Here is a 57,671-nt window from a genome sequence, read left to right as displayed (position 1 = left end):
TGTGAGGTTGAATTAGAATCTTATGGTGATTATGAAGCGACAGCTGCCCTTCACTCTTATTTTAATGTGAGTGACATTGATAATGTATCTGTAACCGGCCTAGGAAGCCACTACATTGACACAGTGGCAGATAAAGAGGTTTACACTGATGAAACCTCATTGCGCTTTAATGGGCGCACTGACAGGCTTTATACCGAGCCTGAGGATTTTAACCTTATACATGATGATGGTTGGGATCGCACAATTGAAGTTCATCATTATCATCATAGTGATGTGGTTTGTTGGAACCCCGGCGCAGAGCTTGCAAGTTCAATGAAAGATATGAGTGCAGGTGGCTATCGTAAAATGGCTTGTGTAGAAACTGCTCGTATTCACCAACCATTAAAACCAGATAACGTTCATCCTGGTCGTTTATCTCTGGTAGTTCGTGTTCGTAAAGATATAGCCGAAAAATAAATTATTACTGGTATCTTACACAATAAAAAGCTTCGAGTTTAATCGAAGCTTTTTTATCATTGCAAATCTTACTAAATTTTAGTGAGTTAGAATGTGTAAGTCACACCAGTCCACATAATTGCAGTCACAGATTTATTCACCATAGGACTGTCTTTCACTTCACTTGGTAAATGGTCAATACGTCCCATCGCAAAGAAATTCCATTTTTCTGCAAATTTATAGTTAGCAGAGATTTCAAAATAAGGTCTCCAACTATCATTTGGCGTATATTCTGCTAAACCACTGCGTTGTGATTCTGCGTGGCTAATTCCATAAGCATAACGGTTTTGCTTTTTGTTTTCCCAGACAACACCCGCACCTGGTTGTAAAGACCAATTACCAAATTTGAAAGGATATAAATAAGCAGCGTCAGCAATAATACCGTTACTTTTACCTAGCATATCACCCGATACAATTGCTCTTAAGCTACCCCATGATTCATGATGTTTATAAGTAAAGCCACCCATCATTGTGTCACGACGACGATTCAATTTTTTCATTTGCTCGTCGTCACTATCGCTTGGTTTATAAGCTTGAGGGTAATAATGTAAATCAACAGAAAGTTGATCTTTAGGGGTGTTCCACAAGTAATACCCTGCGGCTAATGTCGCAAAATAGAAATTTTCTGATTGGTAGTTAACTTGTGGCACGGGTAATAAATAATCTTTTGATTTAGCCCCTTTATAAGGCGTGACTTGCGCTAAGACCGAGCCACCAATTGACCATTCTCCAGCAAATGCTGCTGGTGCGCTAAGTCCTGCAATAACGGCTAAAGAAATGATAATCTTCTTATTACTCACGATGATTTTCCATATTGTCATTAATAAAGTAGCAACCAAAAACCAATTTCAGTCACAATTAACTAAAACCAATATTATTTTACCTATAATTATTTTAGTTTTGCACTAGATGTGTAGCAATCAGTGCTTGCCCTAATGCAATACCACCGTCTCCAACGGGTAACATCATAGGGGTTAGTACTTTTTTATTGTTTAATTTTTTCTTAAACATATGTTTGAGTAATGTGTTATTTAACACACCACCCGTAAGTACAACAGTATCAATCTGATGTTCATCGGCATATTGCAATGCGATATTGCCTAAACTTTCAGCTAATAAATAATGAAATAGCCATGCCTTTTCACTAACATTAAGCTTTATACTTTCCCATTGCGACCAAAAAACGCCCAAATCAAGCACACTATTTTTTACAGGCATCAAATGCCCATATCGCTCAATTATTTCTGACTGTTTTTCTTTATGACATGCTAATGCAGCAGTTTGTAGATAACAGGCTGCTTCACCTTCCCAGCTTATTTCTTTAGGAGCTAATCCTAATGATGCCGAAACTGCATCAAAAAAACGGCCACAAGAAGAAGCTTTAGGTGAGTTTAAGCCACGTTCTAATGCCTTATTTAATATATGTAAATCATGGTTAGGCATCATTTGGGTGATAACACTACCTTGCCAATTCTTAGAAAAAGTAGCTAAATGTGCGAACCAGTTTCGCCAAGGTTGAATAGAGGCAAGATTACCTCCGGGCATCGCAACAGCAGGAAGTCCACCAATCCGCTCTGATCTTTTATAGTCCACCAGCAGACATTCTCCTCCCCATAACGTACCATCTTGCCCAAAACCTAATCCATCAAGAGCAATACCAATGACCGCACCTTGTCGCTGGGTATGACCATGTTCAGCAAGGCAAGAAACAATATGTGCATGATGATGAGAGACTTCAATAACAGGAATATTTTGCTCTTGAGCAAACTGCTTACCCAACTGATGGCTGATGTAGTTAGGATGTGCATCTATTGCAATAGCTTTAGGTGTAAACCGATAAATCTGTTGGAAAAGAGTCAACGATTTTACCAACTGTTGTCTCACGCTTAAATCATCAAGATCTCCTAAATGAGGCCCCATAATCGCTTGATGTTGGCGTAATAAACAAAATACATTTTTGAGATCGCCCCCCATGGCAAGCACTGAGGGTTGTGGTTCAAAATCGTCAGGTAATGAAATAGCATCAGGAACATAACCACGAGAGCGTCTGATCATAACGCTCTGTTTACCCTCAATGCGAACTAATGAATCATCAGCCCTTTGTATGATTTCTCTGTTATGCATTAAGAATAAGTCCGCAATGTCTTTCAATTGCGTTAAGGCCTCTTCGTTACTTAATGCCGGTGTATGACCAGAAGCATTTCCTGATGTCATAACAAGAGGAATATTCGTACCACGCGCTAATAAATGTTGTAAAGGATTGGCTGGCAACATTACCCCTATTTCAGTTAATCCTGGCGCAATAAGATCCGCAAGTTTAGGGACAACAATTTTAGGGACTAATACAATTGGGGAAGCAGTGCTTTGTAATGTTTGAATAGCTGTTGGAAGAAAATCTGGATCTTGCTTATTTGCTTTGATTTGATCAATACCTGTGATCATCACAGCTAATGGCTTCGCAGGTCGGTATTTGCGTTCACGCAATAATGCAACACTCTCATTATTACGTGCATCACACACTAAATGAAAACCACCAATACCTTTAACTGCAATAATCTTTCCAGCAAGTAACGCTTCACAGGCTTGAGTTAATGCATGCTCTTTTGTCGCTAATTCTTTACCCTGATTATCTGCAAGCCAGATATGGGGGCCGCATACAGGACATGCATTAGGCTGAGCATGAAACCGTCTATCGGCAGGATCTTCATATTCGCGTTTACATTCAGGACAGAATGGGAATTCAGCCATTGAAGTAAAAGGCCTGTCATAAGGCATTTTTTTTATGATAGTAAAACGAGGACCGCAATGTGTGCAGTTAATAAATGGATAATGATAACGACGATTTTGTGGATCAAACAATTCATCAATACAAGCTTGGCAAGTCGTTGCATCTGGAACAACTTGTGTATCCATTTCGCCACCACCGCTTTTTACAATAATAAACTCAGTAGGTAGCTGCTCCCATTGATAGGGTGATTCTTCTATACGTTCAATGTGTGCTAATGGTGGGCACTCTGCTTTTAATGCTTCTATAAAGAGTGAATTTTTAGGGGAAAGCGTTAAATGCACTAATACACCCAAACTATCATTGCTTACTTGCCCTAATAAACCAAAACGATGGGCTAATTGCCAAACAAATGGGCGGAACCCAACGCCTTGAACCTTTCCTTTCACACGCAATGTAATGCCGTTACTCATAGGATCACCAAATCAAAATAAATTTAAGCTTATTCTAGTTTAGTGATTATCAACAACTTTCATTTAGATCAGAAAAAGTGGAATTAGGTAAATTTATCATCACTTCGACAGTTACTCTTGGTGCTATTGCACACAGTAATTCATAACCAATAGTGCCACATGCTGTTGCAACATCATCAATAGGAAGTTCTTCCCCCCATAATTCAACAGGGCTACCGCAATTGACATCAGGAAAATCCGTAACATCAATGGTTAGCATATCCATAGAAATACGCCCTACCAATTGTGTTTTATGTCCATTAACAATAACTGGTGTGCCATCTGGTGCATGTCTTGGATAACCATCAGCATAACCACAGGCAACAACACCAATCCGCATATCACGCTCAGCGGTATATCGGCTACCATAACCTATCTGCTCACCTTTTTTGACTTGTTGAATAGCTAATATTTCACTGTTAAATGTCATTACGGGTTGTAAATCGAAATCAGCAATATCTTGCCAAACACCGGAAGGCGAAACACCATATAAAATAATGCCCGGGCGCACCCAATCTTGATAAGTTTCAGGATCAAATAACGTTGCAGCTGAATTTGCCAAACATCGAGGTAATTCATTTACCATTGCCTGATTAATGGTGGTCTTTTGTGCATCCATGTTCAAGCCAGTATCTGCATTAGCAAAATGCGACATTTGGATGATAGAGCCAATATTTTTAATACTTTTTGCACGATCAATTGCTTGTTTATAGGTGTCTGGTCGGTAACCCAACCGATTCATTCCACTATTTAGTTTAAGATAGATGTTAATCGGTTTTTCTAATTGTGCATTTTCTATAGCATCAAATTGCCAATCAGAATGTACTGTTGTTGTCAGAGAATAACGTTCTAATAAATAAACATCTTCTGGCCTAAAAAAACCTTCCAGCAAAAGGATAGGTCCTACCCATCCTTGCTCTCTTAACATGACAGCTTTGTCTAACTCAATTAATGCAAAACCATCAGTATGACTTAATGCAGGCCAAACATAGGATAAGCCATGCCCATAAGCATCTGCTTTCACAACAGACCACACTTTGCTGCCTTTAGTTCTCTCTTTAATAACAGACAGATTATGGCTTAATGCATCGAGGTTAATGGTTACTTTTGTGGGTCTGGACATGGTTTTTCCTCAATTAATAAGCCGCATCAAGTTTTTGCCCTGGTAAGAGCAATTTAGTATTAAAGCCATCGATATACCGAAACACAGATAAATCATCAGCAGCAATAGCAGGTTTATTCCCTGAAATTAAATCAGCCAATAATTGCCCGGAGCCACATGCCATTGTCCAACCTAATGTGCCATGCCCTGTATTTAATGATAAATTGCGATAAGCCGTAGGTCCTACAATAGGTGTACCATCAGGTGTCATAGGCCTTAAACCTGTCCAAAATGTAGCTTTCTCAATATCACCACCACCTTGATAAAGATCTTGTACAACCATTTTTAATGTTTCACAGCGTGATTTTAAAATATTCAGATTAAAACCAACGACCTCGGCCATTCCGCCGACACGAATTCGCTCATCAAAACGTGTTACCGCAATTTTGTAAGTTTCATCTAAAATAGTGGATGTTGGCGCTCGTGAAGCATCAATAATCGGCATCGTAAGCGAATAACCTTTAAGGGGATAAACTGGAATGGCGACTTTGTTTTTCAAAAACTCTGTTGAATAAGAGCCCATAGCCACAACATAATGATCAGCAGTTAATAATCCATCATGACATTGAACGCCCGCTACTTTATCACCATCAAATAACAAATGTTTGATTTCTTTGTTAAACAAGAATGTAACACCAGCATTTTCTGCCATTTTAGCGAGTTTTTTCGTAAAAATTTGGCAATCACCCGTTTCATCATTGGGTAAACGTAAACCACCTGTCAATTTGTGACTAACATGCTCGAGTGCGGGTTCTGCTAATTTTAGTTGATCGGCTGTTAACAATTCATAAGCAACGCCCTCTTGCTTTAATACAGCAATATCATTTGCTGCATTATCAAATTGTTTTTGATCACGGAACAGTTGCAGAGTACCACCTTGACGACCTTCGTATTCAATGCCTGTATCTTGGCGTAATTGACGAATGCAATCACGACTATATTCGGCAATACGCACCATACGACTTTTATTCATGGTGTAATGTGACGCATCACAATTACGTAACATTTGCCACATCCAACGTAATTGGAAAAGTGAGCCATCAGGTTTAATCGCTAATGGTGCGTGTTTTTGGAACATCCATTTTACTGCTTTTAATGGGATACCTGGTGCTCCCCAAGGCGTTGCATATCCTGGGGATATTTGACCTGCATTACCAGCACTAGTCTCTTCTGCTGCACTATTTTGTCTATCAACAACAATGACTTCATGGCCTTGTTGCACAAGATACCACGCACTTGTTACACCAATAACGCCGCCACCTAAGATGATCACTTTCATGGCAAGACTCCAATAATTTACATTGATATAACATAAGAATAATATTCCATACACAAAAAGCCAATATAGAATAATCATCTAGACCAATAAAAAGACAGATTTTAGAGTTAAGTCACACTTGATTGTTATTCGATAAGTAATTTTCAAAAAAAAATATTGAATTAACACGTAAAATCAACAAGATATAATTTTTACTATAACTTATAAAAATATTGCTTAATAAATTATTTTGAATTGAAGAAAGTTTTATGTGTAGGGAAAGGAAATAAGGGTTTTATTAAAATCTAAGATTGAACAATATTTTAGATTTTAATTCTTAAATTGGCTCGATTTGGTTATTCTTTTTACTAAAAATAACCTATTTAAAGCATTGCCTAAAAAAATGACCTGTTGGACTTTTTTAAATGCATAAAAAAACCAGTATCTCAAATTATGTAAATACTGGTTTTTTATTGTGATAACACAACAAACTTAATTAGCGTTTTACTTCTTCTAGGTCACTCGGTAATGGTGACTGTAAACTTTGCCAGATAATACCACTGTCTTTACCATATTGGCGGACACATTCCATGACATGCTCGACATCTTTTTGCTCACATAATACAGCCAGTTTTTTATAAAATGCTAACGCGAGTTCTTTGGCTTGAATATTTGAGAAATAATAACGGCCTACACGTGTATAAAGCCCTTTTAAGCCGTTTAAGATAAGACCATAAATTGGGTTACCTGATGCAAACGCCAATCCACGAAAAATGTTGTAATCCAGTTCACTAAACTCATCAGCACTATTTTCAGTAGTAAGTTCATGATTTAAAACTTCAATACATTTTTCAGGGCTATTTCTAAATGCTGTACGTATAAAAATAGCAGAGATATTGGTTCTGACAGCCAATAAGTTATCTATTAATTGTGGTACTCGATCATGATCAAGGCGAGCGACTGTTTCAAGGATATTAAGGCCTGATGTTTCCCAGAAATTGTTTACCTTCGTTGGCTTTCCGTGCTGAATAGTTAACCAACCATCACGAGCAAGGCGTTGTAACACTTCTCTTAATGTAGTTCTTGTAACGCCAATTAATTCAGACAGCTCACGTTCCGCTGGAAGAATAGATCCAGGAGGAAAACGATTATTCCAAATGCTTTCAACAATATACTCTTCCGCAAAACCTGCGGGGCTTTGAGCCTTAATAACCATATTTTTATTTCTTCCGAAGCGACTTTTCTGCTAATAATGGAAAATATAATATCAGAATGCGTAATTTTGATATAGCTCAACCATCATTAAATAGTGAATGGCATCATAAAACTTGATGTCGTTTTACTAATTAATTATGACTAATGAGCTTAATTTCACAGCGATTAGCGCGTACTATGGTTAGATTGCATAATATTGCGCTAAAAATCTCTTTTTGGAGGATGAGAAACCTAATGGATATGAGTATAAGACAAGCACTACTAAAGAACTTTATGGGGAACTCCCCAGATTGGTATAAGCTTGCTATTCTTACTTTTTTAATTATCAACCCACTGATTTTTTTCTTTGTTGACCCTTTTGTTGCCGGCTGGCTATTAGTTGTAGAATTTATTTTTACACTGTCCATGGCACTAAAGTGTTATCCATTACAACCCGGAGGATTACTTGCTATTGAGGCCGTCATCATTGGTATGACTACCCCAAAACAGATTGGTCATGAAATTGCCAACAACCTTGAAGTGATTTTGCTTCTTGTTTTTATGGTTGCTGGTATCTATTTTATGAAGCAATTATTACTGTTTGCTTTTACTAAACTACTGTTATCTATTCGTTCTAAACGACTGTTATCTATTGCTTTTTGCTTTGCAAGTGCATTTTTATCTGCCTTTTTAGATGCTTTAACCGTTATCGCGGTTGTCATCAGTGTCTCTCTCGGTTTCTACTCTATTTATCATAATTTTGCGTCTAATCAATCAGGTACAGAATTAAGTAATGATGGGTTTATTGATACCGCAGAAAAAAAACAAACTTTAGAACAATTCCGTGCCTTTTTACGCAGCTTAATGATGCATGCCGGTGTCGGTACTGCGTTAGGTGGCGTAATGACCATGGTGGGTGAACCACAAAACCTGATTATTGCAAAACATTTAGAATGGGATTTCGTGACTTTCTTTATCAGAATGTCACCTGTAACTATTCCAGTCTTCTTTGCTGGTCTTGCGGTGTGCTACTTTGTAGAACGCTTTAAGCTCTTTGGTTATGGCGCTGAATTACCTGATTTGGTTCGTAAAGTTCTAACTGAATACGACAAGAAAAACAGTGAAAAACGCACTTCTCAAGAAAAAGCACAACTAATAATCCAAGCATTAATTGGTATTTGGTTGGTTGTTGCTTTAGCGCTCCATTTAGCAGAAGTCGGTATTATCGGTTTATCTGTTATTATTCTCACCACTGCATTTTGTGGGATCACAGAAGAACATGCGCTTGGTAAAGCATTTGAAGAGGCCTTGCCTTTCACTGCATTATTAACCGTTTTTTTCTCTATTGTTGCTGTTATTATTGATCAACAATTATTTGGCCCTATTATTCAGTTTGTTCTTCAAGCTTCAGAATCCTCACAACTGTCTCTTTTTTACCTCTTCAATGGCCTATTATCTGCTATTTCAGATAACGTGTTTGTGGGTACTGTTTATATCAGTGAAGCTTTAACAGCATTGCAAGATGGGTTAATTAGCCAATCACAATATGAGCATATTGGTGTTGCTATTAATACAGGTACAAACTTACCTTCTGTTGCGACTCCAAATGGTCAAGCCGCATTCCTGTTCTTATTAACATCAGCACTATCACCACTCATCCGCTTATCATATGGCCGTATGGTGATAATGGCACTGCCATATACTATTGTGATGACATTATTTGGTTTACTGGCGGTTGAATTCTGGCTTGTTCCTGCAACACATTGGTTCTATGACATTGGTTTAGTTGCTATTCCATAACAATTGCTCCACAGTTACACCACATAAATAGGACTTTTATTCGATAAAAGTCCTATTTTCTTCATAAAAACAAGCTTCAATGTAAATATTTGTGAAATAACGGATTTTAACTTTTTTTGCGCTTGATTTTTGGGCAAAATAGACACTTATTTTATTTAATATTTAAATGGATATTATTATGCTGACATCTCTTCGTCACTGGTCCCAAAGCCGTTTTTCATGGCTGTTGCTTGCATTAACTGCAATAGGTCTTGAAGGTGCTGCATTGTATTTTCAGTACGGAATGGAATTAATGCCTTGTGTAATGTGCGTCTATCAACGCATCGCGGTATTAGGGATCTTAGTTGCGGCATTGATTGGGGCATCCGCACCTAAAATGACACTTATGCGTATGGCCAGTAGTTTTTTATGGATTTATTCCGCATACCGAGGAATTGAACTCTCTTGGGAGCATACACAACTTATTCTGAATCCCTCACCTTTTGCAACCTGTGACTTTTTTGTCACATTACCTTCTTGGTTTGCCTTGCAAGATTGGTTCCCTGCTGTATTCCAAGCAACCGGTGATTGTTCTGTCAGCCAATGGCAATTCTTAACTTTAGAAATGCCACAATGGATGCTTATTATTTTCTCTGCTTATTTTGTTGTAGGTTTATTAGTATTAGTGAGCCAAATAACAAGTTCTTTTAAAACAAAAGAATAAAAAAGAAAATAGCCTTTAGCGATAAACTAAGGGCTATTTTTATAATAGAAAAACAGCGATTAAATATTCAACCAAAGACAAACTTTAACCTGGAATACAAGCCCCTTCTATTAAAGCTTGTTCACTACAACGCTTACCATTAGCGAACTGACACACGGGTGTCTGACCGCCATGCAATTCATAGTTTAAAGACGGCACACCACCTGAAAAGACACAGGTAGCCTTGGCTGATTCTTCTAAGGGAATATCAGGACTAGTTATCAGTATTGTCCGACTCTTACTCACTATTTGTGTAGATGGGTGTTGTGTCTGCTCTGAATTACTGCATCCTGCAATAAAAGCAAAGCTAGTTAGCAGCATAGATAGATAACAAGCTATTTTAAATTTCTTTTGCATTAAAGAGACCCTAATTTCTTCCAGTTATTCCTATTAATGTGAAGCACTTTTTGAAAGTAGATTTATAACTAAAACACCAGCAATAATTAAAGTCATACCAACAATGGCAGGTAAATCGAGCTTTTGTTGATAGAGAAACACCGCTGCAACAGAAACTAAAACTATTCCTAATCCACTCCATATTGCATAAGCAATGCCTAATGGCATAACTTTTACCACTTGAGAAAGTGCCCAAAAAGAAAAACAGTAACCAATGACGACTACAATAGACGGATATAATCGGCTAAAACCATCAGAAGCTTTCAGCATTGTTGTCGCAATGACTTCAGATATAATTGCCAACATTAGGTAAGTTAATCCATTCATTTTTTCGTCTTAATCCTATACAAAGTCAATTTTGTGAATTCTATCACAAGCAAGATTAAGGATATTCATCTACAACAAATAAAAAAGGCACTCTTTCTATTGAATAAGTGCCTTTATATTATGGAAGTTTGGGAGTACTTATTTAGTGTTGATGGAGTTGATTTTTTTGACGGGGTTCCCCGCCCATAGAAACACGATAGCGATTAAAGATAAAACCACACCAAACCACTGCAATAATACTTAATATTGTTCCTGCATAACCAATATTTGTCATACCGGCATGTAAAATAACCTGATTACCAATCAATGCCCCAGCACCAATACCAATATTAAAAATACCAGAATAGATAGACATAGCGATATCAGTTGCATCAGGGGCTAAATCAATCACTTTAACTTGCATTCCTAGCCCAATACACATAAATCCAATCCCCCAAAATATAATCAGTACAATAAATGCTGTTAGATTCTGGCTACTGATCATTAATAAGCCTAAACAAAAAGTAAGCAATATTAAGGCTGAAAATAAGAATGATGTTGGCATTTTGGCACTATAACGACTAAATAACACGCTACCAATGATACCGGCTCCACCAAAAATCAATAAAACTAACGTAGCAAAATTCTGATCCAGACCCGCAATATCAACGACAAAAGGCTCGATATAACTATACGCTGTAAAATGCGCTGTTACGGCAATAACCGTTAATAGAAAGATCCCCATAAGCGGGCCACGCTTTAATAACATTGGCACACTTTTTAGTGACCCTGAATGCTCACTTGGTAATAAAGGTAAATAGCGCATTAATGCAAACAGGGTAATTAAGGCTAATATCCCAATACCCATAAATGTTGCACGCCATCCTAACCACTGCCCAACAACACGACCAATAGGTAAACCTAATACTGTTGCAAGTGCTGTTCCTGTTGCTAATAAGCCTAATGCCTGGGCGCGTTTACCAGCAGGCGCCACTCTAATGGCCAGTGACGCGGTAATAGACCAAAATACAGCATGAGAAAAAGCGACACCAATACGCCCTACTATCAGTGATTTAAAATCCCACGCGACGCTAGATAAAATATGACTTAAAATAAAAAGTATAAATAAAATAATAAGTAACTTACGTCGCTCAACTTTACTTGTCATTATCATTAAAGGCAGAGACATTAAAGCAACAACCCAAGCATATATCGTGATCATTAAACCTGTTTGAGCAGGGAGCATACCGAAGCTTTCAGAAATATCACTTAACAGAGCAACAGGAACAAATTCTGTTGTATTAAAAACGAAAGCCGCGAATGATAATATTATTACTCTGATCCATGCTGTTTGACGACTAACTTCATTTACGTTTGATGTTGCGATATTCATAGTTAATAGATACTTTCTTAAATTATATTGATATATATACCATATTTTTTTGTAGAAGTTTTGTCTGATTTTCTTTTCTTACTTGAGATAAAATGGATTAATTACATTGAAAATAAAAAAAAGCATAAAGATAAAAATGCATTTTATTAGAAACAAAAAATAAACCAAATTATCACTAAACTTCATTGCTAAAGCGAATCAGCTATTAATTTTAGCATATTCACATCGCAACTTTAAATCCCTTTAGCAACTTCTTTTTAACGTTAACATAATCTACTAATAGTAAAACTGTAGATATAAATGACCGGTTATTACTTTATATTGGAAAGTAGAAATTTACTCTTTTTAAGAAAAATATATCGTGTATTCATTGAATTAAGTTAAGATATATTAATTTAATAACCGAAAATAATCTTATTTTTGGATAAAAGATAAATAAAAATAGAAAGGATATTGAGATTACTGACTTAATTCATTAATAACTTGAAGTGCTTGTTCGCAAGCAATGTTTTTCGTAGGTGATGTTGAACCATTAAAAGCATTTTTGATAGTCGAAATTTGTTCTTTTGCTGGTCGTGGTAGCACTAAATTTCCATTAGAAAGCGCTTTTTCAACATCGTTTAGTTTTTCAGCTAACTGCTGGCAACTTCCATTATTATCTTTAGATTGATAAAGAGCCATCAGCGTATCGTGTTTTGCTTCTACGGTAGAAAAAGTTTCACGTAATGTTGATGACGAATTCTCAATCACTTCGTGGCTTTCACTCCAAAACTCATCTGTATTTTCTTTAATCACAGACTCTATTAAAATAGCAACAAGAATAGCTAGCATAATAGTCAGCGATAACACTCCTCCTGTAATAATAAGTATCTGTTTCATATAAAACTCCACATATAAACCATATTTTTTTAATATTTCTTTTTAAGATATATAGTTTAAATAAACCAGGTTCAATCTGAATTACGATTCTTTTTATTTTTTACATTTTATTACGGAGATATACAGTTCTATTTATTTTCACTTCTGAGAAATCAACAAATAATAAATCGATAAGACTGTGATTTATTAAATACTACCTATCATATTTTTCATTTTTACTTTCTAAAATTCTTATTAAAAAATTAATTATCAAAAATTTATTTCATACATTATGATATTTTAACTACTACAATATTAATTAATTTATACCGTATGGAGCCTATCTGAAGAGATTAAAAAAATAATATTATTAACTCAAAACCAGTAATTCGATTTTTGTTACTACAATCCGACAACTATTTATTTTGGAAAGAATTCTCTTGCTAAATTAAATGATGAATTACCGCATTATGGCGAAACAGTTATGTTGAAGTATAGCCGTATCACATCATTAGAAACCTTAGGAGCAACAAGAGAGATGCTACCAAGTATTGCTCAATCCACAACAATTATTGATAAAGGCTATAGGAAATTAACAACAAAAAATGTCCTGAATATTTTAGACGCTTGTTTTTAACGATGATTTTAAAAAATTACTATTGTGTAAGTTGTTAAAAACAAGTTACATATCAAAATGTATCATAAGTAAGGTGATTATTTATAGATAATCACCTTACTTTCTACAAGTCAGCATAATGATTACTCATTTCCAATCCAAAAAAGTAATTAATTTTTTGATAGTAATGCCTAAACATATCGAATAGCTTATAATCATAAACATACATTATGATTAACGCTTAAGTTATTACTTACAGTGTTATTTTTTCATTCGAGTATGAATAAATCTAATTATGACCAAAATATTAATAATACAAAGAGATAACATTGGTGATTTAATACTTACAACACCATTAATTGATGCTCTTGCCCACGAATACAATACAAAAATTGATCTTCTCGTAAATTCTTACAATCAAGCAATCTTAGAAGGTAACCCTTCTGTCGGAAATGTACATATTTACAGTAAGTTACATCATAAAAAATCAGGACAATCGTCCTTAAAGCTCATTCTAAGTCGCTTAAAAATTATTTTTGATATGCGTCGTCAGCATTATGATATTGCAATTGTTGCTCGCGATCATTGGGCCAAAAGAGCATTACAATGGGCCAAATTATCAGGTGCTAAACGGATTATCGCTATTGGCGATGACGCGCCATCAGCAGTGACAGATCCCATTCCAACACCGTCTAACAAAGGTCATATCGCTGAGTTATTCTGTCAACTAGCTCGTCCTCTTGGAATAGAGAAAAAAGCCGGCCCTTTGAAGTTGTATGTTAAAGACGAAGAGATCTCTACAATTCGGCAACGCATTAAAATAACTGAAAATGTTCCTGTTTACGGCTTACAAATCAGCTCACGTAAACCACAACAACGTTGGCAAGCAGAAAAATTTATCGCGTTAGCACACCAATTAACGCAACGCGAAAAATGCCATGTTCTTCTCTTTTGGTCGCCAGGAAGCAATGATAATAAGCAGCATCCTAGTGATGATGAAAAAGCACAATTTATACTCGAACAATGTAAAGATATCCCTATTACGCCAGTGCCTACGCAAAATCTTCGAGAATTAATGGCGGGTATGTCTTTATGTGATCAGATGCTAACCAGCGATGGTGGTGCATTACATATTTCAGTCGGTGTTGGTGTGCCAACAGTAGCAATGTTTGGTAATAGTGATGCTGATTTTTGGGGACCATGGCATATTACCAGTGAAGTACTGAAAGCACCTGAAGATACTGTAGGGCTTCTTACGGTAGACGATGTATTGACTCGTTTTATTGCACTAAGAAATCGAGTTACTATTTTAGATACAAATAACTAATCGACTATTACTAAAAAAACAATAATTAACTGAAAATCACCTTATTACTACAACTGATAAGGTGATTTTTATTTTTTATGATCAAAAAAAAGACCTCAATGAGGTCCGTTTTTTTATATGGTGCCCAGGGCGGGACTTGAACCCGCACAGCCTTACAGCCGAGGGATTTTAAATCCCTTGTGTCTACCGATTTCACCACCTGGGCTAAATTGTATTTACTTGTTACGCATAATACTTACTTATCATACAATTTAAATAACAAATAAATTTAAAACGTTATGTCTAAAATAACTAACTTCAGTTTTTTGATTTTTCTCTCTAACTTATCGCTAGAGGAAGAAAAAACGGACCTAAGTTAAGGTCCGCTATTTATATGGTGCCCAGGGCGGGACTTGAACCCGCACAGCCTTACAGCCGAGGGATTTTAAATCCCTTGTGTCTACCGATTTCACCACCTGGGCTAAATTCTGTGGTACGCCCGTAAATTCTTATTACTAAGAAAGATACTGGTATGGACGACTTATTTATTCTTCACTGCCATTTATAATGGACTTTCTTTTTGCACCTAACTCTTTATCTAAAGAGATGGTGCCCAGGGCGGGACTTGAACCCGCACAGCCTTACAGCCGAGGGATTTTAAATCCCTTGTGTCTACCGATTTCACCACCTGGGCATTAATGGAGGCGCGTCCCGGAATCGAACCGAGGTACACGGATTTGCAATCCGCTGCATGACCACTCTGCCAACGCGCCTCAACTACTCAATCTCATAAGAGATTGGAGCGGGAAACGAGACTCGAACTCGCGACCCCAACCTTGGCAAGGTTGTGCTCTACCAACTGAGCTATTCCCGCTTTACCGAACTTGCTGATTTACTTATTTATTTCCGTAAACCGTTGTGCCTTTCGATGCGTTGCATTCTACTGATTTCCTGAATCTAGTCAACACTATATTTGCATCTTTTTGACTGTTCGGTGAATTTTCAGTCATTTCGATCAACCTTCACGCAAATCTGACCACGCAGCGCTCAAATATTGAAACATTGACCAGAAAGTCAACACTGTTGCGATATATAATAAAGCGAATCCAAACCACTCTGCTTCAATAGTAGGACGCCATAATAACACAACCAACGATCCCATTTGTGCGGTCGTCTTCACTTTTCCTATCCAAGAAACAGCAACACTGTTACGTTTTCCTAATTCAGCCATCCATTCCCTTAATGAAGAGATAATAATTTCACGAGCAATCATTGTTGCTGCTGGTAAAGTTATCCACCACTCATGATAGTATTCAGTAATTAAAACAAGTGCTGTTGCAACCATTACTTTATCCGCTACTGGATCGAGAAAAGCGCCAAAGCGGGTAGTTTGTTTCCATCTACGTGCTAAAAAGCCATCAAACCAGTCTGTTGCAGCTGCTACCATAAAAATAATAGCGCAGACTAATGGAGCATCTTTGAATGGTAAATAAAACACCAAAACAAAGAATGGAATTAGAGCGACACGAAATAGAGTTAGCCAAGTTGGGATATTTAGTTGCATAGCGTTCTACACGACCTAGAAAAGTGAGAGTTATTAATATGGTGCATCAATACACTTAGTGTTTCAACGCATTAAAAATTTTTTCTGCTAATGCAGTCGAAATTGTCGGAACTTTCGCAATTTCTTCAACACTTGCATCTCGTAAAGCTTGTAGCCCCCCCATATATTTCAACAACATTTGACGACGCTTAGGTCCGACACCTTCAATAGACTCCAATGAACTGGTATTTTTTACTTTGGCTCTACGTTGACGATGTCCAGTTATCGCATGACGATGCGATTCATCACGAATATGTTGAATCAAATGTAACGCAGGTGAATCGGAAGGCAACGCCATTCCTTCCCCCTCCGGCACAAAAAACAAGGTTTCAAGCCCTGCCTTACGGTCACTCCCTTTTGCAACACCAATTAATTTCGGGTGTGATTTGTCCCAATCAACATTAAGAGAATCAAATACCTCTATTGCTTGTGCTAATTGCCCTTTACCACCATCAATAAAGATAATATCTGGAACCTTGCTGTCTTCTAATGGTTTACCATAACGTCGAGTGAGCACTTGATTCATTGCCGCATAATCATCACCAGGAGTAATACCACTGATATTATAGCGCCTATATTCCGATTTTAATGGGCCATTCATGTCAAATACTACACATGAAGCCACAGTTTGCTCTCCCATAGTGTGACTAATATCAAAACATTCCATTCGTTTTATCTCTTTCATATCAAGAAGAGACATCAAAGAGGTATAACGTTGTGAAATTGTCGATTGCTCGACTTGTTTTGAAGCCAATGCCGTAGCTGCGTTTGTTCTAGCTAATTTCAAATAGCGCGCCCTATCGCCACGCGGTTTGGTTTGAATTTGAATCTTTCGCCCTGCAATTGAAGATATAGATTCAGAAAGAATAACTTTATCTTCTAAATTAAAATCAAGCAAAATTTCAGTGGGTAAAGTACGAATTGCACTGCCTTGTAAATAAAATTGACCAATAAAAGTCTGAACAACCTCATCAATTGAGGTATTCGCAGGAACTTTAGGAAAATAACTCCGACTTCCTAACACTTTACCTTGACGGAAAAAGAGAACATAAACACAAGCAATCGCACCATTAAAAGCAACACTTATCACATCAAGATCATCACCAATATTGGCAACAAATTGTTTTTCAGTCACTTGCCTTACTGCTTGGATTTGATCTCGGATGCGAGCAGCCTCTTCAAAACGTAATTCTTGGCTTGCTTCTTCCATACGTTTAACCAATCCGTCAATAACTTGCGTATCATCACCTGAAAGGAAAAGTCGCACATAATTAACTTGTTGGGCATATTCTTCATCAGAAACATAGCCTTTTACACAAGGAGCAAGACAACGACCAATTTGATATTGCAAACAAGGTCTTGAACGATTGCGATAAACACTATCTTCGCATTGACGAATAGGAAACAATTTTTGCATTAATGCCAGTGTTTCTCTTACTGCAAAAGAGTTAGGGAAAGGTCCAAAATATTCCCCTTTGGCATGTTTGGCTCCTCGATAACTAGCAATTCTGGGATGTTTATCACCACTTAAATAGATATAAGGATAAGATTTATCATCTCGTAGCAACACATTATAGCGAGGTTGATAACGTTGGATGTAGCTGTGCTCAAGCAATAAAGCTTCCGTTTCTGTATGGGTGATCGTGACATCAATATTTGCGATACACTTCACTAAAGCTTCGGTCTTACGGCTATTTACCTGTGTGCGAAAATAGCTAGAAAGCCTTTTTTTCAGATCCTTAGCTTTACCTACATAGATTACTGTGTCTGTCGCATCATACATCCGATACACACCCGGTTTATCTGTGATTCGGCTTAAGAATGCTTTGGCGTCAAATTTGTCTTCCACTTTGTAAATGACTCTCTATCTCAATTAACCCATAACGTATTGCTATATGTGTTAATTCTACATCACCTGAGATTTTAAGTTTACTAAACATTCGGTAACGATAGCTATTTACTGTTTTTGTATTAATATTCAACTCACTTGCGATTTGTGTGATTTTTTTCCCTCTGATGATCATCGACATAATCTGCAATTCTCTTTCAGACAAATGATGTAAAGGATTTAATTCTTGCTGTAATTTTGTTAGCGCGATTTCCATTGCTAACTCTTGGCTTATATACCGCTGACCGATACAAACCTGTCGAATAGCTTGCAGAATATTTTCACAAGAAGTATCAACAATAATAAAGCCTTCAATACCCAATTGAAGAAGTGTTATTGATAATATAGAGTCTGTTTTTGGTGAAATAACAATTATTTTAATTGATAAAGATGAACGCTTTATTCTTTTTATAGAATCAATTAATGAAACTGAAGGTGCTGAGTAAAAAATAATAAGATTAACCGAAAATTGTCGGCAATAGCGGAATGCATCACTTTCATCATTCATTACCTTTCGAACATTAATTTTTTTAATCTGACTAAGAAGTGTTTTTATTCCCAAGCTAAATATTTCAACTCGACTTATTATCAATGTATTTATCAATAACTCTTTCCTTTTAAATTAAAATATAACAAAGAATGTTAAATCAACTTTCCATAAATTTTAACATGATTATTATACTATAATAAAAAAGGCTCATATAGAAAAGAGCCTTTAAAAAATATAAAAAAATCAATAAATAAAATATTATTAATTGAACATATTCATAATATCTTGTTCTGTTAGCATTGGTGTTTTTTCTACAAAATTATAATAGTGGGGTTTGCTATCTATATAAATTTGCATTGTCAGTTTGCTTTCTTTCGCATCAGGAAATAATCCTGCTGACACATAGTAAGTATGAGTTTCTTTTAGAAGGTAAAAAAGATGAGAGCCACAATGCTTACAAAATGCTCGCTCACCCCATGAAGATGAATCATAGCGTGTTATATATTCTTCACCTTCAATCTTCAAATCTGATTTGCAATCAATTGAAAAACCAGGCCCCCATTCCAACGTAAACACATACTGCAATGACAAACGCTGAGCGCAGAGATATCTTGTGCTGTTGATAATTTAACTTTACCGCATAAACATTGACCTTGATGCATTATAGTTCTCCTTTCCATTAAATCATGCATTAATCATTTAAGATTATATGCATGATTTAATTTTTATAATAAACACAATGTAAGCATAAATATTACTTACACACTTGTATTGTTACTCTGTTTTTTCGGCGGTAGTGGTGAGAAATATCCAATTAATAAAATCAGTATTGCAACACCAATAAAGGCCAATGCTCTGAGTAATCCACTACTTAATGATGTGTCAATTAGGAAAAGTTTAGCGATAACCACCGCCAACAGTACACCACCAATAAACCATTGTGAACGTGACTTCTTACGTGTCGCCATCACCATAGTTACTAATGCAGTAATTGCCCAAATAATTGCTAATACTGTTTGGATCACTTTGGAATTAATTATTGCATAACTCGACCAATCAACATCTGTTGCAAAGACTAATCCTCTTAATAGAACACCATTTGCCCACCAGAAAATCATAGCCGGAATAATGTAATTCAATATAGGTAAGCTATTTTTCAATAATGCTTGATATTTAGGTGATTGTTTTATTACTGAAATAAATTGATAACCAATCCATATTCCAATAATACCCATTAGATCCATCAAATTAAATAATGGAATAAATTTAATTCCACTTTCAGTGCCATCATTAAAGTTTGCAAAGATTAAAGAGAGTGCTAGTAAACCTAAAATAGGTAAAGTGACTATCCAATAAGCATCTTGGTACTCTTTTGTCCAATTCACTTTCATTGCGAATATATAGCTTATTGCAATAAATAAACTGATAACAAAAATTACACTTGCAAAATGTAAGCTCACATAAAGATACGTAACATCCATTAACCAAATAATTTCAGTAAATAAGAAGAGACCAATAAAGATAAGATGCATACTGTGGATCAATGCTTTATTTATCCTTTGTTTCGGCAATAATGTATTTACTTTAAGTAAATAGAAACCACTAGCAAAAATTGCGAACCAGATAATCGCACTTAACCAATTATCAATTAACGAACCTGCAAGATAGATATATACCAACATAATAAGTGCTGACATCGGCCATAATAAAATAGAGCAACTTGCCAACTCAAAAAATTGGGATTTCTTCCCAGCAAAGAACATGCCCCAACAGCTGATAAGAATAAAAGCAAAAGTAATGGATTTTACTTCTGGAGAGAACCAATGTTCACCATATTCTTGTAAAAGTAAAACACTATATCCCCAGCTTACAGCAGAAATAAACAGTGTGACATATCCAATAGCTCGATTATCAATATTAGTAAATTGCGCTCGATACCACAGTACTGCGACAGCAAATACAACGATTACTTGTGTTACCAGCATTAGCCAATCACCCAACGAGATAACGGGCATGTTAAATAATAAAACAAAAGAAACTGCAACTAAAATAGTCCCTGCAATAGCGGGTTTCTTTTGCTGCTGTAAAACAGAAAAAGCAAGGATCATCATCCCTTCAATTGCCCATACAATCGATGTCCATTCAGCAGAGAATGCAAATGGTACGGCTAAAGTGGCAAAGGTGGCAGAGAGCATAAAGAAGGCAATTGCCAGCAATTTACCCTCTTTACGATAACGCTTAAGTGCAAACCAACTTAGTATAAAATAAGCTAATCCATAAAGAGATGAAGCAATAGCAACTCCATATGGCCATTCTGAGGCTAATCGATATTGGAAAATAAAACCAATTAATGGTGTGCCAAACAGTAATGTGGCATCAAAAGGAATATTAAGTTTCAGTTTATTTTTTAGTGTTGAAAGTTCCGTTGCAACACCAAAAATCAACCAATTCGCAATTAGAAATAACTGACAAGGTAAATAATCGGCATGAGTATAATTTGGTATCGCCCATATAAAACCAATACCAAAAGTAAAAGCAAAACCAATAAGATTTAATAAACGCCAAACTTGCCAATGGCTGATAATAAGAATGCCAATTGAAAGAATAAGATAATAACTAAACAAAGCAATATAATTGCCACTTCCTGTGGACAATAATACAGGCGCTAAATATCCTCCTAATGAAGCTAATACAGCTAAACTAATTGCTCGATGAAGAACTGCTAAAATAACACTGACAATACAAATAAAGACCATAATGGCTAAAGCAATGCCAATAGGAACAAAATCATAAATTTTAGTCGCAGCAAAAATAGTGATGTAGACCCCACCAATGCCGCCACCTTGTAAAATTAATGCATATATCAGGTTTTTCTTTCTAAGCCACCAGCCAATACCTAATAAGGCCAAACATCCTGTTCCCGCCATCATTAAACGTGTTGATGCTGAGACAAGTTCATTCTCAATACTGTATTTAAGTAAATAAGACAGACCAAAGAAGAGCAATAGCATCCCTATTTTAGCCAGCGGATTTCCTGTTACTACCCAATTCCAAATAAGTCCCAAAATCGATTTCTGTTGACGTTTTGGGTGAGGATTTAAATTAGGTCTATATTGCGATGCTGGTCGATTTACTTGAGGTGTAACATTTCCTAAATGACCCGTTTCAGATCCCGCAAGACTTGTACTTGTTACACCAGCACTATTCTCCACAAGCAGATCTGCTGCTGATCCAACATAGGTTTGTTTTACCTCTTTTTGGTAATGATGAGCAAAACGGCTTGTTGCTACCTTCGGCCGATATGGTTCAGGCTCTTTAGGTATAGGGGCCGTTGATATTTCTGGCTTATTAGGTTGTTTGTTTTCAAGGTTAATATCATTAACCATAGAAGCTTGGACTGATGGATTTTCTTCATTAGGAAAAGCTTTATTAAATACCTTTTCTTGTGATACTTGTGCATGTTGATATACAGGCGTACTTTTATTCTCCGCCTTATTTTGCACCTGTTCTATTGTGTCAGTAGATTCAACTGTTTTAGGTTGATAAGTTGAACCCGTTGGTTGAGGCTCTTTTTTTATATCGCGAGATAAATCCTTAACTTCACTTTTCTGAGTATCAAGCTCTGTGCGAATATCCACAGCGTTATCTTTATTTAATAACTTAAATAATTTCTCTTGTTGCTCAGTAAACTTTTCTTCAAGCTGTTTAATTCGATGTAACAATGAGTTGCTATTTATATAAGCGTGATATTGCCAATACAAAGATACCACGACAAATATTGTAACAATGAGCGTCAAAAAGTCGTCCATAAACCTAATCCTTTTGCGTTAAGCATCACATAGTTTTAATCTCTTCCCCTTAGTTATACTTTAATTTTCACAGATTTATCTTAGTTTATTCCTAAATAATCTATTTCGAGAACTCTTGATTTAAACCTAACACACAATTTCGAAAAAAAGGTATGATCGGTAACCTAACTTAATCTTCCATTTATATCGCAAAACACACTCATAATATGAAATTAAATGACGAATTAACTAATGCTATCGCTTCTGTAACAGAAGCCGCAGCTATTGCAGCAATGCCTTGGATTGGAAAACAAAATAAAAATGCAGCAGATGATGCTGCTGTCAGTGCCATGCGTGAACGTTTAAATAACCTAAATATCAATGGTGAAATTGTCATTGGTGAAGGTGAAATAGATGAAGCGCCTATGCTCTATATTGGCGAAAAAGTAGGAAATGGGAAAGGCGATAAAATAGAAATTGCAGTTGACCCCATTGACGGTACACGCATGGTCGCTATGGGTGAAAATAATTCCCTAGCTATTTTAGCCGCTGGCTTTGAAGGCAGTTTTTTACAAGCTCCTGACATGTATATGGAGAAATTAATTGTTGGTAAACAAGCTGCTGGTGTGATTGATCTTAACCATTGCCTTGAATATAACCTTGATGCTATTGCACAAACATTAAATAAACCTATTGAACAGCTAACCCTTGCTATTTTAGATAAACCACGTCACCACGATATTATTAAAGATCTGCGCGCGAAAGGTATTAATATTATTACACTACCTGATGGTGATGTTTTAGCTTCTTTATATGCCACAATGCCTAATAACAGTATTGATGTTATGTATGGTATTGGTGGAGCACCCGAGGGCGTAATTAGTGCGGCTATCGCGAAGGCATTAGGCGGTGATATGCAAGCACGTTTGATTACTCGAGATATTGCAAAAGGAAATAGTGCGGAAAATAGAGAATATGCCGTTTCTGAAATTGCTCGTTGCCACAAAATGGGTACCGATGTAAATATTAAATTGTCATTAGACACATTAGTACGTAACCAAGATGTTATGTTTGCAGCAACAGCAATTACCAAAGGTGATTTTTTATCTGGTGTTAATCAACAAGCTCAATACTTACAAACACACTCTTTAGTCATTAATGGTTCAACGCATTCATTGCGTTATATTGAAAATTTCCATTTACGTTAATGCTTCATTTTGTCTTCTTTTCCTTGAAACATAAAAAAGCGGCACTTTATTAAGATGCCGCTAAATTTACTTCAAGGGGTATATTTATTGTTATTTACTCACTTCAGATTTAAGCCAATAAATTAGCTGGATTATCTACACATAATTTTTTAATAATAGATTTATCAATGCCACGTTGAGCCAATAATGAAAGGAATACATTAGGAACAAATCCCCAACCATTTCCTCCATTTTTCGCCCACATCTGTTTTAAGAACACATCATGGCTTAATACAATTTGGCTACCATAACCTCTTTCAATTAAGGTTGCGACGGCTTCTACGGTATCCATAACACTTGGTGCTGCCCCTTCTTTAGGGAAAGAGATATCCAGACCAATCATATCAAACTCAAGCCAAACACCGCGATCTAACATTTTGCATTGATAATCAATATCTTTACCTGATGGGTCCGAATGTGCCAATGAAATCTTAGCGGGGTTACATCCCATTTCTGTTAATAGAATATCTAAAACTTCATCGCCACGACGTTGCCAACCCGGCATATGAATATTCATTGAAACATGAGGATTACCATTTTGCGCAATGGCAGCAGCACGTAAGCTATTTTTTTCACCATCAGTAAAGAATGGAGAAACGCCAATTTCGCCAATCATGCCAGCACAAATATCAGTACCATCAATACCTACATTCAATTCATCATCAATGATTTTTGCCATTGCATCAATATCATCAGCCAAACGCTTCCCTTCAAACTTTTCAATATAAAGTCCTGAAGAAGCAACAACGTTAATACCAGTGATTTCTGCAACTTGTCTTAATTTTCTAATATCACGTCCAATTGATGAAGATCCTGTTGCATCAACAATTGTTCTGCCTCCTAACTCTTTGAAGTTATTTAATTCAAAAATAACATCTTCGATAGGCTTTTTATCCATATTATCGCAACAGCAATATGGATCGTATTTAAGTCCCCACTGAATATCTGCACTCACCTTCTTATCAACTAACACATGCGAGAATTCATAAAAAGGTTCATCAACAACACCTGAGAGATCATTAAAAAGGTGTTCATAAGGCAATGTTAGCCCCATATCTTCTTTTTTCACGGGGCCAGTTACGGTTTGAATATAACCTTTCATTACGATACTCCTACGCTTTTGCTGACTTAGTCGCTCTGAATTCAGGAATTGTAGTTACAATCGCACCCACTAACGCAAATAATGTTCCAATGATTGTCACTAAATAAACGGTATTGCCTAATGACGGTAATAATAAGTCAATTAATACAGAACCTAACAACTGACCCGCTGTTGAGGCAACGCCTAACATCAGTAAGCCTAAACCACGTACTAAAATAGCCATTAATGCGATAGACATAAGTCCTAAAGGACCACCTAAATACATCCACCAAGTACCTGGTAATTCAAGAGTGATATGACCTAATGCCATGCGAACAATGAGAGCAATCGTTAAAACAGTGAAGCCAACTATAAAGTTCCAAGTGATAGACACCATCATAGAACCTGTTGCTTCAGCAACTTTAGCGTTACCTGCTGGCTGCCAACCGGCTAATAAACCAGCCAGAAAAGGTAAAATTGCTAAATAAATAAATGAGGTTGAGTGCCATTGTGGAGAAACTACAAATAAAGTTGCAACAACAGCTAATATTGCACCTAATACACGATATGGTGTGAAATATTTTTTCTCATCAACACCGACACCAAAGCGGTCACATAATAAACCTGATAATAAGAGTGCTGAAATTAATGCTGTTTGGAATGTTGCAATTCCTAACGCGCTCGCAGAAGCTCCTTCAGAGAAAACAACCATTGCACCACAAAGACCCGCAAACCAGTTCCATAATGGGATTTTACGCGTTTTAATTAAACTTGGAATTGAAGCAAATTGTTGGCGATACTGTTTTTTCGACATAATGATAAAAAACATCACCACTAAACCACTGGCAAAAGAGATAACTGCACTGGCGTTACCATCTTTTAAAACATGCCCTAACTGCCCATTCACCGCAGACTGCATTGGTGATAGCATACCTGCTAACACAGTTGCTAACATCAGCAATGGTGTTGATAAATTTTTTGTACTCATAAGATGTTCCTTTTGGATTATTGGCTATGAGTGATTTCTTTTTTTATTTTTCAAGTAATCGGTTTTATTAGCGCAGAGCGGCAACTCTGCGCTTTTTTACTTTTTATTACAGTTATTCTTAATTCAAATTAACGGGCAATTTGTTTAAGAATGTTAACCCACATATCTGCATAATGAGGCCATGCTAAAAACTCTTTGCTACCCCAATGAGGAGAACAATCACTCATAAAGCAGCCTGTTTTTCCTTTTTCGAACTGACCAAATACCAGCAATGGATCTTCGCCAATATTTAAAACGGTTTCTGTATTCTCTTTAGCTGAAACTTTGTTATAGCCAAGGAACATAGGCCATTCACCAAAGCCTTTTACTGATGCATGCTCAGCGTTTACAGCACTTGCAAATACACCTTCAGGCGCTTCTACACGATCGTCGCCATCCAGCATTTCAACAGGCAGAACTTCTGCAAGTAATGTATTTTTGTAGTTTGCTTTAGCCTCAATACCCATAAATGACAGGTAACCACCAATCATTAATAAGCCACCGCCATTAACTACAAACTCTTTAATTAACCCTAATGCGTTAGGAATGACTTTCATGTTATAGAACGTATCGTTTTGCAGAAGGAACGTATTTGCACCAATATCACTAATAACAATGACATCGTATTTAGCCAATGCTTCAGCCGTTTGTGGAAATGCAACCTGAACGGTATGGGCAGGCATATAATCAACTTCAACACCTTTTTCTCTTAAGCAACTTAATAAGAACGTAGAACCTTCTTCATATTTGCTGGAAGTGAAACTGTCGTAGCCTTTAGAGTGGATCATATGAATGTGCCATGACTCACCAATAAATAAGATTTTCATTTTTATTCCTCTTTCAAAAAAGATTATTTATTCAGGGGATTGGGTGACAATCTGTGAATATGTTGTTTGATTGATGCGATGCATGACATTAATATCTTCAGGCATTTCTGAAGCATTACTCGTCTCAACAGCTAATGATGAAAAAGCTGATGCATAGCGTAACGCATAAGAAAACTGCTTTCCTTTTGCCAACGAGGCAGCGAGCGCTCCATTAAAAGCATCACCTGCCCCTGCTGTATTTTTTACAACTGCCGGATATGCCGGCGAATAAATATACTTATATCCGTCATAAGCTAACGAACCTTTACTACCCAGCGTAATAACCACTTTATTTACGCCTTGTTGATAAATAGAAACTGCAGCATTTTTTGCAGATTCTAAATCGAGTACTTCTATTCCAGATAATAAACTGGCTTCCGTTTCATTAGGTGTTAATACATCTATCATTGGAAGTAATTCATTAACTATTTTATTATAAGGTGCTGGATTAAGAATAATAGGTATATTATTTTCGTTTCCAATAGCAATAATTTCTTTTAATGCCTCAATATTTGTTTCTAATTGAAGTAAAATTATATCCGCATCAATAATTTTATCTTTTTGTATTTTTACTTCATCAGCAGTAATATCCATATTAGAGCCAGAATAAATAGAAATAATATTTTCCCCACTCTCTTCAGAAACAAAAATAGATGCAGTTCCTGTTTGATAATTTTCAGTTTGATATATCGTTGATGTTTTTATTCTTGATGATGATATAAAATTAACTGCATAATCACTAAATTGATCAGTACCTATCTTCGTTATAAAATGCACCTGTGCATCAGCATAACTCGCCGCCAATGCTTGATTACAACCTTTACCTCCTGGTGAGAAGATAAACTTATTCGATAATAAGGATTCCCCGGCTTCTGGCAATCTAGGAAGATAACTAATCATATCAACATTAAATGAACCTAGTACGCACACCTTATTTATTGCTGTTTTGTTTGCTAAATCGTTTTTATCAATTTGATCATTACATTCTAGAAATTGTATAATTTCTTTTTTTGCAACTTTATCTAAAGTTTCAAATTCTATAAAAGCACCACCATGGCACCTTTTTATAATTCCTTTTTCTGCGAGTGTATTTAAATCTGATCGTATTGTTTCTTTGGTAACATCAAGTTCTTTAGCCAAAACAGAAACTTTTACTGCACCATTACCTTTAATCAGATTAATTATTTTTTTATGACGTTCTGCTTTCATTTAATGTTACCTCTATGGCAACAACTTTAGTTTATTAGTTGTTATGGGATTGTGATTACAATCATATGTTATTTATTAAAAGCAAAAAAAAGCAGAAATACAAAAATAAAAAACAAAAAGAAACAGAAATAAACAATGACAATAGTAAGATAATTTAATAAATGAATTTTTAACTTATACTTTTTTTAGAAAAAAATGAGTAAATTTACAATGTCGTCTTACCTTATTAATATAAATAAATTTAATATTGCTTTTTTATTTTTATACGGAAAATAATATTATTGATTTACATATAAAAATAAAATTTATTTTTATATGTAAGATCTTACAAAAGAAATCATTTTATATCACTATAAACTATCCGTAATAATGCTTAAATAAAATACAATCTAATTGAATCGTGCAATGCATTAATTATTTTTATCATCTCTGATTTTTAAAACGCATTTACCATAAAGACATTTTAATCATTAAACACCAAAGAAAATGTTATCTTTTCACCAGAGAACGTAAATTACTTAAGTAATGCAAAAGCAACGCTTAAAACACACTCAGTTTTCATCTTTCATTTTTGTGACCTAAGTAACATTTAGTTAGATAAAAACGTCATCATCTTTGTCTATTTAATTCACCAATGAGTCAATCTTTGAATTCATATTGTAAATCAAGAAAGATTTTTATCTATTTTTTGTGCTATCTATAAATATGATTTGTTTTTTTTAATTACACCACCTATAGCAATTAAATCTATAATAAGAATAAATGGAGATAATAATGCTAATAAATATAGTATATTGAATATTTCTAACCAGTAAGATTTGTCAAAAATTCTTTTTTTAGAAACATTTAGACATAATTATTTCCTCGCACTTCACTCATTTTATACTAAAATTTATCCATACCGTCAGACATAACATAAATTACTGACAAAAAGCACAACGTAAAATAAGGATATATCAATGAAAATAAAATCACTTATCGCAATCTCATTATTAAGCGCTAGTTTTTCTCTTTTTGCTGCAGAAAGTTCATCAACTGCTACTAACATTCAAACTCAAGATGTTATTCAGGCTCAAAAAGACCTTAACGATTATGAGAAAATCATGATAGAAAAAGTTTGGATAACAACTGACGCTATCGATGAAAAAGGAAATAAAACAACTCCAGATAATGCTCAAGTTAGCAACTATTTTGGGCTTGCAGAATACTACCCTAATGGCACATTTATTATGTTTACGCCAGAAGGTAAACAAAAAATGCAAGGTGACTGGTCAATGTCAGACGATGGCAAAATACGCACCTTAGTTGCCAAAGATACTGAAGGTAAAACACTATTCACCCGTGATGTAGAAAATATCACAGTTAAAGATGATGAGTACACCTATCGTATTTATCCAAATGCTGATGATCGTAATGTCTATTTCGATATTATCCATCACGTTAAAAAGTAAATTGAGTACGTTGTTTTACTTGTGAATTAATCCTACTCAATAAGTAAAAAAGGGTTACTTATTTTTATAAGTAACCCTCATTTATTTTATAACCGACTTAACATTTCACCGAGATTAATCAATTAATTAAAATATGGTCTGAGATTGACCTTCAATCCAATAAATCACTTTGTGTGCCTCTTCTGGTGTTGGTACTTCCAATTTATTCAACATACGTTCCATTACTTTAGCTGGCACTGCTTCGTTTCTTGCATTATTTTGCCTCTGCCATTGCGCATAAGGGACTTCAATATATACCAACGTAATCTTTGCATTGTAACGATAAAACAAAGAGATAAGTTGATCTCGCATTTTTCTTGTAATATTGGTGGCATTCCAAACAAAAGGTTTATGCTCTCGTAAATATATACGAGCTTGTTCTTTTGCTTGCTGTGCTATCCAACCATTAGCATCTCTGTTATCAGGTTTAATATTATGTTGGCGACGGAGATCATCTAAACTCACAATCGGAAGATCTGCACAATGTTGGCGAATAAAGGTATCTTTTCCCATACCAGGTAATCCACATAACACTGTCACTTCACTTCCTTTTTCAGGATAAGGCTCGTAATTACAATCCGTACTACTGTCTGTATAAAAATAGTGAAAACGAGCATCATTTGAAGGAAATGGAGCAGCTCTACGCCAACAATTTAACTCTTCACAATAAAGTGTAAATAACGCAATTTTATCAAAAAGAGCTGGTTTATCTTCACAGTCTCGCCCTAAAACATCAGCTTTAGCTAATAATGCTAATAAATAGCAATCTACTCTCTGTGATGCAGCAAGCAGAGCTTTTTTAGGATCAGGTTTATCCATCACCCACAACGGTAAACCGTGAAAGCGAACTAAAGCAGCGATCTGCTCTCTATCAGCAAAGCTTAAAGGTACTTTTTTATATAGAAAAAGACGCGTTGTTAGCTCACCTTTACGTGCATGACCCGGTGAAACAATACGTCCCTCTTCTTCCCGGGTTGTAGAGCGTTTTTCTACATCATGAAATAGTGCCGAGATCCATAAAATTTGCTGTTCTCTTTCAGTTAGCCTCGTATATTCTGGCAATGATTTCACTGAATTGATTACTCTTTGTGTATGTATCGCCACATCGCCTTCTGCATGATGAATAGGATCTTGTATAACACCAGCCATATCATTTATTTCATCATACAGTTCACAAAGGTGTTCCCATGACATTTCAGTGTGTAGTTTTTTATGAAGCATCATTGAGACTCCTGTGTTTTTTCCCAGATTAAAGGGGCTCGCCGCCAATTTTTTTTCCAATGAACATCTGTTTTAACATGGTCTTTTCTAACATATTTAAAAACACGATGAGAAAAATCATTTAAAGAAAATGACTGTGCATCTCGTGTAACAATACCTTCCATTGGGCTTAGTTTTTGAGTTAAAACATCTTGAGATTGAAAAAAACTTGCCTTTTTGGCTTGTGAAACAATCATATTTTCAAACTCTGTTTTATCCTGACATTCAGGCAATTTAATTTCTGGCACAGTAGGAAGATCAAACAAAGAAGCATAAAACTGCACTTCTTCCCAACCTAGCCATTTATCTTTATAACGAACCGCAAACACATAAAAATATTCTTCTAAGTGTGCATATTCAATAGAATGAATGGCATATAAATTTTCACCGAAAATATCTAATTCACCTAAATCATTTTTCATCATTTGCCAACGTTGACGCAATTGAGATGTCCACGCTGATTGCGTTGGAGTTGCATGCGAACGCGCAAAAACCCCCATTTTATTTAGGCAATTATTTTCTCCATCTAGTTTTTCTGTATGGATAAGTTGTTTTATTTGACAAATATCCTGCCACCATTGCGCATTTATACGATCGTCGTTTGTTGTGCCTGGTGAAAAAGGATAGTGATAGGTTCTATCATATTTTTGTGATTGATTATTCATTATTTAATACTCATTAAGTAACAGAAGCTCTACCAAATTTTTAAAATAAATTTGGTAAGTTAATTTTTCTGTATTTGCACGATTCTTTCAGTGCCTTAATGCGTATTACATAATAACAACCTACAATAAAGAGAAGTGAAAAATAAATAAGTGGCTATATTAACCATAAGCTTAGTAGAGTGCTAGATAAATAATCTTATTTATCTCTTATATTACTTTTTGCTTAATTTTCAAATCGAATATCGGAGGAAGTATGTACAACGATCTTCAAGGAAAAGTCGCTGTCGTTACGGGGTCATCAAGAGGAATTGGTGCTGCTATTGTGTCACGATTAGTCGCTGAAGGAATGAATGTCGTGATTAACTATCATTCTGACGAAAAAGAGGCTCAATGCCTTGCCGATGATTTAAATAAATTAAATTTAGGTAAAGCCATTATTTTTGGGGGTGATATTAGCAACGAAGATGTTGCCCATAATTTTATTTATTGTGCCATCAATCATTTTGGCAAGCTCGACCTTCTTATTAATAATGCTGGTATTGAAACACAAACACCTTCCCATGCTGTTGATTTAGCTGATTGGCGTAAAATTATAGATGTGAATTTAACGAGTTACTTTCTTACCGCCCGCTCTGCGCTAAGATATTTTGTAGAAAATAAAATTCAAGGCAATATCATTAATATATCTTCAGTTCATGAAATTATCCCTTGGCCCACTTTTGCAAGTTACGCAGCAAGTAAAGGTGGGGTAAGAATGCTAACTCAATCTCTCGCTCTTGAATATGCAAGTCAAGGTATTAAAATTAATTCAATTGGCCCCGGAGCAATAAATACCCCCATCAACCAAGAAAAAATGCAAGATGATACGCTTCGTGAAGAATTAGAAGAGATGATCCCCATGAGATATGCTGCTGAGCCAGAAGTCGTTGCTAATGTAGCCGCTTGGTTAGCATCTGAACAATCAGCCTATATCACAGGACAGACTATTTTTATTGACGGAGGGATGACACTTTATTCCTCTTTTCAATCTGGTAAAGGTTAATCGACAATAAAGTTCCCACTTTCTATATTACTAGAAAGTGGGATGTATTATTAATTACTCTCGTTCTAAATAAAGCACAATATTTTCAGAGTTAATCAAGTTATTTTAAAATAATAAGCTCTCTATCTGAAACAAATGGTATATCTAATTTTCGAGTTCTCTTAGAATAGGCCCCTTCTCTGTTAGCCATGCCATAACGGCGTGTTCTGTCCAATAAACACTTAGTCTTGAGTAAATACTAGATATCTGTTTTTTAACTAAATTTATATAATTAATAAACATTATTTAAATTAGTTTCTTATGGGGGATATTAATTTAGATAATGCAAATAACAATATTACAACAAGTAAGTAGCCTGAAAAACAATTCTATTTGTTTTCACAATATATCAATAGCGTATTATTCTCTGATGATTAGGTTATTCGCCTATAACACATTACAAAAAAATACAAACAAACACTAGAAAAATTGTGATCAAATACACTTTTTTGCATCATTAATGCTATTTAAGACAAATAGAAACTGCTTTTTTATCAACAAATAGGTAATCTAGCGGTCTGATTTTGATGACCAAACATGAATAGTTAAAAGGATATTTTATGTTTACTTCACAGCTCATGCTGGTCGGTTATGTATTGTTGGTAAGTCCTTGTGGAAATGATTCTTGTGATGCTGTTCCTGTTACAGAAACAATTTATACTAAAGATGAATGCACAACGCGACTTAACTACTTAAAACAAAAAAGACCTGACCTTATTATTTTCTGTGGAGAAGTCTTGAGAGATCCTGAAGTCACTGATGAAAATCCTTATCTCACCCCACCAGATAGTGCAGATGACGTTTTCAAAATTAAGTAATTAATCTATTCTTAATTTTATTCTTAAGGTAAAATACAATTTAATTTGTTTTCTTTTTACGATATACTCTTTGTACTTGAATATGTAAGGACACGTATTAGGAGTCACTAATGTCTATTGCGAAACGTACCAAAGATAAACGCATTGCGTTAGGTTTAACACAATCAGAACTTGCCACTTTAGCAAGTACGACACAGCAATCCATAGAACAACTAGAAAGCGGTAAAACTAAACGTCCCCGTTTTTTACCTGAATTAGCAAAAGCGTTAAATTGTGATTTGGCTTGGCTACTTGGAGGTGAAGAACAAACCAATGCAACTTCTGAAATTCCACCAGAGAATGAATGGCAACCTGTAAGTGAATGGGACAGTAATACTCCTTTAGGTGATGATGAAGTAGAAATACCCTATTTTAAAAGTATCGAGCTCGCAGCAGGTGACGGTTGTTGTACTAACGAAGATCATAATGGATATAAATTGAGATTTTCAAAAAGCACATTACGCCGTTATGGCGCATCATCTCAGAACGTGATCTGCTTTTCTGTTTATGGCGACAGTATGTCACCCGTTATTCCAAATGGCTCAACAGTTACTGTCGATACAGGCAATACTCGTATTGTTGATGGTGGTATTTATGCTATCGAACAAGATGCTTTGTTTAGAATAAAACTACTCTATCGTCAACCTGGCGGTAAATTAATTATACGTAGTTATAATAAAGACGAATTTCCTGATGAATCAGCGGAAACAAGTTCTGTAAAAATTATGGGGCGTATTATCCATTGGTCAGTAATGGCTTGGTGATCAATAAGCAATCAATAACTTCATAGTATAGAATTTTCAGTAACAACTTGTCCTTGAGACAATAAAACCGTTTTATCTGCTAGCGCTTTTATTTCACGAGGCTCATGAGTAACCATGATCATCGTTATCTCCTTAGATTTTAAGGAACTCATTAAATCCCAAAGTTGATAACGTGTTTCCCAATCCAAACTCGAAAAAGGTTCATCCAGTAGTAAAAGTTTGGGTTGGCTAATAAGAGCTCTTGCCAATGCAACACGTTGTTGCTCACCTCCTGATATTTGATAAGGATAACGTTCAGCAAGATGTGTAATTCCCATTTGCTCTAATATCGCCTTTTCTCTCTCCTTACTTCTTTTCTGTTTTGCACCATATTGTGCTAGCCATAAATTTTGTGTCACCGTCATAAACGGAAATAAATAAAGCCGTTGATTTAAATATCGGCAAGAACGCAACCACACAGGCTGTTCATTTATACTTTTATTTGCAAGATAGATATCTCCAGAGTACGAAGTATATCCAGCAATCGCATTTAAAAGTGTAGTTTTACCGCTTCCTGATGTACCACTTATTCCTAAGCAAGTTCCTTTCTCTACCTTTAACGAGACATCTTTTAATATGCCCGATGTTAATGAACGAATTTCTAACATGATGCCTTCCTTTCTCGCTGTAAACGATGCAACGCAAATAATAAAGTAATCGCGATAGCGATAAGAACGAGCGCACAACCTATTGCCAAGGTGAAATCTCCACTGGCGATATTTAGATAAATTGCCATAGGCAACGTTTCGGTTTTTAACCTTGTTGCACCAGCTAACATTAACGTAGCGCCAAATTCACCTAAGGCTCTAGAAAATGCGATAATACTTCCACTCATTAGAGCTGACCAGCAAAGTGGTATTTCAATTAAGAAAAATGTTTTTGTTGGTGTTAATCCTAAATTTTGTGCTGTTTGAATATAAGCAGGATCAACCGACTTAAAAGCAGAAAGGCTGTTTCTCATAATAATCGCGCTAGCAACATAAGTTTGAGCAATAATAATACCCAACGGTGAAAAAAGAGAGCGAGATAACTCAGGAAAAATACCTGTTAAAGGCCCCTGATTTCCTAATAACAATAATAATCCGATACCGATAACTAATGGAGGAGTCACCAAAGGTAAATCTAATAACGCATCAATGAAACGATGCCCTTTAAAAGGAATTCTTGTCATTGCCCATGCGGCGGGTACACCTAAGATAATTGCTAAACATAAAGAAGTTAGCGCTGTACTGAGTGACATACCAATAGCAAAATGAAATTCAGGATCAATAATAACTTGCCTCAATTCAACATAAGAAAGTTGACATATCAGCGCAATTAGCGATCCTAAGATCAGAAATAACAATAAAAAGAGTGGAATTAATGCCCATCGAAACACGTTATTTCCTTTTTACGATAAATATTTATTTTATTGTGATAATGAAAAAAGCCACCAGTGAGTTGGTGGCAAAAAAACACAATTTATGTGAGAAAAAATTTATGGTTTCGAAATTACAGGAAGAAAACCATAATCAGTAAAAGCCTTGATCCCTTCAGAGCGAGTAAAATAATCAGCAAGTAATTGTGCTTCTTCTGGATTTGCTGATGTTTTTAAAACAGCAAGTGTTGCCACTTCTTCTGGACTACCTTCAGGAACTGGAAGTAAAACAAGTTTATCTTGGTTTTTCATTGCATCTGCATATCCAATAATGGCAGCATCCACTTCCCCATTTAATAAATACATAAGCAATTGTTTAATTGTTGCAGTGCGAACCACAACTTTATCGCGTAATTTATCACCTTGTCCTGATGCATCAATAAGTTGTTCGCCACTTTTTCCTAATGCGATAGCTTTAGCATCACCCATACCTAGTTTTAATGAACTATTCGCAAGATCTTCTAGGGTTTTAATATCCCCCACTTTATCTTTACGCACAGCAATAACTGGAATATGGCGAATAATAGAATACTGATTAACCACTTGCCCTTCTTTATCTAACTTTTCAACATAATCTTGTGACCCAGGAAAGAATAAATCTCCCTGCTTAGTTAAATTAAAGCGTGTTAATATTTGGCCTGAACCACCATATTCAATAGTGACTTTATTTCCTGTCTCTTTTTCAAACACACTCACAACCTGCTCTACGGGTTGTTTTAATCCAGCCCCTGCATAAAGATGAAGCTCAGCTGCAAATGTATTATGACAAATTAATCCTAATGCTAATCCTAAACTAGCAAGCAATTGGCGTTTCATAAATATGGTAATCCCAATCATCGTTATATAATTTTTTATATAATGAATGATATAAGCATTTAAGGCAAGAGACTCATATTAAAAAAAGGTAAAAATGTTAACAACTTATCATTTTTATCTTTTTCTTTATGTATAAGATTTACAGAAAAGACCTTTCAAAATAAATGCTTATTATCAGAGATAAGTAGATCTTAAATAGTCATTTGCCAAAAAATCCTCGCTTTCACGAGGATTTTATTACTAATTATCTAACTCTAATAATGCCAACGCTGTGACTTCATCAATTACAATATCAGTGGCATAACCTCCTTTTATCGCCCCTATTGTTGCTTGAATATTTTCCACACCACCAGCAATAAAAAGTCGTTGTGTTATTTGTCTTAACTGAGCAAGACTTATTCCCATTATCCTAAGGTCAATATCAGAAACTAAAGGATTACCTTGCGCATCATAAAAACGTCCACAAATTACACCGACAGCGCCTAAATCACGATATTGAGCCATCTCACTACTCGTTAAAACCCCCGTTGTTACCAAAGGATTATCATCAAATGTATTACCCACAACAAAAAGGGCTTTATTACACTGATTTAGCGCCGAAAAACTGCGCCTAATAATAGGCTCAGCTTGAAGTTCCATTGCTAGGCGCGCACTAGAAACTACCGCAGGTACATGCAAATTAATACTGCACCCTGACAACTTGTTTGCAATTAACGCGGCTGCTTCTGTTGTTTTAAAATCAGGCTGTGGCGCTACGGCGCCTATCATTTGTAGTACTGTGATATTTTTTAATGACTTGGGTGAAAGATAATTACCCAATTTATAAATTGTTCGTCCCCAAGCAACACCTAAAATATCATCGTCATTAATTATCTGAGAAAGATACATTGCTCCTGCTTTCGCTAACCTTTCTCTGTTCATATTTAAAGTATGTTGTGATTTATTCTTTTCTTCATCAGGTAAAATAAGCACATTATTAAGATCGAATTTTGCTTTTATTCTGAGGGCATAATCAATCGTAGAAAATACTGATGAATCCAAGTTAATATTTACGAATCCTTTTTCTCTAGCTAAATGCAAATATTTCACGACAGTAACACGAGAAACACCCATAATATTTGCAACTTCACTTTGGCTGAGTCCGTCCTGATAGTAAAGCCACGCTGCATAGAGAACGGGATCATTATCAAATAAACTCGCGTTTTTTAGCGAATTATTATCCATTTTAAACCCCACAAATTTTTATAAATCTTATGACTAATTAGTTTATTTTATATTAGAGATATTATTGAAAATAAAATGCCTTTAGCCAAATTAAGCCTATAACACAAATAGATACATTTCATTAATCTACCAATAATATCGGCACTCTTATATTTTTCTTTACTACAAGAACCTTATAATACGTAAAATGCCCTTAATAATGCCGTAAACAGCTCATATCGAGAAAGTTTTTTTTGAAAATACTGTTTTATTTCGCTAAAAATAAAAATATTAGATTTAAGTTTTAAAAAGTTTTATTTTGATAAAATTAAAATCATCAAGCCTGATTACTGCTATGAAAAATCAAATTAATTTTAAAAGGACAAACAATGATAATTGCATACTCTACAGCACCAAATGAAAAAATCGCTAATGAAATTGCGCATTACCTCATCAATACAAAGCTTGCTGCTTGTGTAAACTTAATACCTCAAGTTAAATCTATTTATCATTGGGATAATAAAATTATTGAAGATAATGAAATACTTATGATGATAAAATCTGAAAAAATTAAACAGCAAAACTTAATTGATGCTCTTGTCGAAATACATCCCTATGATACTCCCGAAGTGATTATAATACCGATTGAAAATGGTTTTAAAGGTTATCTTAATTGGATCCATACTTCCTTGGGCTAAAATAACGTTAAATTTTTATTGAGATCTCTTTTCCAATATCTTTTTTCAAAAAGATGATAATTATTTGTAATTTAAAACATCTTATATCATTATCATCTAAATTATAAGACAAGTAACCCATTGTTAATATTAAACTAAATTTATTATTTTTAATAATGACAGTATTTTAAATACTCTTTATAAGAATAAAAATTTTAATTTAAAGTAACGACAATCTAGTTAGTTAAATTTCGACTAGAAAAACATTTTTTATTAATCTAAATATATTTTAAAAATTATAGAGAAAATAGCCTTTAATGCTAAATTAATAAGGTTACCAACACCTTATTCTTTTTATTTTCTGTTATAATAAAAGGGCTTTCTCTAAATTACATGTAAAAAGGAGTGAGTTGTGAAAACAAACAGAGTCGCAAGACGAATTTTAGGTTTACCTTATAATTTAAGTCGGTCTAAAAAGAAAGTGCGTTTTTCCATTATTGCCTCTACAAACGCTGAAAATGTACCTGCTGAGTTAAAAAATGCAGCTAAAATCTGTTTAAAACAGGATTTCAGAAAGAAAGCAACGCACAAGCGTATCTATATGAAGTTAACAGATGCTTATCCTGAGTATCTTGCAACTAATTAATATTTTCATACGCAAACGCTATTTAATAAATATTTTCGTATTTAGTTTGTATACTTAAAATATTAAAAATAGCATATCCCTTACATTATGTAAGGGATATTAGTTTTCTAGGCTAGTTCATTTTTCTACTATTTATAGAGCGCTTTTCTTATATTTATAAGAGCAACTTCTGCAATTGAAGGCTCAATTTCATCAGGCAATAGACTTAGTTGAAATGCATTATTAATGGTCTTAATAAGAATTTCACTACGCTCTAATAATTCATCATAACTAAATTGTCCTGCTTTAATTGCTAATAATTCATCTCTATTATCACACCAAACCTTCACTTTCCCTTCTTGTGCTATCCCTAGTGCGATATAAAGTAATCTAAAAGTATGCATCATATTCTTACTATCGTAATTTCTTCCATGATCGATGTTTTGTTGGTAACGAACATCATTACGTTGCTCAACCCATTGCCAATATTCATGATATTGCTTGCGATATGCACTATAACCTTCTTTATTAAAGCTAAGATAACCTTCTGGTTTTGCTGTTTTAGAAATACTACTTAGCAATACATCATTAGCATTTTCTTTTTTTATTATTCCTTGATAAGACACTTTATCATCATAATAAATTGCATAAATATCTTGTGCGTGGGTAAGTTTTGTTAACCCAATATGTTCTTGTTTCCAATGCCGATTTTTTAGCCATGTATTGATTAATATTGTTTTTCCATCTTCAATGACATAACAAAAATCGAGAATGGTTTTTAATTTTTTTTCAACTGGATTTACTATTTTTTTGTTTAGCCCTTGAGCCTTCTTAACCTGCCTTTGTGCATAATGTACAAATGTTTGAACACAAGTTTTAGACAAAAACCATTCTGGCTTTATTAATGACATTAAAGGGTGTCGATAAATAACCATATGTTCAGGTGAATTAAGTAGCTCTAAAATATTAGGATTAGATGCACATAATAGTTCTATAAATCTCCCAAGCTCATAATAGACTATATCATTGCTTTCATTACTTACTTGTGGTGTGTATTCCAACCCATAAAAAAGATCTTTAGGGAGGTAAAAGACTCCTTTAATATCTGTATCTGATTTTTCTGTCGCAAGATTATGTGAACGACTTCCAGCGATACTTTCAAATAAAAGGTAAGGTTTTATATCTTCAATAGTCAGTTTCATCTAATTTTTTCCTAAACCAATTATTTAAAATATCATTATCAGGTACTATTCTTTTGGTTAATTGGACATTTGTCTCTTTCCATAAAAAAGTCACTAGATATTGCATCGTATGTGTTGGAACCCAAGTAAAATATTCATTTTTATCTGATTTAAATTCTACTAATTCTTTGATGGTTTTTTGTTCTTCAACAGTTAAAATTTTTATCAGTTTATCCAATTCCATAGGTGGAATTTCACCCGTTTTCACCATCCAATAGGCAGATAAAAGAGAACGTAACATATAGAACCATTTTTTTAATTTTATTGGCTCTGCACTAATCTCATTTTTAGAGTTATTTTCAGGAGAATATCTACTCACAACTTTAGCAATTCCTCTGTAATGATGAACAATTACTTTTGGTTGATAATAGAGTTTTGCCAGTTCAAATAACTCTTTTTGAACATTAGAATATTGTTGATAAATTATTGGCGATTGGAGCCATTCTAATAATATGCAATTCGATTTACGTAATAAGTGCAGCGCTTTTGTAATATCCCAAGCACCAACATCAAACCAACTATTTTCTATCCATTCGAAGGTTTCTTTAGGTTTATCAATAGAAAGATAAGCATTGCGTGGACGTATAAAAATACCTCTCACATCATAATCACTATCTGTTGAAGCAACCCCCCAAGCTCGGCTACCACTTTCTGCAACATAAAGTAATTTAACTTGATACTCTTGCTCTATTTGCGGCAACTTTTTTAATATCTCATTATGCATGATCTCCTTATCTCCTATTTTCTTAATTTGCAAGATCTCTTGGCACGAATAATAAAGGCGCTATTAATTACGATAGAAAAACTTATTCTAAATTACCGTTAAGTGAGCAAATATCAATCCAAAACTTTATTGAGTTTATTATTTATAAAAATAAGCCTATCACTAATAAATAGAAACATACAAAAAAGCCACCAGTAACTTACTGATGGCTCTTAGTTTTTTAACCTTTATCAACTATTGCTGATAAACGGTATTTTATTCCCACTCAATGGTTGCTGGTGGCTTACCGCTAATATCATAAACAACACGGGAAATTCCGCTTACTTCATTGATAATGCGATTAGAAACACGACCTAAGAAGTCATACGGCAAATGTGCCCAATGCGCAGTCATAAAGTCTACGGTTTCAACTGCGCGTAATGAAACAACCCAGTCATATTTACGGCCGTCGCCCATAACACCCACTGAACGTACAGGTAAGAACACAGTAAATGCTTGGCTTACTTTGTTATATAAGTCAGCTTTATGTAGTTCTTCAATAAAGATAGCATCAGCACGGCGTAATAAATCACAGTACTCTTTCTTGATCTCACCTAATACGCGAACCCCTAAACCAGGTCCTGGGAATGGGTGACGATAAAGCATATCGTAAGGTAAACCTAACTCTAGGCCAATTTTACGCACTTCATCTTTAAACAGTTCTTTTAATGGCTCAACTAAGCCCAGTTTCATATCTTCTGGTAAACCACCCACATTGTGGTGTGATTTAATCACATGAGCTTTACCAGTTGCTGACGCTGCTGATTCAATCACATCAGGATAGATAGTACCTTGTGCTAACCATTTAACTTGTGGCTGTTTAACGGCCTCTTCATCAAAGATTTCAATGAATGTATGACCAATGATTTTGCGTTTTTTCTCAGGATCGTTTTCGCCTTTCAGTGCAGTCAAGAAGCGATCTTCGGCTTCAACATGGATAATATTAAGGTCAAATTTACCTTTAAACATTTCCATCACTTGTTCTGCTTCATTCAGACGTAATAAACCATTATCAACAAATACACAGGTTAAACGTTTACCAATTGCACGGTTTAATAGTAATGCGGTAACAGAGGAATCAACACCACCTGATAATGCTAAAATAACGTGATCATCACCAATTTGCTCCTTTAAACGAGCAACTGTGTCTTCAATAATTGCAGCCGATGTCCACAAAGCATCACAACCACAAATATCTAAAACAAAACGTTTTAAAATCGCTAAACCTTGGTGAGTATGTGTCACTTCTGGATGGAATTGAACGCCATAGAAGCGTTTTTCTTCATTGGCCATAATAGCAAATGGGCAAGTTTCAGTGCTTGCTACTGTCACGAAGTCTGATGGAATAGCAGTAACTTTGTCACCGTGGCTCATCCACACATCTAATAATGGTTTACCATCTTCACTAACTGAATCTTGAATATCATTGAACAGTGCACAAGTTTCACGAATTTCAACTTGTGAATAACCAAATTCACGCTCACCAGAAACTTCGACGTCGCCACCTAATTGCATCGACATCGTTTGCATACCATAACAAATTCCTAATACAGGAACACCTGCATTAAATACATATTCTGGCGCACGAGGACTATTGTCTTCTGTAGTGCTTTCAGGGCCACCAGACAGAATAATACCATTAGGATTAAATTCACGAATTTGTTCTTCTGTAACATCCCATGCCCAGAGTTCACAATAAACGCCGATTTCACGAATACGACGAGCAATAAGCTGCGTATACTGTGAACCGAAATCAAGGATAAGAATGCGATGATTATGGATATTTGCTGTCATTTGTGGTGAATTCCAAAACAGATAAAGTCATAAAGTTGAAAGGCTTGCGCTGTATTATTACCACAAGCCTTTCTCGGAATAAATTACATACCTAAGCGATAATTAGGTGATTCTTTTGTGATAGTAACATCATGAACATGGCTTTCCTGAATACCCGCACCACTGATGCGAACGAATTCAGCTTTAGTATTTAATTCTTTAATGGTTGCGCAGCCTGTTAAGCCCATGCATGAACGTAAACCACCCATTTGTTGATGAACGATGGTTTTCAATAATCCTTTATAAGCAACACGACCTTCAATGCCTTCTGGTACTAATTTGTCTGCGGCATTATCAGTTTGGAAGTAACGGTCTGATGAACCTTTAGACATTGCACCTAATGAACCCATACCACGGTATGATTTATAAGAGCGACCTTGGAACAGTTCAATTTCACCTGGAGATTCTTCAGTACCTGCAAACATTGAACCAACCATAACGCAAGCTGCGCCCGCTGCTAATGCTTTCGCGATATCACCAGAGAAACGAATCCCACCATCGGCAATAACAGGAATGTTGCGATCTTTTAGTGCTTCTACCGCATCTGCAATAGCGGTAATTTGCGGTACACCAACGCCTGTTACGATACGTGTTGTACAGATTGATCCTGGGCCAATACCTACTTTAACCGCGCTTACACCAGCATCAGCTAATGCTAAAGCTCCTTCTGCGGTTGCAACATTACCACCAATAATAGGTAAGTTAGGATATAAAGCACGAGTATCACGAATACGTTGCAGTACACCTTCAGAATGACCGTGAGAAGAGTCAATAAGCAAAATATCAACGCCAGCAGCAACTAATGCAGCCACGCGCTCTTCATTACCTGCCCCCGCACCAACAGCGGCACCAACACGTAAACGACCATGTTCGTCTTTACAAGCATTAGGTTTACGTTCTGCTTTTTTGAAATCTTTTACAGTGATCATACCTTTCAGGTGGAAGTGGTTATCAACCACTAACGCTTTTTCTACACGTTTTTCATGCATTTTTTGCATAACGATATCGCGTGCTTCACCTTCTTGTACTGTCACTAAGCGTTCTTTAGGTGTCATTACCGCAGTAACAGGTTGGTCTAAATCAGTTACAAAACGAACATCACGGCCAGTAATAATACCAACTAATTCGTTATCATTAGTCACAACAGGATAACCAGCAAAGCCATTGCGTTCAGTCATTGCTTGAACTTCACGTAAAGAAGTTTCTGGTGTTACGGTGATAGGATCAGTGACAACACCACTTTCATGTTTTTTCACACGACGAACTTCTTCTGCTTGGCGTTCGATAGACATGTTTTTGTGGATAAAACCAATTCCACCTTCTTGAGCTAATGCGATAGCTAAAGGCGCTTCAGTCACAGTATCCATTGCAGCAGAAAGCATAGGAACATTTAGGCGGATTGTTTCAGTCAGTTGAGTAGATAAGTCGGCAGTATTAGGAAGAACAGTGGAGTGTGCAGGAACTAACAAAACATCATCAAATGTAAGTGCTTCTTTTTTAATTCGTAACATAGCAATATCTCACCAAGGCGGCTTTTAAGAAATAGAAAATATTGCCGCGGCATTATACACACCGAAATCGGTTGCTTCTAGCTTTTTTTCAAAATTTTTATTGCCCCTACCACTAACTTAGGTAGTATCAATCAATTAAGTCTTTGTTTTAAAATTTGATCTGGCTCACATGACACTACCAATAAACAATAATATTTTTACTGTTAGCCGTCTAAATAAGACCGTTCGTCAGTTATTAGAAATGGAAATGGGTCGCATTTGGATCAGCGCTGAAATTTCCAATTTTACTCAGCCTTCTTCTGGTCACTGGTATTTTACGTTAAAGGATACTCATGCCCAAATTAGAGCTGCGATGTTTCGTGGGCAAAATGCTAAAGTGACTTTTCGCCCTCAGCATGGTCAGCAAGTCTTAGTTCGCGCAACAATTACATTGTATGAACCACGAGGTGATTACCAATTGATTGTTGAAAGTATGCAACCTGCTGGTGACGGGCTTTTACAACAACAATTTGAACTATTAAAACAAAAACTCAGTGCAGAAGGATTATTTGATGCCATTTACAAAAAACCTCTGCCATCACCAGCAAAACAAATCGGGGTCATCACTTCTTCAACGGGTGCCGCATTACACGATATTTTAAATATTCTTCGTCGTCGTGATCCTTCATTACCTGTGCTTATCTACCCAACCGCAGTTCAAGGTGCTGAGGCGCCTATGCAAATTGTTCATGCCATCGAACTTGCTAACCGCCGTAAAGAGTGTGATGTCTTAATCGTTGGCCGTGGCGGTGGTTCATTAGAAGATCTCTGGGCATTTAATGATGAACGCGTTGCCCGTGCTATTTTTGCCAGTGAAATTCCCATTGTAAGTGCTGTTGGTCATGAAACTGATGTAACCATAGCTGATTTTATTGCTGACCTTAGGGCGCCAACACCTTCTGCAGCAGCAGAACTAATCAGCCGAAACAAGCTTGAGCTATTGCGCCAATTGCAATCACAACAACAACGCCTTGAAATGGCAATGGATTACTACTTAGCGAAAAAATTACGCGCAATAACACAGCTTTATCACCGTTTACAGCAACAGCATCCTCATTTACGTCTTGCTCGTCAGCAAAATGTATTAGCTTCCACACAACAGCGTTTAGTTTCTAGTTTTCAGCGACTATTGCAAGCCAAACAACATCAACAAACACAACTACAAAAACGCCTTAATTACCAAGAGCCTAGTTCCCAAATTCAAACATTACTTCGCCAACAACAGCTGTTGATTTACCGTATGCGAGAAAGTATTGCACAACAGCTATCTCGTCAACGTGAACAGTTCGCTATTAGCTGTTCTCGTTTAGAAAGTGTGAGTCCTCTCGCAACACTTTCTCGCGGTTACAGTATTAGTGAAACTATGTCTGGAGAGGTGCTGAAAAATACTAAACAAGTAAAAGTGGGTGATCCTCTAAAAACCCGAGTTGAAGATGGTTGGATCACTAGTGAAGTGGTGAAAACACAAAAGATAAGAGCAAAACGCAAAACAACTGCTAAAAATAACGATTAAGTCAAATCAAGTGATTTAAGCTTTATATAAATATAAAAGAAAGACGGCCTCAAAATCATATTTGGTGCCGTTTTTTATTATTTACTCAGATGACATCTTCAGATAATTATTATTAAATACTAAAAACGCACCTCTCCTGCAAACAAGTAACTTCTACCGCGAGCCGTCTGAGTGTTAGCACCCGGATCTTGCATAATTGGCGCTGAATTACTTCTATCAAGTGCATTAGAATAATTTTTATTCATTAAATTATGCACAGCAAATTTCAATGAGACATTTTTATTAATTTGATAATTACTGTAAACGTCAATTATCGTTGGGATTTTTTCTTGTTCAACCATAGGTACTATACCTAAATCGTAGTCTACCCCTTCCGGTGCTGATTTACGCGATTTACCTGTTATTTGGATCACCGTACCTAATTCTAATGACTGGTCATCAAAGAAGCGAACACCAGTATCAATAGTGGCATAATATTTAGGAAGTTCTGAAGCAGGAGTTTGTCCAAAATCTAAACTCGCAATTGATGTGGGTTGTGAAGTGCGTTGATCACTATAGGAAAGGTTAGCGTAAAATATCCCTGCATCATAATTAGCTTGTAGCTCATAACCACGCAAAGTCACAGGATCGATACTGTTAGTATGAAGATGAATGTTACCGTCATTTTCCATATTGGCGTAGTCATCCAATGTTAATGAATCATCAGCTCTACAACGGATCCCTCCTTTACACACTATAAAAGATTCACTAGAAATATAATTTTTGATCTTGGTGTGATACCACAATCCTTTAAATCGTAAGCTATCCCCTTCAACAATTAAATCAGGACGATAACTATTAAATCCAAGTTGGAATGTATCAGCCTTTTCACTCTTTAAATATGGGTTCATTGAAGCACCGCCTTCATTGGCAAAGAAGATCTCTTGTGAAGTTGGCGCTCTCATAGTGTGAGCATAACTTGCAAAGGGCTGAAATTCAGGAATAATTTCAGCTGCAATTAGCATTCCCGGCTCCCAATTTCTATCATGGCGATTAAGATCCATTGCACCTTCAGGGAAACATGCATCACGGCTAGCACACGCTGGTTTATGCCCTTTTATATTGTAATCCACATAATTTAAATTGAAATTTAGCGTATAAATATCATATTCAAATTTCATTTGTGAAAAGAAGCTGGTTAAATTATTTTTCCCTTGAGGTGCAAATACGTTATTTTCAACCATATTGTTTGCTTGCCAAGCATCTGTTGATGGTGCAATAACGCTACGTTTATATTCTGTAAACATTAACTTTGAGCCTAATGTAAATGCCATATCCAATTCGCCGTAATTAAAGCGACTGGTATTTTTAGCCACTAATGAATCAGAGATATTTTCTGCATTTGCATTACGCAAGCTCATTAAAGAATCACCTTCAAATTTTTGAGAGGCTTGGCTGTGACTTAAACGAATTTCACTATCAAAAAGGTCATTTAATGGCGTATAGCGATATTTTGCATAATAATCTTTAGCATCAATTTTACGTCGATTAAAGTTATTATTATAAAACCGACCACTTAATTCTAATTCATGAGAATCATTAGGTTTAATATTAATTTTCGCCAATTCTGAGTGTGGTTTTTGATTAAAGTGTTTATTAGTGGCAAACTCTTCACTATTAAATCCTGCACCATTCTTATAAGACGATTCTATTTTATGCCCACTTAAAGCAAGCATTGCGCCAACTGAACTATTATCATTAAATAGAGAACGTTGCCCTGCAAAAGCAATCATACCGTTATAGCCTAGACCATTCGTGCCACCAGCAGCTTTACTTCTTATTCCCCATGAGTTCCCTTTAAATAAAACATCTTCGACACCAATGGTTTTAAAGTTAGCGCTACCCGCCAACGCATTAATGCTATTTTCACCATCTTGTTGACCGCGCGAAATATCCACTTGAATAATAAAGTTTGGGTCAAGCATGCTATTAAATTGGTTATATGGTTGACCGCCATGACTAATTTGACTAGGGGATGTGCTATATGTCGTTTGTGTGACACCATCCACCATCATATTCACGCGCCCAAAACCACTAAGCCCGCGAATATTGACACTAACACCCGGTTGACTTACATCCATTTGAGTATACGTTCCTGGCGTTGAACGTAATGCTTGTTCTACAGATTCAAGATTATTAATTTCACCAATAGCGCTATAAGCCCCTGGTTTTCCCAATGCTTTTTGTTCTGGCGTTTCTTTTTGTGTTGATGATACTTTTAAACTACTAAATTGAACTGCTTTATCTGTTTCAGAAGCGATGACAAAATGATTAACACCCGAAAATAAAATAAGAGTGCTAATAATTTTTCTTGTAAATTTCATAATAAACCTATTCTTTATTTTTCTTTAAATAGGCTCACGTTGCTTTATATAAAGTTATTAAACTAGAAAATATTATTATTGTTATATTCGTTTTAAATAATAGCACTGTCTCTCTTAAAGAGAGACAGGCTAAATTATTAAACTGATTTATTATACCGATTATTCTATTTTATATTTTGAGTTTTAAAATAGACTTCAGGCTGTTCTAACATCAGAATAAAGGCATATTCTTTTGCGGTATCACGTAAGCGATTAAAACGTCCTGATTTGCCACCATGCCCTGCACTCATATTAGTATCAAGTAATAGTAGGTTATTATCTGTTTTTAATTCACGTAATTTAGCAACCCACTTCGCAGGCTCCCAATATTGTACTTGTGAATCATGTAATCCTGTTGTGACTAATAAATGAGGATAAGCCTTAGCAACGACATTATCGTATGGGCTATAAGATTTTAAGCGGAAATAAACGTCTTTATCGGCAGGATTTCCCCACTCTTCATATTCTCCTGTTGTTAAAGGAATTGAAGCATCGAGCATGGTTGTCACAACATCAACAAATGGAACTTGGGATACCACACCACGGTATAATTCTGGTGCCATATTCACAACAGCGCCCATTAATAAACCACCCGCACTGCCACCCATAGCGTAAACGTGTTTAGGTGCTCCGTAACCTTCTGCAATTAGGTATTTAGTGGCATCAATAAAGTCAGTAAACGTATTAACTTTATGTTCCATTTTACCTTGGTTGTACCAACGCTTACCTAATTCACCACCACCACGGACATGAACAATCGCATAGACAAAACCTCTATCTAACAAACTTAAACGAGGAGAACTAAATGATGGATCAATGCTACTACCATAAGAGCCATAACCATAAATTAAGATAGGATTTTCACCTTTCTTAAATAAGTCTTTGCGATAAACCAATGATACGGGAACTTCAACACCATCTTGTGCTTTTACCCAAATGCGCTCACTTTCATACAAATCACGTTCAAAACCTTTTACTTCTTGCTGTTTAAGCAGTTTCTTTTGATGTGTTTGCATATTCCATTGATAAGTTGAAGATGGTGTTGTCATGGATGTATAACCAAAGCGAAGCTCTTCACTATCTGCTTGAGGGTTAAATCCTAACCATGCCATATAAACAGGATCGTCAAACGTGACATTAGTTGATTGACCTGTTTTCCAATCAATCTGACGCAATGAGACTAGACCTTGTTTTCTTTCTTCCACAACCAACCAGCGATTAAACAGATCAAAACCTTCTAAATCGACATCTTTTTGTGGTGCAATGACGGTTTTCCAAGGTTTATCGATTGATGCCGTTTTATAAAGACCAAACAACTCACTCTCATGATTCGAACGAATATAGAATTCACCATTAAAATGGTCGATATCATATTCGCGCCCTTCTTGACGTGCAGAGAAGATAACCATTGGTTTTTCTGGTGCATTCGCATCAATTAAACGAGACTCTGAGGTTGTTGAGCTTTCAATAGAGACCAGAATGTAATCTTCAGATTTGCTTTTACCCATCCATGTATAAAAGCGATCGTCGTTTTCTTCGAAGATTTTGACGTCTTGTTTGCGATCAGTGCCATATTGATGGCGATAGATTTGATAAGGCAGTAGCGTTTGCGGATCTTTATCAACATAAAATAGTGTTTTGCTATCATTTGCCCACACTAAGTTTGCTGAGATATTGGTTAACACATTCTCTTTCCATGTGTTATCTGACAAATCTTTATAGGCAACATTATAGTTTCTGCGCCCTTCTTTATCTTCAGCAATCGCTATACGTTTGTTATCTGGACTGATAGTCAAATCACCTAATTGATAGAACTCATGCCCTTTAGCACGTTCGTTTCCATCAACGAGAACTTCCCATTCACTCTCGCTATTAACTGGTTTACGCTGATAAATAGGAAAATCTTTACCTTCTTGGTAAATAGTACGATAAGTATAACCATTATAAATGTAAGGCACAGACTCATCATTTTGAGCCATGCGGCTCACCATTTCATTAAAGAGTGTTTCTTCTAAGGCCTTACCTTCTTTCATTACGGATTCGGTATAGGCGTTTTCAGCATTAAGATAATCAAGCACTTTAGGATCTTTACGTGAATCATCTCTTAGCCAATAATAATTGTCAGTACGCGTATCTCCATGTTCTGTCATCACATGAGGTACTTTATTTGCTTTTGGTGGCGTCACTAGGGAGTCCTTTTGATTTTGAGCCAATGCAGGTGTTGTTGAAATTAACAATGCTATGATCGCACTCGTTAATTGCAACGTCATCCGTTTTTTGGTTGCGACTAGCATAACGTTTATTTCCTTTTTAACCTGTCGTTAGAATGTTAGTGTAGAAAACTCAATTGGCATTTCAACCATTATTTTACCTTTCGACAATAACTCAAGAGGCGGTACCGGTAAGGGTTCAGCACGTTTGAGTACTCTTTGCGCTTCTCTATCTAAAGAACGCACACCACTACTGAGAATTAGTTCACTCGATATGACATAACCTTGTTCATCAACAATAAAGCGCACTTTAGAAATCCCCGTTCTCCCTTTGCTTTTTGCTTCTTCAGGATAGGCTTTATAGCGATTAAGATGTCCTTTTGTTTTAGCTTGCCATAATGCTAATGCGCTTTCTGAACTATCCGAATCACTGTCATAATTTGCACTAACATCACTAGATTGCTGTCTTGCCGCAGAGCGGCTACTTGAAGGTGCTGATTGGCTAGACACATTTTCACTAATGGTAGGTGCTGGCTTTACAGGAGAAGTAACAGGGGCTACTTTAGCAGTTTGCTCTACATTGACCCTTTTTTTAGGTTTTTCGATCAAAATATCAGCATTTTCATTCACAATCAGATCATGCTGCTTTTCAGCAATATCTTGCTCTACCTTTTTTTGGCTTGCCACCGCCAGTTGTTGATCGGCGCCTACAATCTGTTTTTCATCGCTGATTGCTTGTACGTTTTCACTTAAGCTCATCATTACAGCTACTTCAGGCTCTTGTATAAATACCGTATTCTCTTTATTGAAATAAAAATAAGCCATGACAAAAACAGCATGTATACCGATAGCCAAAATAAATGCTTTAGAACTATAAAGCTGAAATTTCGGCATTTGATCCATAAAAGAGGAAATAAGCATATTCGTGTTATCAATAAATTAAGGTAATGCGACAGGTGTTATCCAAAGATAATCGGCATGAGCTGAAGTGATATCACTTCCCTCTTCCATCATTATCACGACTGTCACATTTTCATTCGGTGCTAAATCAGCAACGTGCAAAGGTACACCCATTACTTTTGTGGCATGAAAAGAGCCAGCAATTAAAAGTGCGGGTGTCGGCGCATCTAATAAACTTTTCGCCATTGCACGATCACGCAATTGCTGAATAACTGTCATTTTTTCTGCTTGTGTTTTATCAAGCTCACCACCATGAGAAAGCTTGATTGTTTTTTCAATAAGTTGACGAACAGATGTCTCAGTTGAATGTACACCATCAATAATAGGTGGATTTTTATACGCACTAGATATTTCACTGCGATCAATATTTGCCGCTAATAAAGGATAATCAGCGCTTAGTCCTGCTTTAACAATATTACCATACCATTTCCAAGGCCAACCTGAATTCCATTTTAATGCCGCCATTAATCGCTCATCCCGTAGGTATTCTGAGCCTGAATAACGTTTTTTTGTGTTATCAACTAATGATTGCTGACTTGGTGTTAGCATCTCAAGTAAAACCGCGCCTTGAGGGCGTTTTTTAGGCAGTTCTGTCATTAACCAATATTCAATGTCATGATGATAAGCATTGTCATGTTTTTCACCAATAATCACACGTGCTTGACTTGCTAATCGTGTTAACAATGTATCTGCCGTGATGGATTGCCCTGTCTGAGTATCAATGATGTTTGCCGACTGAATAATTTCTAAATCTAGGGTTGATACCGGTTGTTTTTCTATCGAATGACATGCTGAAAGGCTTATTAATGAGACTAGTAGTAAGATCCTTTTTAATATTGAGAAAAACATAATCATCCTATTAGTTATATATACCTACTTTGGTTAGACGAACAGGTTAATATTATTGCTAATAATTATCAATATCATTCTTATATTAATTTGCATTTGATATTTTATATCTATTCCAATAGTATAAAAAAAGCGCCTAATAAAAGGCGCTTTATGGATGAAATTATTTAATTAGTTACAATTAATTTTGAGATTGAGCCTGAGCTTCAACAACAGCTAATGCCACCATATTTACGATACGACGTACTGACGCAATTGGCGTTAGGATGTGAGCTGGCTTAGCAACACCCATTAATACTGGACCTACGGTCACACCATCAGAACTCGTTACACGTAGTAAATTATAGCTAATACGTGCCGCTTCCATTGTTGGCATAACTAACAAGTTTGCAGAGCCTTTTAATGGGCTGTCTGGCATCACATCACGGCGAATAGACTCTACTAATGCCGCATCGGCATGCATTTCACCATCAATTTCTAATTCAGGTGCACGTTGTTTGATTATCTCTAATGCTTTTCTAAGTTTAATTGATGATGGGCTATCAAAAGAGCCAAAACTTGAGCGAGAAACTAGCGCTGCTTTTGGTTCAATACCAAAGCGGCGAATAGTGTCCGCTGCCATCAGAGTAATATCGGCGAGTTGTTCGGCTGTTGGATCTTCATTAACATAAGTATCTGTAATGAAAGTATTACCACTTGGCAATAACAGGGCATTCATTGCTCCTGCCGTTTCCATACCTTCACGTAAACCAAACACATTTTTGTAGATTTCGAAGTGTTCTGCATAGCTCCCTACTGTACCGCAAATCAAACCATCTGCTTCACCTCTGCGAACCATAATGGCGCCAATAAGTGTTGGATTGCCAATCATTGCACGGCGAGCTTGCTCTTGTGATACACCGCGACGTTTCATAATTTGATGATATTCTTGCCAATATTCTTTGAAACGTGGGTCATTTTCATTATTCACCACTTCAAAGTCTTTACCCGCTTTAATATGTAAACCCAATTTCTGAATACGCATTTCAATCACACTAGGGCGACCAATTAAGATTGGTGAGGCTAATCCTAATGTGACTAATTCTTGAGTTGCATGCAGTACGCGGTTTTCTTCCCCTTCTGCTAACACAATACGTTTTTTCTCTTTTTTCGCTTGAGAGAAAATAGGTTTCATAAATAAGTTCGTTTTATAAACAAACTCATTAAGGTGTTCGATATAAGCAGAGAAATCCTCAATTGGGCGTGTTGCAACACCAGAATCCATTGCTGCTTTTGCAACGGCTGGCGCAATTTTCACAATCAAGCGTGGATCAAACGGTTTTGGAATAATGTATTCTGGACCAAAAGAAAGCTCTTGATCACCATACGCTGAAGCGACTTCTTCGTTTTGTTCAGCTAACGCTAATTCGGCTATCGCATGAACACAAGCAAGTTTCATCTCTTCATTAATTGTCGTCGCACCAACGTCTAATGCACCACGGAAGATGAAGGGGAAACACAATACGTTATTAACCTGATTTGGGTAGTCAGAACGACCAGTACAGATAATTGCATCAGAACGTACCGCTTTTGCTAGTGGTGGTAAAATTTCAGGCTCTGGATTTGCAAGCGCGAGAATAAGTGGATCGCGTGCCATTTTCTTGACCATTTCTTGCGTTAATACGCCAGGCCCTGAACAACCTAAGAAAATATCAGCATCATTAATAACATCATCTAATGTGCGAGTGCCGTTATCTTCAATCGCATAAGCAGCTTTGGTTTCTGCCATATTAGCTTCACGGCCACGATAGATAACCCCTTTAGAATCACATACTGTGATGTTTTCGCGTGCTAGCCCTAAAGCAACTAATAAATTCATACACGCAATTGACGCGGCACCCGCTCCTGATACCACTAATTTTACTTTGCTAATCTCTTTTTTAATAATGCGCAAGCCATTGAGAATAGCGGCTGTAGAAATAATCGCTGTACCATGCTGATCATCATGGAATACAGGAATATTCATTCTCTCACGAAGTTTTTTCTCAATATAGAAACACTCTGGTGCTTTAATATCTTCGAGGTTAATACCACCAAATGTTGGCTCTAATGACGCAATAATATCAACAAGTTTATCAGGATCTGTTTCATTAACTTCAATGTCAAAAACATCAACGCCAGAAAACTTCTTAAACAAAACGCCTTTACCTTCCATTACAGGCTTACCTGCTAAAGCGCCGATATTTCCAAGTCCGAGTACCGCAGTACCATTTGAAATCACCGCGACAAGGTTACCTTTTGCCGTATAGCGATAAGCAGCAAGAGGATTTGCTGCAATTTCTAAACAAGGAACAGCGACGCCTGGTGAATAAGCTAATGCTAAATCACGTTGGGTTATGAGTGGTTTTGTTGGTGTTACTGTGATTTTGCCAGGTACGGGAAATTCATGAAAATCTAGAGCGCTTTGTTTTAATTTGTCTTCCATCTTCATATCCTTTGTATCAATAGGGTAAGGGCTTCGTTAGTATAATGGTAATGGAGCGTTAAATCATGACGGCTACGACACTTTTTTCAAATTAGTAAACTTGATTTATTAGAAACAATTAATACCTAGTTATAGGTATACTATTAACACTATTTAATTTCATCGTTGTAATAAACTCGAACAGAAAAAAGACAATATTTGTTTATTATTTACCAGGTATTAAATTAACATTTAAAATAATTAAATTTTTTATATAGTTTAAAAAAACAATAACTGTTTTCACTTGTTGATTATTTTTAATATAGGCTCTCTTCTTTACAACTCATTGTAACTATAAAGATTTTATAGAGTTAGATTTTTTGTTAGTCTTTTCGGTTATTTTCTTTTTTACCCGTAACAATAATTGGTGTAATATTGCCAACCGTCAATTTTATTTTCTTATTGTTTTAATAAGATATCTGATTCTAATTTTTATTCCTCATTTGGAATTTACTTTTTTATTTTCTGCGCTTGGAAAGATTACGCACATTATTATTTTTTTTAGGGAGAGGGGTTATGCCTAGCTACTCAATTATGATAGTGGATGATCACCCTATCATGAGATATGGATTACGGCTATTGCTAGAAAAAGACAAAGATTTTGTCGTAGTAAGCGAAAGTGGCAATGCTCAAGAGGCGGTAACCGCTGCAAAACAGTTAAATCCAGATTTAATTATGATGGATTTAAATCTACAAGGGCGTTCAGGTATTGATATTATTCGAACACTTCGTCGCTCTGGTTTAACATCTTATGTTCTTGTTTTATCCGTTTCTGATTCACGTAATGATGTTTACGCTGCGTTGGATGCAGGCGCAAACGGTTATCTCTTAAAAGAGTGTGAGTTAGATATGCTATTACTTAGCCTACGCAAAGCGGCTGTTGGACATCCGGTTTATAGTGAGCGAGTGTGGCAATATATTCAGCTTAGACAAAACTATTCTGATCCACTTTCAGCATTGACTAAAAGAGAGTTGGATGTACTTCATGAAGTGTCTGCTGGAATGAAAAATAAGCAAATTGCTGAAAATTTATTTATTTCAGAAGAAACAGTGAAAGTTCACATTCGTAATATTTTAAAGAAATTGCAAGTCACGTCTCGTTTAGCTGCCAGTCTTATTCTTATTAAGCATCAGTACTAAACGTATTACCCCGACACTGGGTCGGGGTAATAAGATATATCGCTTTAACATTCCATTTAAATTTATGTTAAATCATGTATTACTCAATCGGTACTGGATAACTCAATACTTTAAAATGGTTATCAGGTAATTTTTCGATATTAAGCTGATACAGCTCTCGATTTATTCCATTAATCACAATATCAAGTTCGCTAAAGGCGGATTGTATTTCCTCATTGGTTGCCCATGAAGGGATACCTCTTACACCATAATAGAAATAAATTTTACTTTTACCTGAGTCTATTGGCTGAATTTCTTTTATCTGACTAATAAAAAGGTGACCATAGCAGAAGTCTTGATAAGGTTGCCAAGCTTTACGTCCTTTATCACTAAGATTAAACACCCATTCTTCTCCATTTTCGGTTTGTTCAATCAATCCTGCTTCAACTAATGCATGCATTCTTTCTAAAACCCATGGTGCATCATCTTCATTGCTGTAGACAGGCCATTTCCCTTCGCCCAAACACAATAAATAATCACTGTTAAAAAAGGCCTCTAAGGCTATTTTATACTCATCAACTTTTGGGTCATCTTGTTCTTCATCAGCCCAACTAAAAGAAGAGAGTAAAAGCAATATAAGACTCAGTGAAATACTTTTCATATTTTCTTTTACCAACGGAAATCTTTATTCGTATTTATATTACCCTACGCTACACAATTCGTTACACTAACGTGACAGTTTAATATCCGATATATTTTATAATGTAAATAGGATTTTTCACTACACCAAAAGCTGTTATTTTGGAATTGTATAACACTCATTCTCATCAATACTAATATTACGTATTGTCATATAAGGAAAATATCATGTCCACGACAAACCTGACATATACCATGTACGGCATAAAAAATTGCGATACCATCAAAAAAGCGCGTAAATGGTTAGATGATAATCATATTCCTTACGCGTTTCATGATTACCGCAAAGAGGGTTTGACGGAAGCATTATTACGCACCTTTACAGAAAATTTAGATTGGCAGACACTTGTGAATAAAAGAGGAACAACTTGGCGCCAATTATCCGATGAAGAAAAAAATGCAATCACTGATGTTACCTCTGCAATCTCGTTGATGTTAGATAAACCCGCCATCATTAAGCGCCCTATTCTTGTCTCATCAGATAACCGTTTTATTGTCGGTTTTAATACCAATGACTATTTGACCTTTACAGGAGCCTAATATTTATGTCCTGTCCTGTTATTGAACTTGCACAACAATTAATTTCACGCCCTTCGATAAGTCCTGACGATCAAGGTTGCCAACAATTGATTATCGATAGGCTAACTCCTCTTGGTTTTACGATTGAAAGAATGCCTTTCGGTGAGACTGAAAACTTCTGGGCTTGCCGTGGTGGTGAAGGTGAAACACTGGCTTTTGCTGGTCATACTGATGTTGTACCAACAGGTGATCCTAATTTGTGGGATAACCCGCCTTTTGAACCCTCTATTCGTGATGGAATGTTATATGGGCGCGGAGCAGCAGATATGAAAGGCTCGCTTGCTGCCATGATTGTCGCGGCTGAACGTTTTGTTCACTCTTATCCGGATCACCGTGGACGGCTTGCTTTTTTAATTACTTCAGATGAAGAAGCTAAAGCCACAGATGGTACGGTGAAAGTCGTACAATCTTTAATGTCACGTGGCGAACGCCTCGATTATTGCCTTGTGGGTGAGCCTTCGAGCCAACATCATTTAGGTGATATGGTAAAAAATGGTCGTCGAGGCTCAATAACAGCAAATTTAATTATTCAAGGTGTACAAGGTCATGTCGCTTACCCTCACCTTGCAGAGAATCCTATCCATCTTGCCTCTC

Annotated in this window: 51 protein-coding genes and 5 tRNA genes (2 of these 56 cut by a window edge); 16 read left to right on the top strand and 40 right to left on the bottom strand. The window is 36.0% G+C overall.

What is annotated here, in order from left to right; genetic code table 11:
* On the top strand, positions 1-456 hold the 3' portion of the coding sequence (locus tag CUB63_RS02030) for a D-hexose-6-phosphate mutarotase (RefSeq protein ID WP_109847345.1). It extends 429 nt beyond the left edge of the window; 456 of the gene's 885 nt are visible here — the last part of the coding sequence; its start codon lies beyond the left edge, outside the window; its stop codon occupies positions 454-456.
* 86 nt (positions 457-542) lie between these two features.
* Here the strand turns inward: CUB63_RS02030 and CUB63_RS02025 are convergent, their stop codons facing one another.
* The 5 genes from CUB63_RS02025 to fadR all read right to left on the bottom strand — a co-directional run bounded on the left by CUB63_RS02025 (position 543) and on the right by fadR (position 7,368).
* Positions 543-1,295: a MipA/OmpV family protein gene (locus tag CUB63_RS02025; protein ID WP_109400581.1), complete on the bottom strand. Its 753-nt coding sequence runs from the start codon at positions 1,293-1,295 to the stop codon at positions 543-545.
* Between the two features lie 94 nt (positions 1,296-1,389).
* Positions 1,390-3,693, bottom strand: a complete 2,304-nt coding sequence (gene hypF / locus CUB63_RS02020) for a carbamoyltransferase HypF (RefSeq protein WP_109847344.1) — start codon at positions 3,691-3,693, stop codon at positions 1,390-1,392.
* A gap of 49 nt (positions 3,694-3,742) precedes the next feature.
* A complete protein-coding gene (alr, locus tag CUB63_RS02015; protein WP_109847343.1) occupies positions 3,743-4,855 on the bottom strand; it encodes an alanine racemase in 1,113 nt (370 codons plus the stop codon).
* A gap of 13 nt (positions 4,856-4,868) precedes the next feature.
* Entirely contained in the window at positions 4,869-6,173 is a 1,305-nt protein-coding gene (locus tag CUB63_RS02010) for a D-amino acid dehydrogenase (protein WP_072064115.1), read from the bottom strand.
* A 475-nt stretch (positions 6,174-6,648) separates the two neighbouring features.
* Positions 6,649-7,368: a fatty acid metabolism transcriptional regulator FadR gene (gene fadR, locus CUB63_RS02005; RefSeq protein ID WP_072064116.1), complete on the bottom strand. Its 720-nt coding sequence runs from the start codon at positions 7,366-7,368 to the stop codon at positions 6,649-6,651.
* 233 nt (positions 7,369-7,601) lie between these two features.
* On the opposite strand from fadR, the gene nhaB reads away from it, so the two are divergent.
* Together nhaB and dsbB are read left to right on the top strand one after the other, a co-directional pair.
* Positions 7,602-9,146 (top strand): sodium/proton antiporter NhaB, encoded by a 1,545-nt coding sequence (gene nhaB / locus CUB63_RS02000; protein WP_109847342.1) that lies wholly within the window; start codon positions 7,602-7,604, stop codon positions 9,144-9,146.
* A gap of 178 nt (positions 9,147-9,324) precedes the next feature.
* Complete coding sequence (gene dsbB, locus CUB63_RS01995; RefSeq protein WP_109847341.1) at positions 9,325-9,849, top strand: disulfide bond formation protein DsbB; 525 nt, start codon at positions 9,325-9,327, stop codon at positions 9,847-9,849.
* A gap of 84 nt (positions 9,850-9,933) precedes the next feature.
* On the opposite strand, the gene CUB63_RS01990 is transcribed toward dsbB, so the two are convergent.
* The 4 genes from CUB63_RS01990 to CUB63_RS01975 all read right to left on the bottom strand — a co-directional run bounded on the left by CUB63_RS01990 (position 9,934) and on the right by CUB63_RS01975 (position 12,862).
* The gene (locus CUB63_RS01990) at positions 9,934-10,209 is read right to left on the bottom strand and encodes a putative hemolysin (RefSeq protein ID WP_375804011.1); all 276 of its coding nucleotides are present in this window, start codon (positions 10,207-10,209) and stop codon (positions 9,934-9,936) included.
* 69 nt (positions 10,210-10,278) lie between these two features.
* Positions 10,279-10,611, bottom strand: a complete 333-nt coding sequence (locus tag CUB63_RS01985) for an SMR family transporter (RefSeq protein WP_006532970.1) — start codon at positions 10,609-10,611, stop codon at positions 10,279-10,281.
* Positions 10,612-10,753: 142 nt separating this feature from the next.
* Positions 10,754-11,983, bottom strand: coding sequence for a sugar transporter (locus CUB63_RS01980; RefSeq protein ID WP_109847339.1), 1,230 nt, complete (start codon positions 11,981-11,983; stop codon positions 10,754-10,756).
* A 459-nt stretch (positions 11,984-12,442) separates the two neighbouring features.
* Positions 12,443-12,862, bottom strand: coding sequence for a hypothetical protein (locus CUB63_RS01975; protein WP_006532973.1), 420 nt, complete (start codon positions 12,860-12,862; stop codon positions 12,443-12,445).
* Positions 12,863-13,325: 463 nt separating this feature from the next.
* Between CUB63_RS01975 and CUB63_RS17480 the strand changes: the two genes are divergently transcribed.
* Together CUB63_RS17480 and CUB63_RS01970 are read left to right on the top strand one after the other, a co-directional pair.
* The gene (locus CUB63_RS17480; protein WP_157955967.1) at positions 13,326-13,478 is read left to right on the top strand and encodes a hypothetical protein; all 153 of its coding nucleotides are present in this window, start codon (positions 13,326-13,328) and stop codon (positions 13,476-13,478) included.
* Between the two features lie 274 nt (positions 13,479-13,752).
* The gene (locus tag CUB63_RS01970; protein ID WP_170110778.1) at positions 13,753-14,784 is read left to right on the top strand and encodes a glycosyltransferase family 9 protein; all 1,032 of its coding nucleotides are present in this window, start codon (positions 13,753-13,755) and stop codon (positions 14,782-14,784) included.
* A gap of 118 nt (positions 14,785-14,902) precedes the next feature.
* Here CUB63_RS01970 and CUB63_RS01965 read toward each other — a convergent pair.
* The 11 genes from CUB63_RS01965 to CUB63_RS01920 form a co-directional block, all read right to left on the bottom strand.
* A tRNA-Leu gene (locus tag CUB63_RS01965) sits at positions 14,903-14,989 on the bottom strand.
* A 169-nt stretch (positions 14,990-15,158) separates the two neighbouring features.
* Positions 15,159-15,245 (bottom strand) — tRNA-Leu (locus CUB63_RS01960).
* Positions 15,246-15,370: 125 nt separating this feature from the next.
* A tRNA-Leu gene (locus tag CUB63_RS01955) sits at positions 15,371-15,457 on the bottom strand.
* Between the two features lie 5 nt (positions 15,458-15,462).
* Positions 15,463-15,536: transfer RNA gene (locus tag CUB63_RS01950), tRNA-Cys, on the bottom strand.
* A 25-nt stretch (positions 15,537-15,561) separates the two neighbouring features.
* A tRNA-Gly gene (locus tag CUB63_RS01945) sits at positions 15,562-15,637 on the bottom strand.
* 141 nt (positions 15,638-15,778) lie between these two features.
* Positions 15,779-16,327 carry a CDP-diacylglycerol--glycerol-3-phosphate 3-phosphatidyltransferase gene (gene pgsA / locus CUB63_RS01940; RefSeq protein WP_006532975.1) on the bottom strand — a complete coding sequence of 183 codons (549 nt, stop codon included), beginning with the start codon at positions 16,325-16,327 and terminating at the stop codon, positions 15,779-15,781.
* Positions 16,328-16,382: 55 nt separating this feature from the next.
* Positions 16,383-18,215, bottom strand: a complete 1,833-nt coding sequence (gene uvrC, locus CUB63_RS01935; protein WP_109400589.1) for an excinuclease ABC subunit UvrC — start codon at positions 18,213-18,215, stop codon at positions 16,383-16,385.
* Positions 18,199-18,762 carry a LuxR C-terminal-related transcriptional regulator gene (locus CUB63_RS01930; RefSeq protein ID WP_229096581.1) on the bottom strand — a complete coding sequence of 188 codons (564 nt, stop codon included), beginning with the start codon at positions 18,760-18,762 and terminating at the stop codon, positions 18,199-18,201. The genes uvrC and CUB63_RS01930 overlap by 17 nt, the downstream gene beginning before the upstream one ends.
* Positions 18,763-19,005: 243 nt before the next feature.
* On the bottom strand, positions 19,006-19,311 hold the full coding sequence (locus CUB63_RS01925; protein WP_332299535.1) for a GFA family protein: 306 nt from the start codon (positions 19,309-19,311) through the stop codon (positions 19,006-19,008).
* Entirely contained in the window at positions 19,266-19,406 is a 141-nt protein-coding gene (locus CUB63_RS18030; RefSeq protein WP_462938045.1) for a GFA family protein, read from the bottom strand. The genes CUB63_RS01925 and CUB63_RS18030 overlap by 46 nt, the downstream gene beginning before the upstream one ends.
* Before the next feature lie 96 nt (positions 19,407-19,502).
* Complete coding sequence (locus tag CUB63_RS01920) at positions 19,503-22,553, bottom strand: DUF2339 domain-containing protein (RefSeq protein WP_109847337.1); 3,051 nt, start codon at positions 22,551-22,553, stop codon at positions 19,503-19,505.
* Positions 22,554-22,759: 206 nt separating this feature from the next.
* Here CUB63_RS01920 and glpX point away from each other — a divergent pair, with 206 nt between their 5' ends.
* Positions 22,760-23,740, top strand: coding sequence for a class II fructose-bisphosphatase (glpX, locus tag CUB63_RS01915; RefSeq protein WP_006532981.1), 981 nt, complete (start codon positions 22,760-22,762; stop codon positions 23,738-23,740).
* 109 nt (positions 23,741-23,849) lie between these two features.
* On the opposite strand, the gene CUB63_RS01910 is transcribed toward glpX, so the two are convergent.
* From CUB63_RS01910 to CUB63_RS01895, 4 genes are all read right to left on the bottom strand, one after another.
* A complete protein-coding gene (locus tag CUB63_RS01910; RefSeq protein ID WP_109847336.1) occupies positions 23,850-24,881 on the bottom strand; it encodes a methylphosphonate esterase in 1,032 nt (343 codons plus the stop codon).
* A gap of 10 nt (positions 24,882-24,891) precedes the next feature.
* Entirely contained in the window at positions 24,892-25,848 is a 957-nt protein-coding gene (locus tag CUB63_RS01905) for a DMT family transporter (RefSeq protein ID WP_109400595.1), read from the bottom strand.
* A 128-nt stretch (positions 25,849-25,976) separates the two neighbouring features.
* On the bottom strand, positions 25,977-26,714 hold the full coding sequence (locus CUB63_RS01900) for a glutamine amidotransferase (protein WP_006532984.1): 738 nt from the start codon (positions 26,712-26,714) through the stop codon (positions 25,977-25,979).
* Positions 26,715-26,741: 27 nt separating this feature from the next.
* Complete coding sequence (locus CUB63_RS01895) at positions 26,742-27,962, bottom strand: PfkB family carbohydrate kinase (protein ID WP_109400596.1); 1,221 nt, start codon at positions 27,960-27,962, stop codon at positions 26,742-26,744.
* Between the two features lie 959 nt (positions 27,963-28,921).
* Here CUB63_RS01895 and CUB63_RS01890 point away from each other — a divergent pair.
* A complete protein-coding gene (locus CUB63_RS01890; protein ID WP_109847335.1) occupies positions 28,922-29,413 on the top strand; it encodes a DUF4822 domain-containing protein in 492 nt (163 codons plus the stop codon).
* Positions 29,414-29,539: 126 nt separating this feature from the next.
* Here CUB63_RS01890 and CUB63_RS01885 read toward each other — a convergent pair whose 3' ends face one another.
* Together CUB63_RS01885 and CUB63_RS01880 are read right to left on the bottom strand one after the other, a co-directional pair.
* Positions 29,540-30,676, bottom strand: a complete 1,137-nt coding sequence (locus CUB63_RS01885; RefSeq protein ID WP_109400598.1) for an AAA family ATPase — start codon at positions 30,674-30,676, stop codon at positions 29,540-29,542.
* Positions 30,673-31,377: an RNA ligase family protein gene (locus CUB63_RS01880; protein ID WP_109847334.1), complete on the bottom strand. Its 705-nt coding sequence runs from the start codon at positions 31,375-31,377 to the stop codon at positions 30,673-30,675. Before CUB63_RS01880 ends, CUB63_RS01885 begins: the two co-directional genes overlap by 4 nt.
* 253 nt (positions 31,378-31,630) lie before the next feature.
* On the opposite strand from CUB63_RS01880, the gene CUB63_RS01875 reads away from it, so the two are divergent.
* From CUB63_RS01875 to CUB63_RS01865, 3 genes are all read left to right on the top strand, one after another.
* Positions 31,631-32,419 (top strand): glucose 1-dehydrogenase, encoded by a 789-nt coding sequence (locus tag CUB63_RS01875; RefSeq protein ID WP_006532993.1) that lies wholly within the window; start codon positions 31,631-31,633, stop codon positions 32,417-32,419.
* Between the two features lie 599 nt (positions 32,420-33,018).
* Complete coding sequence (locus CUB63_RS01870) at positions 33,019-33,276, top strand: hypothetical protein (RefSeq protein ID WP_006532995.1); 258 nt, start codon at positions 33,019-33,021, stop codon at positions 33,274-33,276.
* Positions 33,277-33,386: 110 nt separating this feature from the next.
* The gene (locus CUB63_RS01865; protein ID WP_072064132.1) at positions 33,387-34,079 is read left to right on the top strand and encodes an XRE family transcriptional regulator; all 693 of its coding nucleotides are present in this window, start codon (positions 33,387-33,389) and stop codon (positions 34,077-34,079) included.
* 20 nt (positions 34,080-34,099) lie between these two features.
* Here the strand turns inward: CUB63_RS01865 and CUB63_RS01860 are convergent, their stop codons facing one another.
* The 4 genes from CUB63_RS01860 to CUB63_RS01845 form a co-directional block, all read right to left on the bottom strand.
* Positions 34,100-34,726, bottom strand: a complete 627-nt coding sequence (locus CUB63_RS01860) for an ABC transporter ATP-binding protein (RefSeq protein ID WP_109847333.1) — start codon at positions 34,724-34,726, stop codon at positions 34,100-34,102.
* Entirely contained in the window at positions 34,720-35,496 is a 777-nt protein-coding gene (locus CUB63_RS01855; RefSeq protein ID WP_109847332.1) for an ABC transporter permease, read from the bottom strand. Before CUB63_RS01855 ends, CUB63_RS01860 begins: the two co-directional genes overlap by 7 nt.
* A 99-nt stretch (positions 35,497-35,595) precedes the next feature.
* Positions 35,596-36,351 carry a molybdate ABC transporter substrate-binding protein gene (gene modA / locus CUB63_RS01850; protein ID WP_109400602.1) on the bottom strand — a complete coding sequence of 252 codons (756 nt, stop codon included), beginning with the start codon at positions 36,349-36,351 and terminating at the stop codon, positions 35,596-35,598.
* A 240-nt stretch (positions 36,352-36,591) separates the two neighbouring features.
* A complete protein-coding gene (locus CUB63_RS01845) occupies positions 36,592-37,575 on the bottom strand; it encodes a sugar-binding transcriptional regulator (protein WP_072064136.1) in 984 nt (327 codons plus the stop codon).
* A 368-nt stretch (positions 37,576-37,943) separates the two neighbouring features.
* Between CUB63_RS01845 and cutA the strand changes: the two genes are divergently transcribed.
* Together cutA and sra are read left to right on the top strand one after the other, a co-directional pair.
* A complete protein-coding gene (cutA, locus tag CUB63_RS01840; RefSeq protein ID WP_072064137.1) occupies positions 37,944-38,252 on the top strand; it encodes a divalent-cation tolerance protein CutA in 309 nt (102 codons plus the stop codon).
* 391 nt (positions 38,253-38,643) lie between these two features.
* Positions 38,644-38,877 carry a stationary-phase-induced ribosome-associated protein gene (gene sra / locus CUB63_RS01835; RefSeq protein WP_006533006.1) on the top strand — a complete coding sequence of 78 codons (234 nt, stop codon included), beginning with the start codon at positions 38,644-38,646 and terminating at the stop codon, positions 38,875-38,877.
* Positions 38,878-39,005: 128 nt separating this feature from the next.
* Here the strand turns inward: sra and CUB63_RS01830 are convergent, their stop codons facing one another.
* The 4 genes from CUB63_RS01830 to guaB form a co-directional block, all read right to left on the bottom strand.
* Complete coding sequence (locus CUB63_RS01830) at positions 39,006-40,058, bottom strand: DNA polymerase beta superfamily protein (RefSeq protein WP_072064139.1); 1,053 nt, start codon at positions 40,056-40,058, stop codon at positions 39,006-39,008.
* Entirely contained in the window at positions 40,042-40,821 is a 780-nt protein-coding gene (locus tag CUB63_RS01825) for a nucleotidyltransferase domain-containing protein (RefSeq protein ID WP_109847331.1), read from the bottom strand. Before CUB63_RS01825 ends, CUB63_RS01830 begins: the two co-directional genes overlap by 17 nt.
* A gap of 255 nt (positions 40,822-41,076) precedes the next feature.
* Positions 41,077-42,654, bottom strand: coding sequence for a glutamine-hydrolyzing GMP synthase (gene guaA / locus CUB63_RS01815; protein ID WP_006533010.1), 1,578 nt, complete (start codon positions 42,652-42,654; stop codon positions 41,077-41,079).
* Positions 42,655-42,737: 83 nt separating this feature from the next.
* Positions 42,738-44,204: an IMP dehydrogenase gene (gene guaB / locus CUB63_RS01810; protein ID WP_072064176.1), complete on the bottom strand. Its 1,467-nt coding sequence runs from the start codon at positions 44,202-44,204 to the stop codon at positions 42,738-42,740.
* A gap of 169 nt (positions 44,205-44,373) precedes the next feature.
* Between guaB and xseA the strand changes: the two genes are divergently transcribed.
* Positions 44,374-45,756 (top strand): exodeoxyribonuclease VII large subunit, encoded by a 1,383-nt coding sequence (gene xseA, locus CUB63_RS01805; protein ID WP_006533013.1) that lies wholly within the window; start codon positions 44,374-44,376, stop codon positions 45,754-45,756.
* A gap of 119 nt (positions 45,757-45,875) precedes the next feature.
* On the opposite strand, the gene CUB63_RS01800 is transcribed toward xseA, so the two are convergent.
* The 5 genes from CUB63_RS01800 to maeB form a co-directional block, all read right to left on the bottom strand.
* Positions 45,876-48,119: a TonB-dependent receptor gene (locus tag CUB63_RS01800; protein ID WP_109847330.1), complete on the bottom strand. Its 2,244-nt coding sequence runs from the start codon at positions 48,117-48,119 to the stop codon at positions 45,876-45,878.
* A 164-nt stretch (positions 48,120-48,283) separates the two neighbouring features.
* Positions 48,284-50,452 carry a S9 family peptidase gene (locus tag CUB63_RS01795; protein WP_109847329.1) on the bottom strand — a complete coding sequence of 723 codons (2,169 nt, stop codon included), beginning with the start codon at positions 50,450-50,452 and terminating at the stop codon, positions 48,284-48,286.
* 27 nt (positions 50,453-50,479) lie between these two features.
* Complete coding sequence (locus CUB63_RS01790; RefSeq protein WP_229096582.1) at positions 50,480-51,262, bottom strand: energy transducer TonB; 783 nt, start codon at positions 51,260-51,262, stop codon at positions 50,480-50,482.
* Between the two features lie 45 nt (positions 51,263-51,307).
* Positions 51,308-52,177 (bottom strand): ChaN family lipoprotein, encoded by an 870-nt coding sequence (locus tag CUB63_RS01785; RefSeq protein WP_109847328.1) that lies wholly within the window; start codon positions 52,175-52,177, stop codon positions 51,308-51,310.
* Positions 52,178-52,358: 181 nt separating this feature from the next.
* The gene (gene maeB, locus CUB63_RS01780; RefSeq protein ID WP_109847327.1) at positions 52,359-54,641 is read right to left on the bottom strand and encodes an NADP-dependent oxaloacetate-decarboxylating malate dehydrogenase; all 2,283 of its coding nucleotides are present in this window, start codon (positions 54,639-54,641) and stop codon (positions 52,359-52,361) included.
* Between the two features lie 555 nt (positions 54,642-55,196).
* Between maeB and CUB63_RS01775 the strand changes: the two genes are divergently transcribed.
* Positions 55,197-55,820, top strand: coding sequence for a response regulator (locus CUB63_RS01775; protein ID WP_069368881.1), 624 nt, complete (start codon positions 55,197-55,199; stop codon positions 55,818-55,820).
* A gap of 79 nt (positions 55,821-55,899) precedes the next feature.
* Here the strand turns inward: CUB63_RS01775 and CUB63_RS01770 are convergent, their stop codons facing one another.
* Positions 55,900-56,460, bottom strand: coding sequence for a hypothetical protein (locus CUB63_RS01770; protein ID WP_109847326.1), 561 nt, complete (start codon positions 56,458-56,460; stop codon positions 55,900-55,902).
* Positions 56,461-56,666: 206 nt separating this feature from the next.
* On the opposite strand from CUB63_RS01770, the gene CUB63_RS01765 reads away from it, so the two are divergent.
* Both CUB63_RS01765 and dapE read left to right on the top strand, forming a co-directional pair.
* Positions 56,667-57,038 carry an ArsC family reductase gene (locus CUB63_RS01765; protein ID WP_072064184.1) on the top strand — a complete coding sequence of 124 codons (372 nt, stop codon included), beginning with the start codon at positions 56,667-56,669 and terminating at the stop codon, positions 57,036-57,038.
* Positions 57,039-57,043: 5 nt separating this feature from the next.
* Positions 57,044-57,671, top strand: the 5' portion of a protein-coding gene (gene dapE / locus CUB63_RS01760; RefSeq protein WP_006533026.1) for a succinyl-diaminopimelate desuccinylase. It continues 503 nt past the right edge of the window; 628 of the gene's 1,131 nt are visible here — the first part of the coding sequence; it begins with the start codon at positions 57,044-57,046; the stop codon falls past the right edge of the window.

Origin of the sequence: Proteus penneri (genome assembly GCF_003144535.1) — a bacterium.
In the GTDB taxonomy this organism is placed as follows: Bacteria; Pseudomonadota; Gammaproteobacteria; order Enterobacterales; family Enterobacteriaceae; genus Proteus; species Proteus penneri.
Note: the sequence above shows the minus strand (reverse complement) of the source record. Positions and strands in the feature narration are given on the sequence as shown.

Excerpts from the sequence above, each read along its gene's own strand:
- CUB63_RS01930 (WP_229096581.1), bottom strand. The coding sequence starts at position 18,762 with ATGAATGATGAAAGTGATGCATTCCGCTATTGCCGACAATTTTCGGTT.
- CUB63_RS01870 (WP_006532995.1), top strand. The coding sequence starts at position 33,019 with ATGTTTACTTCACAGCTCATGCTGGTCGGTTATGTATTGTTGGTAAGT.
- fadR (WP_072064116.1), bottom strand. The coding sequence starts at position 7,368 with ATGGTTATTAAGGCTCAAAGCCCCGCAGGTTTTGCGGAAGAGTATATT.
- pgsA (WP_006532975.1), bottom strand. The coding sequence starts at position 16,327 with ATGCAACTAAATATCCCAACTTGGCTAACTCTATTTCGTGTCGCTCTA.
- dsbB (WP_109847341.1), top strand. The coding sequence starts at position 9,325 with ATGCTGACATCTCTTCGTCACTGGTCCCAAAGCCGTTTTTCATGGCTG.
- CUB63_RS01990 (WP_375804011.1), bottom strand. The coding sequence starts at position 10,209 with ATGCTGCTAACTAGCTTTGCTTTTATTGCAGGATGCAGTAATTCAGAG.
- CUB63_RS01800 (WP_109847330.1), bottom strand. The coding sequence starts at position 48,119 with ATGAAATTTACAAGAAAAATTATTAGCACTCTTATTTTATTTTCGGGT.
- CUB63_RS01875 (WP_006532993.1), top strand. The coding sequence starts at position 31,631 with ATGTACAACGATCTTCAAGGAAAAGTCGCTGTCGTTACGGGGTCATCA.
- CUB63_RS01765 (WP_072064184.1), top strand. The coding sequence starts at position 56,667 with ATGTCCACGACAAACCTGACATATACCATGTACGGCATAAAAAATTGC.
- glpX (WP_006532981.1), top strand. The coding sequence starts at position 22,760 with ATGAAATTAAATGACGAATTAACTAATGCTATCGCTTCTGTAACAGAA.
- CUB63_RS01865 (WP_072064132.1), top strand. The coding sequence starts at position 33,387 with ATGTCTATTGCGAAACGTACCAAAGATAAACGCATTGCGTTAGGTTTA.
- CUB63_RS01985 (WP_006532970.1), bottom strand. The coding sequence starts at position 10,611 with ATGAATGGATTAACTTACCTAATGTTGGCAATTATATCTGAAGTCATT.
- CUB63_RS01970 (WP_170110778.1), top strand. The coding sequence starts at position 13,753 with ATGACCAAAATATTAATAATACAAAGAGATAACATTGGTGATTTAATA.
- modA (WP_109400602.1), bottom strand. The coding sequence starts at position 36,351 with ATGAAACGCCAATTGCTTGCTAGTTTAGGATTAGCATTAGGATTAATT.
- CUB63_RS01880 (WP_109847334.1), bottom strand. The coding sequence starts at position 31,377 with ATGAATAATCAATCACAAAAATATGATAGAACCTATCACTATCCTTTT.
- CUB63_RS17480 (WP_157955967.1), top strand. The coding sequence starts at position 13,326 with ATGTTGAAGTATAGCCGTATCACATCATTAGAAACCTTAGGAGCAACA.
- maeB (WP_109847327.1), bottom strand. The coding sequence starts at position 54,641 with ATGGAAGACAAATTAAAACAAAGCGCTCTAGATTTTCATGAATTTCCC.
- hypF (WP_109847344.1), bottom strand. The coding sequence starts at position 3,693 with ATGAGTAACGGCATTACATTGCGTGTGAAAGGAAAGGTTCAAGGCGTT.
- CUB63_RS01775 (WP_069368881.1), top strand. The coding sequence starts at position 55,197 with ATGCCTAGCTACTCAATTATGATAGTGGATGATCACCCTATCATGAGA.
- CUB63_RS01890 (WP_109847335.1), top strand. The coding sequence starts at position 28,922 with ATGAAAATAAAATCACTTATCGCAATCTCATTATTAAGCGCTAGTTTT.
- CUB63_RS01790 (WP_229096582.1), bottom strand. The coding sequence starts at position 51,262 with ATGCCGAAATTTCAGCTTTATAGTTCTAAAGCATTTATTTTGGCTATC.
- CUB63_RS01795 (WP_109847329.1), bottom strand. The coding sequence starts at position 50,452 with ATGCTAGTCGCAACCAAAAAACGGATGACGTTGCAATTAACGAGTGCG.
- CUB63_RS01885 (WP_109400598.1), bottom strand. The coding sequence starts at position 30,676 with ATGATGCTTCATAAAAAACTACACACTGAAATGTCATGGGAACACCTT.
- CUB63_RS18030 (WP_462938045.1), bottom strand. The coding sequence starts at position 19,406 with ATGCATCAAGGTCAATGTTTATGCGGTAAAGTTAAATTATCAACAGCA.
- CUB63_RS02010 (WP_072064115.1), bottom strand. The coding sequence starts at position 6,173 with ATGAAAGTGATCATCTTAGGTGGCGGCGTTATTGGTGTAACAAGTGCG.
- CUB63_RS01980 (WP_109847339.1), bottom strand. The coding sequence starts at position 11,983 with ATGAATATCGCAACATCAAACGTAAATGAAGTTAGTCGTCAAACAGCA.
- CUB63_RS01845 (WP_072064136.1), bottom strand. The coding sequence starts at position 37,575 with ATGGATAATAATTCGCTAAAAAACGCGAGTTTATTTGATAATGATCCC.
- cutA (WP_072064137.1), top strand. The coding sequence starts at position 37,944 with ATGATAATTGCATACTCTACAGCACCAAATGAAAAAATCGCTAATGAA.
- alr (WP_109847343.1), bottom strand. The coding sequence starts at position 4,855 with ATGTCCAGACCCACAAAAGTAACCATTAACCTCGATGCATTAAGCCAT.
- CUB63_RS01975 (WP_006532973.1), bottom strand. The coding sequence starts at position 12,862 with ATGAAACAGATACTTATTATTACAGGAGGAGTGTTATCGCTGACTATT.
- CUB63_RS01920 (WP_109847337.1), bottom strand. The coding sequence starts at position 22,553 with ATGGACGACTTTTTGACGCTCATTGTTACAATATTTGTCGTGGTATCT.
- nhaB (WP_109847342.1), top strand. The coding sequence starts at position 7,602 with ATGGATATGAGTATAAGACAAGCACTACTAAAGAACTTTATGGGGAAC.
- CUB63_RS01770 (WP_109847326.1), bottom strand. The coding sequence starts at position 56,460 with ATGAAAAGTATTTCACTGAGTCTTATATTGCTTTTACTCTCTTCTTTT.
- CUB63_RS01830 (WP_072064139.1), bottom strand. The coding sequence starts at position 40,058 with ATGAAACTGACTATTGAAGATATAAAACCTTACCTTTTATTTGAAAGT.
- CUB63_RS01895 (WP_109400596.1), bottom strand. The coding sequence starts at position 27,962 with ATGAAAGCAGAACGTCATAAAAAAATAATTAATCTGATTAAAGGTAAT.
- CUB63_RS01900 (WP_006532984.1), bottom strand. The coding sequence starts at position 26,714 with ATGAAAATCTTATTTATTGGTGAGTCATGGCACATTCATATGATCCAC.
- xseA (WP_006533013.1), top strand. The coding sequence starts at position 44,374 with ATGACACTACCAATAAACAATAATATTTTTACTGTTAGCCGTCTAAAT.
- CUB63_RS01825 (WP_109847331.1), bottom strand. The coding sequence starts at position 40,821 with ATGCATAATGAGATATTAAAAAAGTTGCCGCAAATAGAGCAAGAGTAT.
- CUB63_RS01860 (WP_109847333.1), bottom strand. The coding sequence starts at position 34,726 with ATGTTAGAAATTCGTTCATTAACATCGGGCATATTAAAAGATGTCTCG.
- guaA (WP_006533010.1), bottom strand. The coding sequence starts at position 42,654 with ATGACAGCAAATATCCATAATCATCGCATTCTTATCCTTGATTTCGGT.
- CUB63_RS01785 (WP_109847328.1), bottom strand. The coding sequence starts at position 52,177 with ATGTTTTTCTCAATATTAAAAAGGATCTTACTACTAGTCTCATTAATA.
- CUB63_RS01910 (WP_109847336.1), bottom strand. The coding sequence starts at position 24,881 with ATGAAAGGTTATATTCAAACCGTAACTGGCCCCGTGAAAAAAGAAGAT.
- CUB63_RS01905 (WP_109400595.1), bottom strand. The coding sequence starts at position 25,848 with ATGAGTACAAAAAATTTATCAACACCATTGCTGATGTTAGCAACTGTG.
- guaB (WP_072064176.1), bottom strand. The coding sequence starts at position 44,204 with ATGTTACGAATTAAAAAAGAAGCACTTACATTTGATGATGTTTTGTTA.